The sequence below is a fragment of the Corynebacterium sp. P4-C1 genome (assembly GCF_030503595.1).
Classification (GTDB): domain Bacteria; phylum Actinomycetota; class Actinomycetes; order Mycobacteriales; family Mycobacteriaceae; genus Corynebacterium.
In genome coordinates this window covers 1,889,539-1,946,260 of sequence record NZ_CP129966.1, presented here as the reverse complement: position 1 = coordinate 1,946,260, position 56,722 = coordinate 1,889,539, and the positions used below count along the sequence as shown (strand labels likewise).

At 63.6% G+C, this 56,722-nt stretch carries 53 protein-coding genes (2 of these 53 running past the window's edge); 22 read left to right on the top strand and 31 right to left on the bottom strand.

The window, feature by feature from the left end; all coding sequences use genetic code 11:
• The 9 genes from QYR03_RS09195 to QYR03_RS09155 form a co-directional block, all read right to left on the bottom strand.
• Nucleotides 1–1,292, bottom strand: partial view of an aromatic acid exporter family protein gene (locus QYR03_RS09195; protein ID WP_259850169.1) — the 5' portion only. Its footprint begins 115 nt before the window's first position; 1,292 of the gene's 1,407 nt are visible here — the first part of the coding sequence; the start codon lies at nucleotides 1,290–1,292; its stop codon lies beyond the left edge, outside the window.
• Between the two features lie 81 nt (nucleotides 1,293–1,373).
• Nucleotides 1,374–2,408 (bottom strand): class II fructose-bisphosphate aldolase, encoded by a 1,035-nt coding sequence (gene fbaA / locus QYR03_RS09190; protein WP_259850168.1) that lies wholly within the window; start codon nucleotides 2,406–2,408, stop codon nucleotides 1,374–1,376.
• A 131-nt stretch (nucleotides 2,409–2,539) separates the two neighbouring features.
• Nucleotides 2,540–3,694: a glycoside hydrolase family 76 protein gene (locus QYR03_RS09185; RefSeq protein WP_301713306.1), complete on the bottom strand. Its 1,155-nt coding sequence runs from the start codon at nucleotides 3,692–3,694 to the stop codon at nucleotides 2,540–2,542.
• A 69-nt stretch (nucleotides 3,695–3,763) separates the two neighbouring features.
• Nucleotides 3,764–4,444, bottom strand: coding sequence for an RNA methyltransferase (locus QYR03_RS09180; RefSeq protein WP_301713305.1), 681 nt, complete (start codon nucleotides 4,442–4,444; stop codon nucleotides 3,764–3,766).
• A complete protein-coding gene (pyrE, locus tag QYR03_RS09175) occupies nucleotides 4,431–5,000 on the bottom strand; it encodes an orotate phosphoribosyltransferase (RefSeq protein WP_301713304.1) in 570 nt (189 codons plus the stop codon). The genes QYR03_RS09180 and pyrE overlap by 14 nt, the downstream gene beginning before the upstream one ends.
• 23 nt (nucleotides 5,001–5,023) lie before the next feature.
• On the bottom strand, nucleotides 5,024–5,302 hold the full coding sequence (locus QYR03_RS09170; RefSeq protein ID WP_301978583.1) for a hypothetical protein: 279 nt from the start codon (nucleotides 5,300–5,302) through the stop codon (nucleotides 5,024–5,026).
• A complete protein-coding gene (locus QYR03_RS09165; RefSeq protein WP_301978581.1) occupies nucleotides 5,295–6,176 on the bottom strand; it encodes a hypothetical protein in 882 nt (293 codons plus the stop codon). Before QYR03_RS09165 ends, QYR03_RS09170 begins: the two co-directional genes overlap by 8 nt.
• A gap of 125 nt (nucleotides 6,177–6,301) precedes the next feature.
• Complete coding sequence (locus QYR03_RS09160; protein ID WP_259850159.1) at nucleotides 6,302–7,141, bottom strand: sulfurtransferase; 840 nt, start codon at nucleotides 7,139–7,141, stop codon at nucleotides 6,302–6,304.
• 14 nt (nucleotides 7,142–7,155) lie between these two features.
• Entirely contained in the window at nucleotides 7,156–7,557 is a 402-nt protein-coding gene (locus QYR03_RS09155) for a DUF4265 domain-containing protein (RefSeq protein WP_259850157.1), read from the bottom strand.
• A 381-nt stretch (nucleotides 7,558–7,938) separates the two neighbouring features.
• Here QYR03_RS09155 and QYR03_RS09150 point away from each other — a divergent pair, with 381 nt between their 5' ends.
• Nucleotides 7,939–8,868: a hypothetical protein gene (locus QYR03_RS09150; protein ID WP_301713302.1), complete on the top strand. Its 930-nt coding sequence runs from the start codon at nucleotides 7,939–7,941 to the stop codon at nucleotides 8,866–8,868.
• A gap of 277 nt (nucleotides 8,869–9,145) precedes the next feature.
• Here QYR03_RS09150 and clpB read toward each other — a convergent pair whose 3' ends face one another.
• On the bottom strand, nucleotides 9,146–11,752 hold the full coding sequence (clpB, locus tag QYR03_RS09145; protein WP_301713301.1) for an ATP-dependent chaperone ClpB: 2,607 nt from the start codon (nucleotides 11,750–11,752) through the stop codon (nucleotides 9,146–9,148).
• A gap of 901 nt (nucleotides 11,753–12,653) precedes the next feature.
• On the opposite strand from clpB, the gene QYR03_RS09140 reads away from it, so the two are divergent.
• On the top strand, nucleotides 12,654–13,193 hold the full coding sequence (locus QYR03_RS09140; protein ID WP_367620402.1) for an HTH domain-containing protein: 540 nt from the start codon (nucleotides 12,654–12,656) through the stop codon (nucleotides 13,191–13,193).
• On the opposite strand, the gene QYR03_RS09135 is transcribed toward QYR03_RS09140, so the two are convergent.
• Nucleotides 13,190–14,557, bottom strand: a complete 1,368-nt coding sequence (locus tag QYR03_RS09135; RefSeq protein ID WP_301713300.1) for a sodium/glutamate symporter — start codon at nucleotides 14,555–14,557, stop codon at nucleotides 13,190–13,192. The genes QYR03_RS09140 and QYR03_RS09135 overlap by 4 nt on opposite strands.
• A gap of 73 nt (nucleotides 14,558–14,630) precedes the next feature.
• Here QYR03_RS09135 and QYR03_RS09130 point away from each other — a divergent pair, with 73 nt between their 5' ends.
• Nucleotides 14,631–15,410 (top strand): hypothetical protein, encoded by a 780-nt coding sequence (locus QYR03_RS09130; protein WP_301713299.1) that lies wholly within the window; start codon nucleotides 14,631–14,633, stop codon nucleotides 15,408–15,410.
• On the opposite strand, the gene QYR03_RS09125 is transcribed toward QYR03_RS09130, so the two are convergent.
• Complete coding sequence (locus QYR03_RS09125; RefSeq protein WP_301713298.1) at nucleotides 15,407–16,189, bottom strand: nitrilase-related carbon-nitrogen hydrolase; 783 nt, start codon at nucleotides 16,187–16,189, stop codon at nucleotides 15,407–15,409. The genes QYR03_RS09130 and QYR03_RS09125 overlap by 4 nt on opposite strands.
• A gap of 92 nt (nucleotides 16,190–16,281) precedes the next feature.
• On the opposite strand from QYR03_RS09125, the gene QYR03_RS09120 reads away from it, so the two are divergent.
• The 3 genes from QYR03_RS09120 to QYR03_RS09110 all read left to right on the top strand — a co-directional run bounded on the left by QYR03_RS09120 (nucleotide 16,282) and on the right by QYR03_RS09110 (nucleotide 19,565).
• Nucleotides 16,282–16,539, top strand: coding sequence for a hypothetical protein (locus QYR03_RS09120; protein WP_259850143.1), 258 nt, complete (start codon nucleotides 16,282–16,284; stop codon nucleotides 16,537–16,539).
• Complete coding sequence (locus QYR03_RS09115; protein WP_301713297.1) at nucleotides 16,539–17,714, top strand: alpha/beta hydrolase; 1,176 nt, start codon at nucleotides 16,539–16,541, stop codon at nucleotides 17,712–17,714. Before QYR03_RS09120 ends, QYR03_RS09115 begins: the two co-directional genes overlap by 1 nt.
• Before the next feature lie 99 nt (nucleotides 17,715–17,813).
• Nucleotides 17,814–19,565 carry a pyruvate dehydrogenase gene (locus QYR03_RS09110; RefSeq protein ID WP_301713296.1) on the top strand — a complete coding sequence of 584 codons (1,752 nt, stop codon included), beginning with the start codon at nucleotides 17,814–17,816 and terminating at the stop codon, nucleotides 19,563–19,565.
• Between the two features lie 88 nt (nucleotides 19,566–19,653).
• Here the strand turns inward: QYR03_RS09110 and efeB are convergent, their stop codons facing one another.
• The 8 genes from efeB to QYR03_RS09070 form a co-directional block, all read right to left on the bottom strand.
• Nucleotides 19,654–20,901 (bottom strand): iron uptake transporter deferrochelatase/peroxidase subunit, encoded by a 1,248-nt coding sequence (gene efeB / locus QYR03_RS09105; protein WP_301713295.1) that lies wholly within the window; start codon nucleotides 20,899–20,901, stop codon nucleotides 19,654–19,656.
• The gene (locus QYR03_RS09100) at nucleotides 20,898–22,088 is read right to left on the bottom strand and encodes an EfeM/EfeO family lipoprotein (RefSeq protein ID WP_259850131.1); all 1,191 of its coding nucleotides are present in this window, start codon (nucleotides 22,086–22,088) and stop codon (nucleotides 20,898–20,900) included. Before QYR03_RS09100 ends, efeB begins: the two co-directional genes overlap by 4 nt.
• Before the next feature lie 31 nt (nucleotides 22,089–22,119).
• On the bottom strand, nucleotides 22,120–24,078 hold the full coding sequence (locus QYR03_RS09095; RefSeq protein ID WP_259915632.1) for a phospholipase C: 1,959 nt from the start codon (nucleotides 24,076–24,078) through the stop codon (nucleotides 22,120–22,122).
• Between the two features lie 140 nt (nucleotides 24,079–24,218).
• Nucleotides 24,219–24,635, bottom strand: coding sequence for a helix-turn-helix transcriptional regulator (locus QYR03_RS09090; RefSeq protein WP_259850450.1), 417 nt, complete (start codon nucleotides 24,633–24,635; stop codon nucleotides 24,219–24,221).
• 56 nt (nucleotides 24,636–24,691) lie between these two features.
• On the bottom strand, nucleotides 24,692–25,906 hold the full coding sequence (gene dnaJ, locus QYR03_RS09085) for a molecular chaperone DnaJ (RefSeq protein ID WP_259850127.1): 1,215 nt from the start codon (nucleotides 25,904–25,906) through the stop codon (nucleotides 24,692–24,694).
• Nucleotides 25,907–26,121: 215 nt separating this feature from the next.
• Nucleotides 26,122–26,802: a nucleotide exchange factor GrpE gene (gene grpE / locus QYR03_RS09080; protein WP_259850126.1), complete on the bottom strand. Its 681-nt coding sequence runs from the start codon at nucleotides 26,800–26,802 to the stop codon at nucleotides 26,122–26,124.
• 12 nt (nucleotides 26,803–26,814) lie between these two features.
• Complete coding sequence (dnaK, locus tag QYR03_RS09075; RefSeq protein WP_259850124.1) at nucleotides 26,815–28,668, bottom strand: molecular chaperone DnaK; 1,854 nt, start codon at nucleotides 28,666–28,668, stop codon at nucleotides 26,815–26,817.
• Nucleotides 28,669–28,912: 244 nt separating this feature from the next.
• Nucleotides 28,913–29,731, bottom strand: coding sequence for a hypothetical protein (locus QYR03_RS09070; RefSeq protein ID WP_259850122.1), 819 nt, complete (start codon nucleotides 29,729–29,731; stop codon nucleotides 28,913–28,915).
• 199 nt (nucleotides 29,732–29,930) lie between these two features.
• On the opposite strand from QYR03_RS09070, the gene QYR03_RS09065 reads away from it, so the two are divergent.
• From QYR03_RS09065 to QYR03_RS09055, 3 genes are all read left to right on the top strand, one after another.
• Entirely contained in the window at nucleotides 29,931–31,406 is a 1,476-nt protein-coding gene (locus QYR03_RS09065; RefSeq protein WP_259850118.1) for an AI-2E family transporter, read from the top strand.
• A gap of 68 nt (nucleotides 31,407–31,474) precedes the next feature.
• A complete protein-coding gene (locus QYR03_RS09060) occupies nucleotides 31,475–32,005 on the top strand; it encodes a type 1 glutamine amidotransferase domain-containing protein (protein ID WP_259850111.1) in 531 nt (176 codons plus the stop codon).
• Entirely contained in the window at nucleotides 32,006–33,076 is a 1,071-nt protein-coding gene (locus QYR03_RS09055) for a biotin/lipoate A/B protein ligase family protein (RefSeq protein ID WP_301713294.1), read from the top strand.
• 163 nt (nucleotides 33,077–33,239) lie between these two features.
• On the opposite strand, the gene QYR03_RS09050 is transcribed toward QYR03_RS09055, so the two are convergent.
• The 10 genes from QYR03_RS09050 to QYR03_RS09005 all read right to left on the bottom strand — a co-directional run bounded on the left by QYR03_RS09050 (nucleotide 33,240) and on the right by QYR03_RS09005 (nucleotide 41,806).
• Nucleotides 33,240–33,917, bottom strand: a complete 678-nt coding sequence (locus QYR03_RS09050; RefSeq protein ID WP_259850108.1) for a GPP34 family phosphoprotein — start codon at nucleotides 33,915–33,917, stop codon at nucleotides 33,240–33,242.
• Between the two features lie 35 nt (nucleotides 33,918–33,952).
• Nucleotides 33,953–34,444, bottom strand: coding sequence for a MarR family winged helix-turn-helix transcriptional regulator (locus tag QYR03_RS09045; RefSeq protein ID WP_259850106.1), 492 nt, complete (start codon nucleotides 34,442–34,444; stop codon nucleotides 33,953–33,955).
• A 28-nt stretch (nucleotides 34,445–34,472) separates the two neighbouring features.
• Nucleotides 34,473–34,880: a hypothetical protein gene (locus tag QYR03_RS09040; RefSeq protein ID WP_259850105.1), complete on the bottom strand. Its 408-nt coding sequence runs from the start codon at nucleotides 34,878–34,880 to the stop codon at nucleotides 34,473–34,475.
• A 256-nt stretch (nucleotides 34,881–35,136) separates the two neighbouring features.
• Nucleotides 35,137–36,117 carry a sulfite exporter TauE/SafE family protein gene (locus tag QYR03_RS09035; protein ID WP_301713317.1) on the bottom strand — a complete coding sequence of 327 codons (981 nt, stop codon included), beginning with the start codon at nucleotides 36,115–36,117 and terminating at the stop codon, nucleotides 35,137–35,139.
• Nucleotides 36,118–36,129: 12 nt separating this feature from the next.
• The gene (locus QYR03_RS09030) at nucleotides 36,130–36,825 is read right to left on the bottom strand and encodes a sirohydrochlorin chelatase (RefSeq protein ID WP_301713293.1); all 696 of its coding nucleotides are present in this window, start codon (nucleotides 36,823–36,825) and stop codon (nucleotides 36,130–36,132) included.
• A 5-nt stretch (nucleotides 36,826–36,830) separates the two neighbouring features.
• Nucleotides 36,831–38,138 carry a sulfate adenylyltransferase subunit 1 gene (locus tag QYR03_RS09025; protein ID WP_259850101.1) on the bottom strand — a complete coding sequence of 436 codons (1,308 nt, stop codon included), beginning with the start codon at nucleotides 38,136–38,138 and terminating at the stop codon, nucleotides 36,831–36,833.
• On the bottom strand, nucleotides 38,138–39,052 hold the full coding sequence (gene cysD, locus QYR03_RS09020; RefSeq protein ID WP_301713292.1) for a sulfate adenylyltransferase subunit CysD: 915 nt from the start codon (nucleotides 39,050–39,052) through the stop codon (nucleotides 38,138–38,140). The genes QYR03_RS09025 and cysD overlap by 1 nt, the downstream gene beginning before the upstream one ends.
• Nucleotides 39,049–39,828, bottom strand: coding sequence for a phosphoadenylyl-sulfate reductase (locus QYR03_RS09015; protein WP_301713291.1), 780 nt, complete (start codon nucleotides 39,826–39,828; stop codon nucleotides 39,049–39,051). Before QYR03_RS09015 ends, cysD begins: the two co-directional genes overlap by 4 nt.
• Nucleotides 39,828–40,085, bottom strand: coding sequence for a hypothetical protein (locus QYR03_RS09010; protein ID WP_259850095.1), 258 nt, complete (start codon nucleotides 40,083–40,085; stop codon nucleotides 39,828–39,830). The genes QYR03_RS09015 and QYR03_RS09010 overlap by 1 nt, the downstream gene beginning before the upstream one ends.
• A complete protein-coding gene (locus QYR03_RS09005; RefSeq protein WP_301713290.1) occupies nucleotides 40,082–41,806 on the bottom strand; it encodes a nitrite/sulfite reductase in 1,725 nt (574 codons plus the stop codon). The genes QYR03_RS09010 and QYR03_RS09005 overlap by 4 nt, the downstream gene beginning before the upstream one ends.
• A 314-nt stretch (nucleotides 41,807–42,120) precedes the next feature.
• Here QYR03_RS09005 and QYR03_RS09000 point away from each other — a divergent pair, with 314 nt between their 5' ends.
• From QYR03_RS09000 to QYR03_RS08950, 11 genes are all read left to right on the top strand, one after another.
• On the top strand, nucleotides 42,121–42,723 hold the full coding sequence (locus QYR03_RS09000; RefSeq protein WP_301713289.1) for a hypothetical protein: 603 nt from the start codon (nucleotides 42,121–42,123) through the stop codon (nucleotides 42,721–42,723).
• 146 nt (nucleotides 42,724–42,869) lie between these two features.
• Nucleotides 42,870–44,219, top strand: coding sequence for a Na/Pi symporter (locus QYR03_RS08995; RefSeq protein ID WP_301713288.1), 1,350 nt, complete (start codon nucleotides 42,870–42,872; stop codon nucleotides 44,217–44,219).
• A gap of 11 nt (nucleotides 44,220–44,230) precedes the next feature.
• Complete coding sequence (locus QYR03_RS08990) at nucleotides 44,231–44,662, top strand: hypothetical protein (RefSeq protein ID WP_301713287.1); 432 nt, start codon at nucleotides 44,231–44,233, stop codon at nucleotides 44,660–44,662.
• Nucleotides 44,655–45,602 (top strand): substrate-binding domain-containing protein, encoded by a 948-nt coding sequence (locus QYR03_RS08985; protein WP_301713286.1) that lies wholly within the window; start codon nucleotides 44,655–44,657, stop codon nucleotides 45,600–45,602. Before QYR03_RS08990 ends, QYR03_RS08985 begins: the two co-directional genes overlap by 8 nt.
• 139 nt (nucleotides 45,603–45,741) lie before the next feature.
• Entirely contained in the window at nucleotides 45,742–46,914 is a 1,173-nt protein-coding gene (locus QYR03_RS08980) for a sensor histidine kinase (protein ID WP_301713285.1), read from the top strand.
• Nucleotides 46,911–47,573: a response regulator transcription factor gene (locus QYR03_RS08975; protein ID WP_301713284.1), complete on the top strand. Its 663-nt coding sequence runs from the start codon at nucleotides 46,911–46,913 to the stop codon at nucleotides 47,571–47,573. Before QYR03_RS08980 ends, QYR03_RS08975 begins: the two co-directional genes overlap by 4 nt.
• 87 nt (nucleotides 47,574–47,660) lie before the next feature.
• On the top strand, nucleotides 47,661–48,536 hold the full coding sequence (locus tag QYR03_RS08970) for an ABC transporter ATP-binding protein (RefSeq protein ID WP_210573966.1): 876 nt from the start codon (nucleotides 47,661–47,663) through the stop codon (nucleotides 48,534–48,536).
• The gene (locus QYR03_RS08965; RefSeq protein ID WP_210573964.1) at nucleotides 48,533–49,228 is read left to right on the top strand and encodes a hypothetical protein; all 696 of its coding nucleotides are present in this window, start codon (nucleotides 48,533–48,535) and stop codon (nucleotides 49,226–49,228) included. The genes QYR03_RS08970 and QYR03_RS08965 overlap by 4 nt, the downstream gene beginning before the upstream one ends.
• Nucleotides 49,229–49,230: 2 nt before the next feature.
• Nucleotides 49,231–50,466, top strand: a complete 1,236-nt coding sequence (locus tag QYR03_RS08960) for a DUF418 domain-containing protein (protein ID WP_301713283.1) — start codon at nucleotides 49,231–49,233, stop codon at nucleotides 50,464–50,466.
• A 74-nt stretch (nucleotides 50,467–50,540) separates the two neighbouring features.
• Nucleotides 50,541–52,226, top strand: a complete 1,686-nt coding sequence (locus tag QYR03_RS08955; protein WP_301713282.1) for an ABC transporter ATP-binding protein — start codon at nucleotides 50,541–50,543, stop codon at nucleotides 52,224–52,226.
• The gene (locus QYR03_RS08950; protein WP_301713281.1) at nucleotides 52,223–54,169 is read left to right on the top strand and encodes an ABC transporter ATP-binding protein; all 1,947 of its coding nucleotides are present in this window, start codon (nucleotides 52,223–52,225) and stop codon (nucleotides 54,167–54,169) included. Before QYR03_RS08955 ends, QYR03_RS08950 begins: the two co-directional genes overlap by 4 nt.
• 15 nt (nucleotides 54,170–54,184) lie before the next feature.
• On the opposite strand, the gene QYR03_RS08945 is transcribed toward QYR03_RS08950, so the two are convergent.
• A complete protein-coding gene (locus QYR03_RS08945) occupies nucleotides 54,185–55,198 on the bottom strand; it encodes a hypothetical protein (protein ID WP_301713280.1) in 1,014 nt (337 codons plus the stop codon).
• Between the two features lie 75 nt (nucleotides 55,199–55,273).
• On the opposite strand from QYR03_RS08945, the gene QYR03_RS08940 reads away from it, so the two are divergent.
• Entirely contained in the window at nucleotides 55,274–55,909 is a 636-nt protein-coding gene (locus QYR03_RS08940) for a DUF1707 domain-containing protein (RefSeq protein ID WP_301713316.1), read from the top strand.
• Nucleotides 55,910–55,936: 27 nt separating this feature from the next.
• Nucleotides 55,937–56,722 carry the 5' portion of a pyridoxal phosphate-dependent aminotransferase gene (locus tag QYR03_RS08935; protein WP_301713279.1) on the top strand. 522 nt of this gene lie beyond the right edge of the window, so 786 of the gene's 1,308 nt are visible here — the first part of the coding sequence; the start codon lies at nucleotides 55,937–55,939; its stop codon lies off the right edge, out of view.

Sequence of the window (56,722 nt, the reverse complement as noted above, 5' to 3'; positions counted from 1 at the left end):
TAAGCCGGGTGCGCCGAGGTCGGCTTGAGCACCGCCACCGCGGATTCGCGCGACCACCCGCACACCTGCAACAGGTCCACGATGAGGGAGCGGGACTGGGCGAGAATCGCAGAGGCAGACAACGCGGGCATAGACGTCGACGAATTGTCGTGCCCGCCCTGCGCGTCCTTAGCGCCCACAGCGCCCGCGGCCTCCATAGCCTCGGCGGCACGGGCATTATTGGCATCCTTGGCGGGTCCCTCGAACGGCGAGTAGGGGCCGAACGGGGGCTGGGCGTTCAGGTCGAGGACATCCAGGCCGGTCTCGGCGGCGACCGCGCGGAGACGGTTGGTCAGGGCCGGCATGCCCTGAGCCTGACTGATCTTGGCGTTGACCTCGAAGATGGCAGACATATCCAGGGCGATCGAGGACAGCTGGTCCAGGATCCACAGTTGCTTCGGTGAGACGGTGTCCTGGTCCTCAACGAGCACGAGTGCGCGGCGTGCGAGGACGCGGGTGCTGCGGATGGCATTGTCTGTGGGCGGCACCATTCGCGACAGGGACATCACGTACCGGCGGGAGCCCCACAGGAACGGAGACAGCCGGGCAGATTCACGGCCGGACTTGGTGGCCGAGGTGATGGCGTCGATGTCGGACTGGGTGCCGCGGATAGCTTCGAGCGCCACAGCCATCTCGGCGGGCTGTTGACGGGAGATGCCGTGGGAGACGTCGTCAAGCACCGAGCTCAAAATCTTGAGCACCTTGGCGATCTCTTGGCGCGCGGTGGCCAGCGGCGCCGAAGGCAGCAGCGCGACAACGGCGAGACCGAGCGCCGAACCGATGAAAGCGTCGATGGCGCGGTCCACACCGGTGACGGCGGCTGTCGGCGGCATGATCGTGGAGATCAGGATCGAGCCGATGGCCACCTGGTTAGCCACCAGCACTGATTTGGAGAAGAACGACGCGAACAGCAGGGAGCCGCCCACGGCGAGGGCGATCTGCCAGCCGCCGGCGCCGAGCGGCGCGAACGCGAGGTCGCCGATGAGCACACCGAGAATGCAACCGAGCGACATGTCCAACGCGCGGGCGATACGGTCGCCACCGGACATGCCCACGATGATCACGACGGTGATCGGCGCGAAGAACGGTTGCGGGTGGCCGACCCACTGGTGGGCGATGAAATACGCCAAGCCCGCCGCGATGCCCATTTGCACGGACGGCAAAAGCCGCTGCCGCACGCGTCTGAGCCGGGCCTCGACAGAGTTCTCGACGGCGGCCATCCGCTCACGGGTGGTCATACGCTCGCGGGTCATTTTCTCCATGGCATCACATCAAAGGTAGACAGCAAAAAGGTCAGGCCCCGACTGGGACCTGACCTTCACTGTAGACGCGTTTTACTTGGACACGGATTTGCCCACAGAGTTGAGGTTTTCGCATGCCTGGACGACGCGGTCGGCCATGGACTGCTCAGCCTTCTTCATGTAGGAGCGCGGGTCGTAGACTTTCTTGTTGCCCACTTCGCCATCGACCTTGAGCACACCGTCGTAGTTCTGGAACATGTGCTCGGCGACCGGACGGGTGAACGCGTACTGGGTGTCGGTGTCGACGTTCATCTTCACCACACCATAAGACAGGGCCTGCGCGATCTTCTCCGGCTCGGAGCCGGAGCCACCGTGGAAGACAAAATCGAACGGCTTGGAGCCAGCCTCGAGGCCGAGCTTCTCGACGGCCGCCTCCTGACCCATCTCCAGCACCTCCGGCTTCAGCTTCACGTTGCCCGGCTTGTACACGCCGTGCACGTTGCCGAACGTTGCGGCCAGCAGGTAGCGACCCTTTTCACCGGTACCGATGGCATCGATAGTCTTCTCGAAGTCCTCGCGGGTGGTGTAGAGGTTGGAGCCGGCCTTCGCCTGCACACCGTCCTCCTCGCCGCCGACAACACCGATCTCGACCTCGAGGATGATGTTGGCCTTGTGGGCCTTCTCCAGCAGTTCCTGCGCGATCTCGAGGTTCTCGTCAATCGGGATGGCGGAGCCGTCCCACATGTGGGACTGGAACAGCGGGAGCTCGCCGCGGTCGACGCGCTCCTGGGAGATGGCGATGAGCGGACGCACGTAATCGTCCAGAACTTCCTTCTGGCAGTGGTCGGTGTGCAGCGCAACGTTGATGTCGTACTTCTCAGCGACCTTGTGGGCGAAAGCCGCCAACGCCTCCGCACCGGCGACCTTGTTCTTCACGGACAGGCCGGAACCGAACTCCGCGCCGCCCGTGGAGAACTGGATGATGCCGTCCGAGCCAGCCTCAGCAAAACCGCGGAGAGCCGCGTTGATGGTCTCCGAGGAGGTGCAGTTGATGGCCGGGAACGCGAAGCCACCCTGCTTCGCGCGATCGAGCATTTCGTTGTAAACCTCAGGAGTTGCAATAGGCATGGAGTGTGGGTCCCTTTCAGTCGGTGGTCACTCGTGTCGCCCGCACTGCCAGCGTGCGGGCTCTACGTCTCCCAGTATGCCCGTGCTCGGATATTCCCGCACGAACTTTCTGCGAGCTCCAAGCCACACTCCTAGCGCTCTTCGCGCTCCTTACGCGCCTTGGACACTTTGGCCGCCGCCTCGAGCAGCATCCAGCCGGACAACTGCACCGACAGATCGCGCTCGGAAATGCGCGCGGTGCCCAAGGCATCGCTGATCGAGCTCGGCCCCAGCGAGTAGTTGTGCGGCAGCTTCGCGTCCCGGGTCCAGCGCGCGGGGAAGATCGGCAAGCCGTCGACCTCGAGACGGTGGTTCCACATCGACTCCGCACTAGCCATGACCAGGCGCTCCGCGGCTTTCTTGGCGCTCACGCTGGCAGGGCTGTCTTCGGGGAGACGTACCGCGACTTCCGCGAGGTAGCGCACAAGAATGCCCTTGAACAATCCGCCGTCGCCGTCCCCGTCGACCGGGTTATCGATGACACCGCCCGGCGTCGCCACATGCATCGCGATCGCCTGCACCAGGGAACGGATGTGGGTGATGTAGAAGACCTGCTCTTCCGGCTTATCCTCCAGTGCCAGGGCGATCTCCAGAGCTGCTCCGAGCACGGTGCCCTGGTTATAGGTGTAGATGGTGGGGGTGGCGCGGGGGCCGTCGACAAGCAGGCGAATGCCATCCTGGACGAGACCATCGTCCGTCATGAGGTTCCCGAACATCCAGTCGACGATCTCGCGCGCCTTGTCCAGGCGGCCCGTGCGCGCGAGCATGATCGCGGCGGGGCCGTTGGCCGGCACGTTGAAGAAGTTCTCATCCGTGCGCCACGGCAACACACCCGTCACTGAATCCAGGCCAGCGAGAATGTTGAACTCCAGATCATCGAGCTGCTTCGGGCGGGCGACCTTGTCCGAATGGGCCACGCGGTCCAACGCCAACGCGAGCCACGCCTTGTCGTCGTAATACCGGTTCTTGATCAGTTTGCCCAGGTTGCGCAAGCTGATACCGCGGATGGTGCGCACGATCGCCGAGCGCCGGGCTTTCGTCGACCGGCGCGTCTCCGCGTCCACCAAGCAATCGAGGTAGTGCGCCTGCCACCAGTAATGCCAGTGGAAGAACACCTTCTCTTTCGTTGTCGGCGGCCAGCTGACCACTGCCAAGTTCGTGCGGGGCAAGCCCCACAACTTCGAAGCATGCCGCTCCGTGATCGCCATCTCGGCGAGGTCGGCTCGGTGCGCCCAAGTTTCCGGCACAGGCCCTCCTTTCATCGCTCCTAGCTTATCGGCTTCCCCCGCTCCCCCGTTACCGTTTCTCCGCCCCTTCTACCAGGCGCCGTCGAGGTCCGCGTGCTGGCGGATCCACGAGTGCATCGCGATGCCGGCAGCCACACCCGCGTTGATCGAGCGGGTCGAGCCGAACTGGGCGATAGAGCACGTCATCACCGCCGCGTCCTGCGCCTGTTCGGTCACGCCGGGTCCTTCCTGGCCGAACAGCAGAAGACAGCGCTCGGGGAGCTCCGCCGTCTCAAGAGGAACGCTGCCCGGGGTGTTGTCGATGGCGACGATTGCCAGGTCGTTGTCTTGCGCCCAGTCCGCCAGGTCGGCCACGGTGTCGTGGTGGACGATGTGCTGGTAGCGGTCGGTCACCATTGCGCCGCGGCGGTTCCACCTCTTCCGCCCCACGATGTGCACGGCCTCAGCCAAGAACGCGTTCGCGGTGCGGACGACCGTGCCGATATTCATGTCGTTCTCGAAATTCTCGATCGCGACATGGAACGGGTGCCGTTTCCCGTCCAGGTCGGCCTTGATCGCCTCGAGGGACCAGTAGCGGTACTGGTCGACGACGTTGCGGCGGTCGCCGTTGCGCAGGAACTCGGGGTCGTAGCGCGGGTCATCGGGCCAGTCGCCTTCCCAGGGGCCGACGCCGTGGCGGCCTTCCTGCCACTCGGTCGGCCCCTTCTCGGACTCGCTGGCCTGGCCGGGCTCCGCGCTAGGCGAGGCCAAGGTCGCTCAAGCCCAGCAGGAAGCGGTATTCCAGGCCGGCATCCTCGAGCACGTCGGCGGCGCCGGTCGCACGGTCGACGACGGTAGCCACCGCGACGACCTCGGCGCCAGCTTCCTGGCAGGCCTTCACCGCTGTGAGCGGGGAGTTGCCGGTCGTGGTGGTGTCCTCAACCACGAGGACGCGCTTGCCCTGGATGTCCGGGCCTTCGATCCGGCGCTGCATTCCGTGCTTCTTCGCCTCCTTGCGGACGACGAAAGCGTCGATCGGCCGGCCGGATGCGTGCATGACGGAGGTGGCGACCGGGTCCGCACCCAAGGTCAGACCACCGACAGCATCGAAGTCGAGGTCGCTGGTCAGCTCGCGCAGCAGCGCACCAATCAGTGGGCTGGCCTCGTGGTGCAGGGTGGCCCGGCGCAGGTCGACGTAGTAATCGGCCTCCTTGCCCGACGACAACGTCACCTTTCCGTGCACGACCGCCAGTTCGCGGACCAGTTCAGCGAGACGCTCCTTCGCGCCCGCGCCGGTCACGCCCGTCTCATTCGTGTTCTCACTCATGGTCACCCAGGGTAGTCCGAGAACTAGTCACCGGCGCCGTCGCTGTCGCTGTCGCCGAAGATCGACGGGGGTTGGGGGCGGCGGGTGATGCGGGTGCCGTCGTTAAGCTGCTCAGGCCGCTCGCCCGTCGCGATGGCGTCGACCTCATCCGTGCCGACTGTGCGGTACTCCATGGTGCCGCGGACGCCGCCGGTGGTGCGGGTGGGCAGTTCGAGCGGTTCCTCCGGGCGCGCGATGACAGGTCGCGCGGGGTCGTTGCTGTTGTCTTTCGCGGTTGCCTCGAGTTTGACGGGGTCACCCATCGGGCGGGTCTTGTTTTCGAAGTGGAGGTGGGGCCAGGTGCGCGGGGGGGGTGCGGGCGGCGTCAGCAAGCAGGGCGAGCGGCGCGAAAACCGGTTCCCAATCCTGCGGCAAAGGTGTTCCCCCGAGCTGCGCGAGCACCCATTCAGATTCGAACCACACGGCGCTGACCTGCTGCGGAAGAAGCTCAAGCGCCGTGGTCACACGGATGTCCAGCACCCGCTCGGCCGGCCCCGCCTCATTCGCGAACACACGGAAGCCCTCGAGTTCAGCGACCGCGACAAGGTCCTCGGTGGCGGCCGCACCGCCATCCGCTTGACGACGCATATCCACCACCACCCCACTGTCCATCCCCGTCCCCATCGCCACGACTGTCGTCTCACCGATCTCCGCGATACGCGTCTCGTGCCCGAACTGCGTGCCAGTCAACACATCGCGCACTGGCTCGCCCGCCGACGCCGCGCCGCGGTTCCACTCGTCCTGGAGGTACTGGTCGACCTTCGCGTACTCGAAACCGTTGGCCTCCGCCCACTCGCGGCGCCCCTTGCGTTCGCGCTGCTTGGCCCCCGGCAGCGTGCTGGGCAGGGCCCCGCTGATCGCCCCCGTCAGCGCGCTCCAGCGCGAGTGCGTCTTCTCGGCTCCCGGTGCGGCCTCAGCTCCCGGTGCGGCGTCCACTCCCGGTGCGGACTCGGCTTCCTGCTCGGTTTCCGGCTCCGTCTGCTCCGGCTCTGGCGTGCGCTGCGGTTCCTGCTCAGGTGCCGCCTCCTGCTCTGGTGCGGGCTCAGCGCCGCCGCTCTTGGCTTGCGCATCCGCGCGCCACAAAAGACCCGCCCCGGCGAGGGCGAGTGCAGACAGTCCCAGAAGTATGTATCCCATCAGTACAGAACTGTATCCCCCAACGCCCCCTGAACTGGTCAGGCGTGGCGCGATGCCGTAGGGGATCTCACCGGGCCTGCGGCATAACGCCAGGAATTATGCAGCGCATACTCGGGGCAGCCGGTTTAGATATCGCGCTCCACCGGGTTGCTCGGGTTGGCAGACCACTGCGACCACCCGCCGATGTAGTGGGTCAGCACCGGCAGACCGGCGTGGGAGAACGCGGCCAGCAGTTTCGACGAGTGGTTGCCTGAACCCGAATAGACGATCGCCTCTGTCGGATCAGTCTGGTGCGTGATGCCGAACTTGGCCATCACCTCCAGGATTTCCTCCGCAGGCTTGACGGTGCGGTCCTCGTTGAACAGGGTGTCCACCGGCACGGTGCGGGCACCGGGAATGTGTCCCGACTTCAGGTCGAGGTTCTCGCGTTGGCCGACGTAGCGGGAGGTGTCTCGGGCGTCGATAAGCATGCCCTTGAAAGCCTTCACGTCCTCGATACTTGCGGTGGGCAGCTGGTCCGGCGTGACCTCCAGTTCTGTGTGGACCGAGACCGGGCCTGGGCCCGCGACCGTGTCAAAACCGCTCGACTCCCACGCGGGGAAGCCGCCGTCGAGGATGTGCACGTCCTTTACACCCGCCCAACGCAGAGTCCACCACGTGCGCGACGCGAACTCGCCCGTGCCTGTGTCGTAAATGACCACCGGGCGGTTCGCCTCAATGCCCCAGGCACGGAACGACTCCTGGATGCGCTCCGCCGACGGCAGCGGATTGCGCCCCACACGGGAACCGGGCGTGCCCACGAGGTGCTCGGCCGGGTTGCAGTACTGGGCGGTGGGAATGTGCTCGGACTGGAATTTCGACCATGCATTGCCCTCACGGGCATCCCACAGCGAGGCTAAAACAGTGAGCTTTTTGCCGGTACGGATCTGTTCACGCAGGTCTTCGGGGGACACGAATACGCTCATGGCGCCAAGTGTAGCTAGGCCAACTGAATGATGCCCTGTGCCTGAAGGCCCTCAAGCCACTCACGGATCCCTTCCCCCGGGGCATCCGCGCCTATCGACACACCCAGCATCCCTCCCGGACCCACCTCCACCCGGCATCCGAACGCGAGCAACGTCTCCGCGATGTCCGTCGGCTCCGGCGACTGGATCAAGATCCGCACCGTCTCCGCCCCGCCACTGACCACCTTGCGGTTGACGTGAAACTGGCCACCCACCTTCACGCACTCGACAATGTCCCCCACCGCCAACGACGGGTCCAAAAACGGCACGCTCGCCACCACGAAATGGCCGCCGCCCAGGTCGTGGGCCGCCAGCTCCTCGTTCTCCACACCGGGCAGCGGGGTCCGGGTGACAATTTTCGTGGTCAGTGGCTCCATGCCGGTGATTGTAACGCCGGGTTATTCTGCCTCCAGCGGTGCCCGTACCAAATCCGGACCTAGCCCGCGCTTGGCCCTTGCCCGCGAAATCGACTCCACGCGAAATCGACTCAACGCGCAAACGGTAACAATTGAACGGTAACAGCGCTCCGAAACTGGGACTTATGTGTAATGTCAAGCACATTAAAATCCATTGTTACCGTTTAATTGTTACCGTTTGCCTTAGCTGGCTTGGCCGTCACTCGATGCCAAGCTCGTCCGCCACCGCTCCGCCACTTCGGAGCGCCCCCGCACACAAACAATCGGACACCCTCCCCCAATGTCGCTCAAAGTAGACACCATTGCACTGCACGGAGCCGAAAAACACTCCACAGTAAAACCATGGACAGGGACGAAGTGCTCAACAAACTCATCAATCTCCGCACAGCCGGGGCCAACCACCCAGCATGGCATGAACTGGAAACCGGCAAACTCACGCAGCTCGCCCCTACCCAAGCAATCCCAAGCGCATTCTTCAACAGCCTGAAACGCTACGAACAGTTGTGGATTCGCGCAGTAGCCGTCGGCCGGGGCAAGACCCGAGCGATCCTAATCGGACGATCTTCCGCCCGTGTCCACGGCATGTGGGTCGTGTCCCGCACACCGGAACTCGTCGAAACCACATTCGGCCGCTCCGGCTACAAAACAGCAGCTAACCTCCCGAAAGGCGAGTCGTGCCGCAAACTCACCGTGCCCGAAGAACACTTTCAGCTTATCGACGGCACCCGAGCCCTCTCCCCCTTCCGCACCGCCGCCGATATCGCCGCCACTCACGGCTTTATCGAAGGGTTGGTAGCAATGTCGTGGCTCAAATACCGCAACATGCCCCACCGAGAAATGGTGTGGCAGGCCAGCAAACTTGGTCCAATCCGCGGAATCAGGAATGTCCGCGCCGCCATAGAAGCCTCAAGCGCCCGCTCCCTTTCCCCTTTCGAAGCCTACGCGCAAGGATTGTTCATGGAAGCCGGGATCGAGGTACGGATGCATGTGCGGATGCCCATCGACGCCCACCGCCACATTGAAGTCGACCTTCTCGCCGGTCCGCGCGGTGAGGTCGTTGTCGAAATCGACGGCGCCCAGAAATACGACGGAGTGACCTTCGGCGGAGTTGAAGAGACCCTGTTGAAGGAACGCGAGCGCGAGAACCTCCTCAAGAACTTCGGGTACCCCGTTGTCCGTCTCACTCCCCACCAGCTTCTGACCAAACCCGATTACTGCATCACCACAGTGGCCGCGGCGATCTCCCGGGAGCAGCGGCGCCGCGGACGGTAATCCACGCCACGGGGCGGTCATCCAGATGCACTACCCGCACCCAATCGAACTGCCCACAAACCCCCAGGGCATCCAGAGAATGCAAAGGGTAACAATCGAACGGTAACAACCCTCCGCTAAGTGCAGTTATTTATACATACCGCGCATTTCCAGATCATTGTTACCGTTCGATTGTTACCTTTTGCGAATAGAGACAGGTTGGGGCACCGGAGCCGCAGGGCGGGCTTCCGCGGCCAAAGCGGCCGTCGGACGGGAAAACCCGCCCCCCACCGCGCTGCTACTCGGAATCCACCTCAGCATCACCCTTTGTGACAGTCAGCCCGTCGCCGGACACAGTCTCGCCGCCGGTATCTTCCGCAACCGGTGCCGCGTCGACGCGCACGGTGTCCCCGTCGCGGATCACGCCCGCGAGCACCTCCTTGGCCAACTTGTCGCCAATCTCCTTCTGGATCAGCCGGCGCAGCGGACGGGCACCGTAGGCCGGGTCGTAGCCACGATCAGCGAGCCAGCGCTTGGCGGCATCGGTAACGTCCAGGGTCAGGCGGCGCTCCGCCAACCGCTCGGCAAGGGAACGCAGCTGGATGTCCACGATACCGACGAGCTGATCCTGAGTCAGCGGGTCGAAGACGACCACGTCGTCGAGGCGGTTGATGAATTCCGGCTTGAACGCCCGCTTCACCGCTTCCATGATCTCGTCGTGGGTGCCTCCGGCGCCCAGGTTAGAGGTCAGGATGATGACGGTGTTGCGGAAGTCGACAGTGCGACCTTGGCCGTCGGTGAGCCTACCTTCGTCGAGGACCTGCAGGAGCACGTCGAAGACGTCCGGGTGGGCCTTCTCCACTTCGTCGAAAAGCACGAGGCTGTACGGGCGGCGACGGACGGCTTCGGTGAGCTGACCGCCAGCGTCGTAGCCGACGTATCCCGGAGGCGCACCGACGAGACGCGCGACGGAGTGCTTCTCGCCGTACTCGGACATGTCGATGCGGATCATCGCGGACTCATCATCGAAGAGGAACTCCGCGAGCGACTTCGCCAGCTCAGTCTTGCCCACGCCCGTCGGGCCGAGGAACAGGAAGGAACCGATCGGCCGGTTCGGGTCAGCGATCCCGGCGCGCGAACGCCGCACAGCATCGGACACCGCGACAACAGCCTCGCTTTGCCCCACGACGCGCTCACCGAGCACAGACTCCATGTTCAGGAGCTTCTCGGTCTCGCCTTCCATCATCTTGCCTGCGGGAATGCCCGTCCAGCTGGAAACAACGTCGGCTATCACGTCCGGCGTGACTTCTTCCGTCAGCATCGTTTTACTGCTTATCGACGCCTCCCTCTCCGCCTCCGCGACCTCTTCCTCCAATTCAGGAATGCGGCCGTAACGGAGCTCAGAGACCTTGGCGTAGTCGCCATCGCGCTCGGCGATCTCAGACTCGTTGCGCAGACGCTCGAGCTCCTCCTTCGCCTGCTGCACCTTGTCGATCTCGCTCTTCTCGTTCTCCCAGCGCGCCTTCATCTCTCCGAGCTTCTCGCGCTGGTCGGCGAGCTCACTGCGCAGAGCGCTCAGGCGCTCCTGGCTGGCGGCGTCCGATTCCTTCGACAGTGCGATCTCCTCGATCTCGAGGCGGCGCACGACGCGCTCCAGCTCGTCGATCTCCTGCGGCGAGGAGTCGATCTCCATGCGGAGACGGGAGCCAGCTTCATCGACCAGGTCGATCGCCTTGTCCGGCAGGAAACGGTTCGTGATGTAGCGGTCCGACAGCGAGGCTGCGGCAACGAGAGCCGAGTCCTGGATACGCACACCGTGGTGCACCTCATAGCGCTCCTTGAGTCCGCGGAGAATACCGATCGTGTCCTCCACCGTCGGCTCGCCGACGTAGACCTGCTGGAAGCGTCGTTCCAAGGCGGCATCCTTCTCGATGTACTTGCGGTACTCATCGAGAGTCGTCGCACCGACAAGACGAAGTTCACCACGAGCCAGCATCGGTTTAATCATGTTGCCGGCATCCATCGAGCCATCTCCGGTGCCGCCGGCACCGACAATAGTGTGGAGCTCGTCGATGAAGGTGATGATCTCACCGTCCGAAGACTTAATCTCATCCAGCACCGCCTTGAGGCGCTCCTCGAACTCACCCCGGTACTTCGCGCCGGCGACCATCGAACCCAAGTCGAGACTGATCAGGGTCTTGCCCTTCAGCGACTCGGGAACATCGCCTGCGACAATACGGCGGGCAAGCCCCTCGACGATCGCGGTCTTACCCACGCCGGGCTCACCGATGAGCACCGGATTGTTCTTCGTGCGGCGGGACAGCACCTGCACGACGCGGCGGATCTCACTGTCACGGCCGATGACCGGGTCAATCTTTCCTTCGCGTGCACGTGCAGTCAGGTCGGTGGAGTATTTTTCCAGAGCCTGGAACTGGCCCTCCGGGTCCTGCGTGGTCACCTTCTGGTTCCCGCGGACTGACGGAAAGGCAGCTTTGATCGTGTCATAGGTGGCGCCACGCTTCTTCAGCAGTTCAGCGGCTTCGTCGTCGCCTCGTGCAATGGCGGCAAGCAGCACCTCGGTGGAGACGTATTCGTCACCGAGTTCGCCCGCGAGTTCCTGGGCTGTGTTCAGTGCGTTGAGGCCGTCCCGGTTGAAGTTCGGGTTAGCCATGTTTTGCCCCTGGGCCTTGGGGTAGCCATCGACAATCTCGGCGGCTTCCTTCTGCACCGTCGTTGGGTCGACACCGGTGGCCTTGAGCACCGGGGCGGCGATGCCTTCCTCCTGCTCGAGGATCGCCTGAAGCAGGTGCGCTGGCCTAATATCGGGGTTCCCGTTGGCGGAGGCCCGCTGCAGCGCCTGCTGCAGCGCTTCCTGGGTTTTGGTGGTGGGGTTGAACGAGCTCATCTAATCTCGCTCCTTTCCTAAATCTCAGTTTGTTGGTGCTTCTTCGCTTCTTTGCTTCTTCGCAGCTTCTGCTGCGCGAAGCTTCTATGGTCCGAACTTAGTTCGTCAATAGGCGAAACACCGCCGAAGTTGAGTCTGTTCCACTCAACCCGAAAATCCGCCGAGTTTTTCTCCACCTCCACCACTCAGCCGCACCACCACGTCACCGCTCCACCACCGCACCACACCACCGCGCCGCCGCACCACCGGCGTGCCCGAATTCCGCCCAGAAACAGTCGGTCGAATCTTGTGCCGCATGAAGTCTGTGAAGAGAACGCGCGGATATAAGGATGTTTGGGTTTGCGGTCACGTGTGACCTCGATGAGGGTAATGAAGCAATGGCCAGCAGAAACTCCGCTTCCTGTCGAGGTCACTCCTTGCAGCACTCACGACTCCCCCGCTGGCCCGCTTCCTACGTCACACTCAGCCTCTAATTCCAGCCCGCATTTCGGTGCTCCTCCAAAATCTCGCCCGAAAGAGCACCGCAACAACTGACCGCTTCTCCGACGTCCAAAGACACTGGCCACAGGGTTTTCACCGCCATCGAGGACATCACTGCCCGCAATAGCCGCCAGCACACCTTCCGAATCCTCAACGCATGTGACAGAAGTGGCCACACCCGCGAGCTTGCCACTTGGGCAACAAGCGGCGTTTCTTGCGCACTGAAGTAAACACTGATGCGCTTTGGAGAGGAAGCGGCTCGCCTACATTTGTGTTTAAGGCTCGGGCTGGGGCCAATCTGTGGACCGCTCTACGAGCCGGTCTGGGGGATCAATCCGGGAAACAGGCTGAGAATCGGTCTGAGAATTGGTCTGAGAATCAATTGGAGAATCGGAACTGAACCAAGGAGCAATTAGGGGGAATGATGCTGGACCCATTTTCATCGCTAGGTGGGCCTCATCCATTAGACGCGCTCGCTGAAGAAACCGAGCAATTCCAGCGGCGAGAAAAGATCCCCACCTTCCTGAAAGGTGCTGAGCTCCTTCGGCTGCTGCAAACGGGGCGTGCGTGGGAGGGAAGGGAGTTGGCGGAAAAGGTGAGCGTCGATAGGCGAACTTTGCGCAGGTACATCGCGCATTTGCGTGACCTCGGCTTCTCAATCGAATCCAAGCCGGGTGCCGCTGGAAATTACATGATGAGCAGTGGCGACGTGGTTCCGCCTCTGACGCTCACGGACGATGAGCTGGAAGTGCTCATCCTCGCGCTCAGTTCGACCGGGTACCCGGGCGACGAACTCGGGGAGCGCGCCGGCCGGCTGCGGCAGCGCATCGGCCGACTCTTACCTCCCCTCATGAACCAGCAACTGGCGGATGCGGGTATGAGGCGGTACTACGATGTCGTCAAATTCTGGGGCGCCTACAACCGCGAGCAGAAGGCCCAGCAAGACGGCACTGGGAACTAACTCTTCTTCGTCGAGATCTGGGCCGACGGTACGCCGGCGTATTTCTTCGCGGGGATCCACTTGAGCGCGAAGCCCATCACCAAGATGCCAGCCGCGATGGCGGTGGCGATCCAGCCGAATGGTCCGGTGAAGGAAGCAATCACTGCGATTGGGGCGAGGATGGTCATGCCGATCTCGAAGGGTCCGAAGCCGACGTAAGCCACGCCGTACTCGTTGAGCGTGCCGGATTTGAGCTTCGGATCGACCATCTTGAGCAGCGCGATACCGGTGGCGACTGCAGCGGTGGCCCACCCCCAGCCGAAGATGCCGCGCTCGATCCACTGTTCGCCGAAGTACAGCGGCGCCATGACCAGCAGGTAGAAGATGCAGAAGAGGGTGCCAAGCACGAACAGGAGGATCAGTGCCTGCCAGTAGGAGGCGAGGGCGGCGGGGACAATGGAGGCGATGCCGAAGGCGATCATGTAGTCGGTGGCGGCACCGGAGATGGCGGAGACAGTGTCCTTGTCCAGGTAGTTGGGCTTTTTGAACAGGCGCAGCAGACCACGGCCGATGAAGCCGATGACGAAGGAGAGGGCGAACAGGGGGATCGAGACGTTCTCCCAGGTGTTGGAGAGGAAGTTGTTCACCTCGTACGCCACGAGCACGGTGAAGACGATGAAGCCGCCGTGCAGGGCAAGGGGCTCGATGGACGAGGGGTTCGTGGTCGCCTTACCGATGGATGGGCGCTCGGCTTCGTTCTCGATGTAGCCGGAGCGCAGTTCCTTCGGCAGGTCGCCCTGCAGTTCGGTAGCTTTGCCTTTGCGGATACCCCAGTTGGCCACGATGACGCCGCCGATGATGGCGACAAGGGTGCCCACGGTGGCGGAGGTGAAGCCGAGGGAGGAAGCGGCGACGGCTCCGGCGGAGTCTTCCAGCGCGGAGCCGACCGCTGCGGCGGTGCCGAAGCCGCCGACGAAGCCGACGGGCAGCATCATGCCGAACCAGTCTTCAGTGCCGAACACGGGCTTGAACAGGTAGATTCCCGCGAGCACGAACAGGCCCCACTGGAACATGAACATGGTGGTGGAAAACGCCCACATGTTCCGTGCGCCCTTGGCCACGGAGCCGCCGAGGTCCATGGAATACGCCATCGACGCGAACACGACGGCGATGAGAATGGACGTGTACTTGCCCACTTGGTCGGAGAATTGGGCAATGTTGAGCACTTCGGGGCCGAGAACGAGGCCGATGAGGCCCGCGGTGATCGGCGCCGGCAACAGAAGTTGCTGCAGCACATGGACACGCTGGCGGAGGATGTTGCCGATGATGAGAAGGACGGAGATCCATCCAACGTCGACAAGCATGTCGTAGGCCGTGAATTCCATGGACCGAACCTTTCGCGTGGAGTGCTATCGCGGCTAGCTTAGCGGGCGGGCGCAGCGCATTAGTCTTTAAAGCATGGATCAGGTTGTGAGTTTGTCGGCCGCCGAGCGGGAAGAGCTGGAGTTTCAGCTTTCGGGCACGACGGAGGAAGTGGGCGCGCTTGTCGAGGCCCTCCTCACCCCCTCGCTCGCCGCCCCCACCGCCTTGGACCGCCGCAGGCTAGGCCTGCCGCCGGAATCCTACGAGGAACTGGTAGACCCCCTCGGCGAGGCACTGCTCAGGGCGCTGTGGGACCGCCCCGGCGATGTTGAGGAGGCGTGGGCGGCGATGGCGCAGACGCTGTCCACCATGGCGGATGCCGCGCGGGAGGCTGATCTGCAGGGCATCCCGCCGGCGACGGCGGCACAGGTCACAGCCGTGGTGGAGCTGGAGAGCTCGGACAGCTCCGGCGGCGGAATGGTCGCGGTGCACCTGGAGGCCCCGGTGCCGGTCGAGTATGCGCCGGGGCAGACGTTGCCGGTGCTCGTGCCCGGCGCGTACGGGGAGGCCGGCCAGTGGCACGACCTCGCGCCGGCGCTTCCGTCGAACCGGTTCGGGCAGCTGGTGTTCTACGTTCCGGACTGGTGGCGGCGCCCGGAAGTCGGTGAGTACTGGACGTGCGGGAATGCGCGGGGTGAGCGGTTCGAGTTCCCGGAAGACACGGAAGTGGATGCCACTGGGGCCCGGCTGGCGGGGGTGAGGGCGGCGGTGTTCGGGGGCGTCGATAAGCGGGTTGCGCTTGTTGTCGATGTCCGCGAGCCGGCCCTGGAATCCTTGGCGGGCGCGGTGGATTGGCTGGTGCTACGCCGGATCTAGAGGATCGGCACAGCAGCTTGGCGGCGGGTCGCCTCGGCGGGGTCGATGTCGACGACGATGACCTCCTCGTCGAATCCCCCTTGCGCGAGCACCGTGCCGTTCGGGGCGACGGCCATGGAGTGGCCGACACCGAGCGGATCGGAATTCGACGTGGCGCCCGTAGCTCCTTCCGGATTGGCCTGGTCGGGCGCGAGGACGAACACGCCTGCATCGAGGGCGCGGGCGCGCGTGAGAGCGGTCCACTCCTCGACCTTGTTTTCGCCTCCGGCCCAGCTGGTGGGCACGACGACAATATGGGCGCCGCGGCGGGCGAGCTCCTGGAATTGGTCGGGGAAGCGGATGTCGAAGCAGATGGCGCAGCCCACCGTCGCGCTTTCATGGCCGAAGGTGTGCAGCTCCGTCCCGGGCTCAACGTTGTCAGATTCGCGGTAGCTCTCGGTGTCGAAGGCGTGGATTTTGTCGTAACCTTCGTGCAGGTCGCGGCCGTTTGTGATCAGTGCGGTGTTGCGCACGCGTCCGCCGTCGCCGGGGCGGAACATGCCGGCGACGATGGTGACGCCGAGTTCGTCGGCAAGCTGGCGCAGCCCGGTCGCGAATGCCCCGTCGAGCCCCTCGGCCTGGTCCTGGAGCGGACCGGACTCGAATGCCTGGGAGGAGGCTTCGGGGCACACGATGAGTGTCGCGCCTTTGTCCGCGGCGGTGCGGATGTGCCCGGACAGCGCCGTGAGGTTGTCGGCGGTGTCCGGTCCGGCGGTGAATTGCACGAGTCCAATACGCATGCCAACCAAGGGTATGTGGATAACTTTTCAAATTCCACAGGTTCACGCACCGGCTCTTGTGCGGGCGGCCTGGTTGCCGTTTCGTTGGAGGCATGAACGACACAACGAATTTTGTTCAGGCACCGACAACCGACCTACCGACCCTTCCCGACTGGACCGACCCGACCTTCACTGAATTAGCCACCCCGAGTCTTACCTCCGCCGCCCTTGTGCGGGCCCACGGCGCGTTGCGCGACGGGGTGGATTCCCGCTCGCGGCGCGTGCGCACGCACGCCGAGAACCTGTCTGCTTTCGCCGACGCCGTCCGCGGTGTCGACGCCGACCACGCCGCGGCGTTCAGGGGGAAATAATGCTGGTCACAACAGAATTAGCGGCGAGCGCAGACGCGTTGCGACGGGCGGCGGACGCTGTGCGCTCGCGTATCGACGACACCGCAGGCACCCGCACCGCCATCTCCAACGCCGGACTCGCCGGCCAGGCGGCGGATACCGGCCTGGACGTGCTGGCTGATCTGGGCCGCGCCATCGGCGTCCCGGCCGAGATGATGGAGGATGTGGCCGGGATCCTGGAAGAGGCGGCGGCCACCCAGCACATCTTCGAAAGAGCCAAGGAATCCTTACTCTCCATGGTGCTGCCGCCCGGGACGCAGATGTACCACCAGGGGATGCTGGCGTCGATCTCCATCATGGAGCGGCTGCTAGACCAGTCCTGCGCCGCCGCCGTGGACGGTGCCTGCATGCTGAAGCACGAGCAGGATATCGACCGTTTGGTCTTCCACCCGGACACCCCGCTTTCCCAGATCAGCGCGGAGCAACTCTCCTCCGCGCCAGCGTCCGTGCGCCGAGCGGTGGAGGACGCCGGCGGCGTCGTCCTGGAGGGCGGACCGGACGGGTACACCGTGATGGTGGGCGCCGAGCTGGACGCCGACGGCGAGCCGATCCCGCCGCAGTCCATCACCACTGTGGTCTCCGGGGTGGGCTCGGGCGAGCCGGAGAAATTCGACACGGTTCTCGAGGAAGCCCAAGCGGTCGCGGCCGCCACCGGCGGGGCGGCCGTGGTGTGGCAGGGCTACTCCCCTCCCCCGACGCTGTACGAAGGAATGGGGCGCAGCGCCGCGGCGGCCGGCGCCGACGACTTGTCGGCTTTCCAGTACGCGCTGGAGGAGCGGTTCCCCGATTCCCGCAAGGTCGTGGTGGGCCATTCCTACGGCTCGGTGGTAGCGGCCCGCGCTGCCGAGGAGTACGGGCTCTTCGCCGACCATCTCTTCCTCGTGGGCTCCCCGGGTGTGGGCGCGAGCAGCGCCGACGACCTGAAACTGTTCGGGGACGACCCGTCTGTCACGGTCGCGGATTCGCCCGCGGACCCGATCCTGCTGTTGCGCTCCCCGTTGGCCGCGCTGCACGGGCACGACCCGGGTTCTGCGCGCTTCGGCGCGGAGAGCGTGCCGGGTGTCTGGGGCGGCCACACCGATTACTACAGCGACAAGGCGATGCTGCGGGCGCTCGCTGAGGCAGCGCGCGGCTAACGCGCCGGCCAGAGCGGGGTGAGTTCCAGCTGGCGGGGCAGGAAAAGAAATAAGCGTACACTAGGGTGCCGTAAATCAAAACGCATAAATGGAGGAAAAATGGCGAAAGACTTCGCGAAGCAGATCGTGGAGACCCTAGAGCGCAACGGCGTGAAGCGAATTTACGGCCTCGTCGGCGACTCGCTCAACCCGGTATCGGACGCAGTCGCGCACTCGAATATTGAGTGGATTCACGTCCGCAACGAAGAAGCAGCCGCATTCGCCGCCGGCGCCGAGTCCCTGGTGACCGGTGAGCTGGCGGTGTGCGCGGCATCCTGCGGCCCCGGCAACACCCACCTGATCCAGGGCCTGTACGACTCGCACCGCAACGGTGCCAAGCTTTTGGCTATCGCCTCGCACATTCCGAGCCAGGAGATCGGCTCCAAGTTCTTCCAGGAGACGCACCCGGAGAAGATCTTCCAGGAGTGCTCCGGCTACTGCGAGATGGCCAATTCCGCGGCGCAGGGCGCCCGCATCCTGCACAACGCCATCCAGTCCACGATGGCTGGCAAGGGCGTGTCCGTCTTCGTCATGCCGGGAGATATCGCGAGCCAGAACGCCGAGGACATGCCGGTGCTGGAGTCCAGCATCGCCCGCGGCGACGACAAGCGCGTCTTCCCGGACCCGGCCGAGGCAGCGAAGCTCGTGCAAGCCATTAACGAGGCGGACAGCGTTACGCTCTTCTGCGGTGTGGGCACCGCCAACGCCCGCGAGGAGGTGCTGCAGCTCGCGGAGAAGATCAAGTCCCCGATCGGCCACTCCTTCGGCGGCAAGATGCACATCCAGCACGACAACCCCTTCGACGTGGGCATGAACGGCCTGCTCGGTTACGGCGCGTGCTACCAGGCCTCCCACGAGGCCGACCTGCTCATCATGCTGGGCACGGATTTCCCGTACAACGACTGGCTGCCCACCAAGAATGTCGCTCAGGTGGACATCAAGGGCGAGAACATCGGCCGCCGCACCAACGTGAAGTACCCGGTAGTCGGCGATGTGAAGAGCGTCATCGAGAATATTCTCCCGCACGTCGAGGAGAAGAAGGACCGCACGTTCCTGGACAAGATGCTCAAGGAGCACGCACACCTTCTGGAGACCGTGATCGAGAATTACGGCAAGAAGGAGAAGGCCACGCCGATCCACCCGGAGTACGTCGCGCAGCTTATCGACGGGCTCGCCGACGACAATGCCTTGTTCACCGTCGATACCGGCATGTGCAATGTGTGGGGCGCCCGCTACATCACCCCGAACGGCGAGAAGGAGGAGCTGGCTTCCTTCCGCCACGGCACCATGGCCAACGCCCTCCCGCAGGCCATCGGAGGACAGGCGGCGGACCGCGACCGCCAGGTGATCACCTTCTCCGGCGACGGCGGACTGTCTATGCTGCTCAGTGAGTTGATCACCGTGAAGCAGCACGACCTGCCCGTGAAGATGGTGGTGTTCAACAATTCCAGCCTCGGCATGGTCAAGCTGGAGATGATGGTCGCCGGCTTGAGGGAATTCGAGACCGACCACGACGGCGTGAATTACGCGGCGATCGCGGAGGCGGTGGGCATCACGTCCTTCCGTGTGGAAAAGCCGCAGGATCTGGAGAAGACCCTGAAAAAGGCTCTGGCACACGACGGCCCGGTGCTCGTGGACATCGTCACCGACCCGGATGCGCTGTCCCTGCCGCCGAACTTCGACTGGACCATGATCAAGGGCTTCTCCGAATCCGCGGTGAAGACGGTCTTGGAAGGCGGCATCGGCAACATGGTCGAACTCGCCCGCTCCAACCTCCGCAATATCCGCGGCGCAGCGGCGATCGAGTTCTAGATCGCACGCACCGCTCCGCTTATCGACGAAACTGACCCCAGCCCCCGCCTCCTCTGCGCGGGCTGGGGTCAGTTTCGTCGTGTCGGTTTTAGCGCCCGATGAGCGCACTGCCGAAGAAATCTGATTCGTCTTTGACTCCGGGCAGCGCGTAGAAATAGCCGCCTCCGTACGGGCGGATGTAGTCGGCCAGCGGCTCGCCGGCGAGGCGTTCCTGGACGGTGATGAACTGCCGCTCCAGGTCTTGCTGGAAGCTGATGAAGATCTGACCGACACCGACGGTCCCGTTGTCGCGGACTCCGTTGTCGTAGTTGTAGGGCCTACGGAGCATAAGTTGGTTGGCGGTCTCCGGTGTGCGTGGGTTGGCAAGCCGGATGTGGGCGTCGACAGGGATGACATCTCCGGCGGCGTCGTCCAGATAATTGGGTCCGGCGTACTCGTCTCCGCCTGAAAGTGGCCCGCCGGTGGCGCGGGTGCGGCCGAAGATCTGCTCTTGCTCCGCCATGGAGATGCGGTCCCAGAATTCCGTGTACATGGCGATGAGCCGGACCACCATGTAGCTGCCGCCTGTTGCCCATTCCGGCTCGTCGGACCCCGCCCACACGAGCGAGTTGAAGTCCTCTTCTGCTGGGTTGACTATGCCGTCTTTGAAACCGAAGTGGTTGCGTTGGGTGCCGGACGGGCGCGGTTCGTTCATGTAACCGGTCTGGCGCCACCGCACGGCGGCAGCACCGCGCGTGTGCCGGAGAATGTCACGGGAGGCGTGCAGCACCGTGTCATGCTGATCGGCGCACAGTTGGAGAAGGAGGTCGCCGTGGCAGAGGTCGCTGTCAAGTGTGTCGTCCTCGAACGCCTCCATCTTCAGCAAGTGGGCGGGCTTTTTCGATAACAAACCAAAGCGATCATCGAAAAGGCTCTCCCCCACGCCAAGCGTGACGGTCAAATTGTCGGTGGGCAGCACGGGCCCCAGGTCGCCGGAGTCATTGGCCGGGAAGGCGATTCCATCGGGCGGGGTCGTACCACCGACAGTGAGGAATCGGGCGCGGTCGGTGATGGTCTTCAGCAGGTCCTCGAGTTCCTGTTGGCCTTTGCCCGTGCTTTGAATGTCCAGTGCAAGCACTTCGCAGTACTTTTGTGGCAGGGTAGCAATACCTTGTTGGTGCTCACCGTGGAATTCGTAGCCCCCTCCATCATGCGGCTCTGCGGAGGAGCCTCTGGCCTCCGCGTCAGCTGGGCGTGCCTGAGCACCGCCTGCCGATGCCGCCGATGCGCTCACCGCGGCCGATGCCGCCAGCCCGGTCAGAAAACTACGACGGGAAAAGTTATGGGGGCAGTTCACTCGTCCATCCTCCGAATCACTGTCATTGTGGCGACGGGAGCAAGCAGCTCGTTGACGTTGCCCACCGCGGCTTGCAGCCGCAGGCGGTCTTCCTGCTCCCAATCGGCGTAGGCGATGTCGTATTTCGCGTCGAATTCGTCGGCCAGTGCGTCAAGCTCGTCGAGCTGCTCGTAGATCGGCGCGGTGTCGAGCCCGCGGTCCTCGACAAGGTCTTTGAGCGGATCGAGGGACATCCTGGTCGATGCCACGTCGCCCCGCAGAGCCACAGGTAGTGCGTGGGCACCAAAATCTCTTTCGCCGCGCATGTCAAAGCGCTCGAATTCCTCCATCACCTCGTGGGTCCGCAGACCGTATTCCGGCGTGGCGATGGCGAAGTGGGACGAATCCAGCACCTTCACTGTTCCGTCGACAGCTTTAGCGAGGTCTGCTGCTGGCTTAGTCGCTGCAGAGACATCCTGATCCGAGTAGAGCAGCTTTTCCACGTCGGCGTAGCCGTCCAATTCCGGCCCCGGCCATTCGTCGTTGGAGTCGTCGAAGGAGCGGTAGAGCTCCAGGTAGTCGAGATATGCGCGCTGTGCGGTGGCGCGGTCGGAGGATCGTGTTGCGTCGACAAGCGCGTGCGCGGCATCCGCGAGCTCCGGCAACCTCTTCTTTTGGGACGCTGCCTGAGTGACCGAGACCTCGGAGATCTCCCGGTCGGTGATGGGGGCCATCTTGGGGGTGTCATTGATGTCCGAACCGGTGACGCGGAAATTCTTCGAGTTGATCGTCGGACTGTTATGGAAGACGCAGGCTAAGTGGTACGTCCCGTCCTGGAGTTTGGGCTGCCAATCACGCTTGGCGGGGGTGCCGATGCGCTCGAGAACCTGGTACGCGTAGCCCTCGTCGTCGGCGACGTACATGGTCAGCGCGGAACCGGAGGTGTTGTTGATCATCCAGTCCGCCTGACCCGCCGGATCCAAAATGTCGCCCGGCTGCGGGCACGCGTGCGTGCTGCGGATGTCAAGGGTCAGCCCGGATCCCTCAGCTGCTGTTTCCGCAGGAGCCGCGGACGCGGTGCCGCGTGACGCACTGTCCGTCGACTCAGTGGCGAGCGGTGTCTCCGTGTCGGGGGACCCGCACGCCACGGCGAACGGGCCGAGAACGGCGGCCGCGAGAACTGCTGAGGTGATCCGGGCTATCTTCATCCTTTAGTTGCCTGCGCTGCTTGATGCGCGTTTAGGCGCGTGGCGCCTTCGTGCTCGAGGTGCCGGTCTTGCGGTTGCGCGAGATCAACCAAATGATGATTCCCAGCAAGATTGCGGCCAGGACGATCCAGATGATCGTCTTACCCACGTTCGAGCCTTCCTCCGCGTCCTGCTGCTCGGAATCACCGGCCTCGGCACCGTCCTTCTCGTTCTGCACTGAGTCCTTGGCGTTCTTGGAGTTCTCCTGCGTGAGCATGGTGTACTCCGGCACGCCGTCCTCGGTGGCCTTCGGGTCGTTCATGCCCTCGGCGACATCCTTGAGGTTCGTGGACTCGCGGGAAGAATTATCCACACGCTCGACGGACGCATAGTCGTTCGCGACGGTGCCGTCAGTCTCGTTCAGGAAGAGCTTCGGCGCCTTCTCGCCGTTGAAGTCAAACATGTTGTTCAGCTCGCCGGCACGCTCGTCGAAGGCGATGCCGCCGAGACGGCCGAGTTCCCAGTTGTCCTGAATGAACTTGGTAATCGAGGTCTGCTCCGTGTACGTGGAGTCAAGGTGGTTGACCATGGAGTACGGGGAGATCACCAGCAGCGGCTGGCGGGTACCAGGGCCACATTGGCCGTGCTGGTCGTCGGCGATGCCAACCTTCTTGGCAGCCTCGGTGCAGATCTCTTTGTCGAAGTGCTCGTCGTTCGAACCGTTGAGGATCTCCGGAGCCTTGTGGTCGTACCAACCGTCAGAGTCGTCATACGCGACAATCACCGCGGTCTTGTCCCATGCGTCGGAGTTCTGCAGCTCATTGACGTAGTGGGTGATGAAAGTCTGCTCATCGAGCGGGTTGGAGTATGCGGCGTGGCCGTCCTGGTAGTTCGACGCCTTGAGGAAGGAGACAGCCGGGAGGTTGCCCTTCTCGATCGCGGTGTCGAAGTCCTCGAGATCGTACTGATGGTTCGCCTGGTCGGTCTTACCGATCATGTCGGGGCTTGACGGCGGCAGGTGGTGCGGGTTCGCCGTCGACGCGTAGTACTGGAACGGCTGGTGGTGTGGGTTGTAGTCCGTCTGGTTCTGACCGGTCAGCGTGGTGTGGGAGGAACCGCAGCGTGCGCGCGAATCGGAGGTCGCCTCCTCGGTCGGGCGGAATCCGCCCTGGAACCAACCCCAGGTCACATCCTTCTCGTTGAGCTGGTCGCCAATGTTCCTCGAATGTAGAACAGAGACCTCGTCGGTCGAGGAGGAGGAGTCGTTGGAGCAGTCGTCGTAAAGCGGGTCCGGGTCGCCGACAACCGTTGCTGTCTTGCCGTCTTCGGACACGCCGGCGAGCGCGTGGTTCTCGCCCGGGGTGATGGTCTTCTGCTCGCCTGTCGCCGGATCGTGGGACGTGCTGCCAGCAACCGTGCCCGAAATCAGGTTCAACGCGCCCGGCGTCGAGGGGCCGAAGATGGTGGAGTAGCTGTTGTCATTCAGCGAGAAGTTCTGCGCGTAGTTCCACATCCCGGTGACCGTGTTGCCGTCGTAGTAGCCCATGGTCAGACCAGGCGTTGCGTAGTAGCCGTTGTTCTTCTTATCCACGTCACTGGACACCGTCTCGGCGAACTTGTTCATCTTGCCGCCGTTGTACGCTTCCTGCTCAGCGTCGTAGTGGTGATTCTGGTCAACGGTCACCGCCTGCTCCGGGGTGAGGCGGAACGGCTTCACGGTGTTCGGGTTCGCGTCCCCGAGCAGGTTAGCGTTTTCCAGGTTGGTGGCCTTCGGGGTGTCCGGTTTGGCTTCGAACTTCGGGGCCTGCTTGTCGCTGCCCTGCAGCTTCTCGCCCTCGACGTTGAGGGCGTTCGGGTAGGTAGCAAAGTAGTGGTCGAAGGAGATGTTCTCCGAGTAGATGACCACAACGTGTTCAATCGGGGTGGTCGTAGCGGCCTCAGCCACTGCCGGGAACAAAGAGGTGGCGACAGCTGCAGCACAGGTCGCCAGGGCACAAGAACGAAGTTTCATCTGTTGTGGCTTTCAAAGTTTGACAGCTAGAGGAAACGAAAGGTGGCGAGCAAGTACGTGCCAGTGACTTCCACCGAAAATTAAAACCTGCTTCCAGAAACCCTGCAACAGGTAGAGCGACATTCACAGGTGCCCAGCGCTCACTCCCCTCGGTGCCGGCGCCACGTCACCACCGCCGTGGAACGCGGCACGTGAACGAGCTCCCCGCCGCGCCGGTTCCGGTTCTGTGAGTTGCTCAAGCACTGTGCCAGCTCTGTGCTGCGTTTCCGCTCGGCAGCCAACTCGCCCTCCAGGGAATCGATCCGCTCGCTCAATTCGATGATCGTCTTGATTCCGGCTAGGTTCACGCCTTCTTCCTGCGACAGGCGCTGGATCGTGCGCAGGCGGGAGATGTCGCGCTGCGAATAGCGGCGTCCGCCGCCGGAGGTGCGCATCGGAGTGACCAGGCCCATGCGGTCGTATGTGCGCAGGGTCTGGGCGTGCATGCCGGTGAGCTCGGCGGCGACGGAGATGACGTAGTATTCGCCGACAGCTTCGACATTGCTTGTTGCATCCACAGTCTCTGCGGTGTTGGCTGCGTCGTCTTTCTTATTCATTTTCTGGCTCACCTCCCCTAACTATTTCCGGATGGGGCTCCGGCCCAACCGGCGCGCGGGTTGAAGCCGGAATCCTTCTCCGCCTGAGCGTACGCGCGCAGCGCACTGGTCGCTGCCGCATCCAGGTTTTTCGGCACCGTCACCTCGACGGTGACCATCAAATCGCCCGCGGTGCCGGACTTGCGCGGGACACCGCGCCCCTTCACGCGCAGGGTGCGGCCGCTCGGGGTGCCAGCCGGAACCTTGACCTTCACCGGGCTATCCAACGTCGGCACCGTCACCGCGCCCCCAAGAGCCAGCTCCGTGAAGCTCACCGGGACTGTCACGGCGAGATCGTCGCCGTTGCGGGTGAACACCTTGTCCGGCCGGACAGTCACGTTGACGAACAGGTCGCCCGCGGGCGTCCCGTTCGGGCCAGCTTCGCCCTGCCCGGCCAGGCGCACCTTCTGCCCGTCGATCACGCCGGCGGGAATCCGCACGGTGATCGACCGGGTGCGGCGCACCGTTCCGGATCCGGAGCAGGTCTGGCACGGGTTCTCAATGATCTGGCCTGTGCCCCCGCAGCGTGTGCACGGCCGGGACATCCCGAACGCGCCCTTCTGCTCGCTGACGAAGCCTGTGCCGCCGCAGTCCGGGCACGTCGTGGTTTTCCCCGTCGCCGAGCCTGAACCGTGGCAATCGGTACACGGGGCCTCACCAGTCAGTTCAATGGGGATTGTCGTGCCCTTGACGGCTTCGCGGAAGTCGAGCGTTATTTGCGTTTCGACGTCGGCCCCCCGCGTCGGCCGAGCACTCCTGCCAGTGCCGCCGCCGCGGTTAAAGAGGCCACCGAAGATGTCACCAAGACCGCCTTCCGAAGAAAATCCTCCGCCTTGTCCAAACCCGAAGTCGTCGAATCCTCCGGCCCCGAAGTCCGACGTGGTCGTCGTCGTGCGAAACCCGCCCGGAAACCCGGAACCTCCTTTCCCTCCGAAGCGCATGAAGCCTCCGGAGTTCATCATCGACTTGAATTCGTCGTATTCTTTGCGCTTCGCCTCGTCACCGAGCACGTCGTACGCCTCGGCGACGCGCTTGAAGCGCTCCTCGGCCTGTTTATCGCCCGGGTGAGAATCGGGGTGGTTCTCGCGCGCCAGCTTGCGGTACGACTTCTTGACCTCGGCAGCGCTTGCCGACGACGACAGCCCCAAGTCCCCGTAATAATCCTTATTCGCCCATTCCTGCTGCATGGCCATGTGCGCCTCCTCCCTTCTGCCCTATTCCAGTTCAAGTTCTAGTTCGAGTTCTAGTTCGTGCACTGGGTAATTCGCGGTTCTAAATATCGTTTGTGGTGGTGTTGTATCTAAAAAGCGGCCGAGGAGGAACGTCGACGTGCATGGTCTTGCTTCCCTCCCCGGCCGCAGCTGAGCTTCGCTGAGTGCTACTGGGCGCTACTTAGTGCCGCTCAACACTATTCAGCGGATTCGGCGTTGTCGTCCGGGTCCGCGATGATCACCATCGCGTTGCGGACCAAACGGTCGCCGACGCGGTAGCCCTTGCGCAGGACCGTGCCGATAACCTTGGTGTCGCCCTGTGACAGGTCTTGCACCGCCTCGTGGATCTCCGGATCGAAGGCATCGCCCTCCGCACCGAAGGCTTCCGTTTTCTGGCGTTGCAGGATTGCCTGCAGGTTGTCCGAAAATGCCTTCAACGGGCCCTCGGCGAGATCGCCGTGCTGGCGGGCGAGCTCCAAGTCGTCGATAAGCGGGAGCAGCTCCGTGATCACCTTTGCTTTCGCATCGTTGGCGATCTGGGAGCGCTCGCGCTCCGTGCGGCGGCGGTAGTTCGCGTACTCAGCGGACACCCGCTGGAGGTCCTCGGTGCGCTCGGCGAGCTGGAGTTCCACGTCGGAGACCGCCCCGTCACCGTCGGCGTCCGGGTTGACCTCGCGCTCCGCGTCGTCCAACGCGTCCGCGAGCTCAGCGTCGAGCACCTCGGAGTCCGACAGCGGGTCCACGTCGTCCTTGGCCAACGCCTCCGACTCCGCGGCCTCCTGGGCCAGGGTTTCGGACTGGTCGGGGCTGACGTATTCCTCGTCCGTCGACTCGGGCGCGCCCGGGTTATCGGGCATCTGCTCGTTCGGGTTGGTCATGGTGGCAGCTCCTTACTTCTCGTCGGAGTTGTTGGAGGTGTTGTCGTCCTCTTCGACGACCTCGGCGTCGACGACGTTGTCGTCGCCCTCAGCCGTCGCATCCGCCTGGGTTGCGCCTGCGTTCGCCTCGGCCTCGTAGATGGCCTTGCCCATCTCCTGGGACTCGTTGGTCAGCTTCTCCACGGCAGCCTTGACCGCATCCAGGTCGTCGCCCTTCAGCGCCTCGTCGACCTCGTCGGCGGCAGCGGTGACCTTGGTCTTGATGTCCTCGGACACCTTGTCGCTGTTCTCGTCCAGGAACTTGCGGGTCTGGTACGCCATGGACTCCGCGTTGTTGCGGGTCTCCTGCTCCTCGCGGCGGGCCTTGTCCTCGTCGGCGTGAGCCTCCGCGTCCTTGACCATGCGGTCGATCTCCTCCTGGGAGAGGCCGGAGCCCTCCTGGATCTTGATCGTGTTCTCCTTGCCGGTGCCCTTGTCCTTCGCGGTCACGTGGACGATGCCGTTGGCGTCGATGTCGAAGGTGACCTCGATCTGCGGGACACCGCGCGGAGCCGGTGCGATACCGCCGAGCTCGAAGGAGCCGAGCAGCTTGTTGGCGGAGGCCATCTCGCGCTCGCCCTGGAAAACCTGGATCTGCACGGACGGCTGGTTGTCCTCAGCCGTGGTGAAGGTCTCCGAACGCTTCGTCGGGATGGTGGTGTTGCGCTCGATCAGCTTGGTCATCACACCGCCCTTGGTCTCAATACCCAGGGACAGCGGGGTGACGTCGAGCAGCAGCACATCCTTGACGTCGCCACGCAGAACGCCAGCCTGGAGTGCAGCACCGAGGGCCACGACCTCATCCGGGTTGACGGACTTGTTCGGGTCCTTGCTGGTGAGCTCCTTGACCAGGTCGGAGACAGCCGGCATACGGGTGGAACCACCGACGAGCACGACTTGGTCGATGTCGCCGACGGAGAGGCCAGCATCCTTAATGACCTGGTTGAACGGCTCCTTGGTGCGGTCCAGCAGATCGGAGGTGATGCGCTGGAACTCGGTGCGGGACAAGTTCTCGTCCAAGAACAGCGGGTTCTTGTCGGCGTCGACCGTGATGTACGGCAGGTTGATGGACGCCTGCTGCGCGGACGACAGCTCGATCTTCGCCTTCTCCGCGGACTCGCGCAGACGCTGCAGCGCCATCTTGTCCTTGGTCAGGTCGATGCCGTGCTGGGACTTGAACTTCTCCGCCAGCCAGTCGACGATGCGCTGATCCCAGTCATCGCCGCCGAGTTCGTTGTCGCCGGCGGTGGCCAGCACCTCGACGACACCGTCACCGATCTCGAGCAGGGACACGTCGAAGGTGCCGCCGCCGAGGTCGAAGACGAGGATGGTCTGCTCCTTGTCGGACTTCTCCAGACCGTAGGCAAGTGCGGCAGCCGTCGGCTCGTTGACGATGCGCAGGACGTTCAGGCCTGCGATCTGGCCAGCCTCCTTGGTGGCCTGACGCTGTGCGTCCTCGAAGTACGCCGGGACAGTAATAACAGCATCGGTGACCTCGTCGCCGAGGTACGCCTCCGCGTCGCGCTTCAGCTTCATCAGCGTGCGCGCGGAAATCTCCTGCGGGGTGTACTTCTTGTCGTCGATGTCGACGGTCCAGTCATTCTCGCCCATGTGGCGCTTGACGGAACGGATGGTGCGGTCGACGTTGGTCACCGCCTGGTTCTTCGCGGACTGGCCGACGAGGATCTCGCCGTTCTTGGCGAAAGCGACGACGGACGGAGTGGTGCGTGCACCCTCCGCGTTGGCGATAACTACCGGCTCGCCGCCCTCCAGCACGGAAACAACAGAGTTCGTGGTGCCAAGGTCAATGCCTACTGCGCGTCCCATAGTGTTCATGTCCTCCTGAAAAATTCGGTTTATTTCGTGTTACCGAGTCGAGTCCGTTCAGCAGGTTGACTGCCTTCCGCTCAACTTCCGGCTGCCACTGTACCACCGGGAGGCGACACACTGTCACAGAGTTGAGCTTGACTCACTCAATCCCTACAACTCGCAGTTGCATAAAGTTGTTCCAGGTTCACTCAACTTTCTTTGTTTCTAGTGCTCAGGGCGTACTTTTCGGCGTCCGCCGACGCTAACGCAGCACGCCGGCGTTCCTCCAGAAATTGGTGAAGAAGTCGTTCACCAGTGGACCGGCCGCAACAGCGATGAGGCCGAGGAGTGCCAGACCGCCCAGCACACCGCCCGCGACGAGACCGGCGAACTGGTCGGTATCCAAACTCGAGCCCTGCTTGATCGTGCCCTTGGTGCTCTCACGCTCCTCGCAGGCCGTGAGCGCATTCTCGTAGCTCTTGATCGTCGGCTGAATGCGCGGGCCGAGCTTGTTCAGTGCCTCTCCGGCCATCGTGGTGACATCGCCGACCGAGAGACTGCCCCGCATCAAGGCCCAAATACCCGGCGCGACGAGACTGCCGGTGTTGACCGCACCGGCCCCCTTGAGATCCGCCGCCTCGGCCGGAGTGAGCGTGAGCTCAGTCGACGGCACGACCTCTTTACGGGACTGCTCGAGGTAGCGGGCGGCCATGGTGTAGGTACCGCTGTCTTTGCCGGCGAACAGTGCCACCTGCGCGTTGGTTACGGGCCCGAGCGGGCCCGGTGCCGTCAAGTCCTTCTGGTCGGTCTCTTTGGCCCATTCCCACCAGACCTTCCTGTCCTTCAGGTCGTTGATACGCTCGTAAGACAGGTCCGCCATCGTCCCGAACATGAGGCCGTAAGCGGCGTTGATGTCCTCCCTCTCCTGCTCGGTGAATTCCAGGGTGCACTGCCCTTCGTTGCCGACCGATTCGTCGAACGTGTTCTCCCACGCATTGGCAGGGGCTGCCGCGCTGGCGCACACGGCGGCGGAGAGGGTGGTGGCTGCTGCGGCACGGCGCAGGCTACGGGTGAGTGACATAGCTGAGGTTTCCCCCGGGAGGGGCCAGCCGGCACATGGTTTTGCACATAATACTATGTAGGTGCTCATTATTTTACCAGAAAATTTAATGAAGTTGTGGGCCCCTTGGGTCCACCTCCGCAAATCCGGCATAACCTCAGCCTGCCGTTAACGCTTCTAGATGTTGTTTTTCTCGGCCTATCTGGCAGAATGCTTCTTCGTGACTGAACATAATTCAAAGCGTCCAGACGCCCGCCAGACGGATGGGGCGGAAGACTTCGCCACCACCCTCCTCGATTCGGTGGAGGCCCCGGCGACAGAACCAACCGCGGCGCAAGCGGCGCAATCGCTCTCCGGCGAGTCCATCGACCGCGGCAACGTCATCGCGGCCGACGGGCGTACCGCAGCTGCCTGGGCTCTGCGCTTCATCGTCATCGTGATCGCGACGGCGTTTTTGGTCAAGCTCATCGGCGGCATCTGGGTCGGCGTTCTGCCGACGCTGCTGGCGCTAATCTTCTGCACCGTCCTGTGGCCGCCGGTCCGCTGGCTCCGCAACCACAAGGTGCCTGCCACCCTCGCAGTGTTCCTGGTGCTGATCGGCTTCTTCGGCATCATCGGCGGCATCTTCGCCGCGATGGCCCCGACCATCAAGACCCAGTCGGTGGAGCTCTACCACCAGGCGGAAGAAGGCATCCAGCAAATCCTGCACTGGTTACAGACGTCCGCGCCTTTCGACGTGGACACCACCCAGCTCGAGCAGGCAGTGAACCAGGCGGGCGAATTCGTCCGCGGCCAGGCCAACAACATTGCCTCGGGCGTCGTCACGGGCATCGGCGCCGCGGCCTCCATTGGCACGACACTCGCCCTGATGCTGGTCTTGTCCTTCTTCTTCCTGAAGGACGGCGACCGCTTCCTGCCGTGGCTGCGCAAGTACACCGGTGTGAAGGTCGGCTGGCACCTCACTGAGGTGCTCATGCGCTCCTGGAACACGCTCGCGGGATTCATCCGCACGCAGGCGATTGTCTCACTCGTGGATGCCGTGTTCATCGGTGCCGGCCTGATCATTCTTGGCGTTCCCCTGGCTCCCGTGCTGGCCGTGATCACTTTCTTCGGTGGTTTCATCCCGATCATCGGTGCCTTCACAGCCGGCGCCCTCGCGGTCATCATCGCCCTTGTTTCCGGCGGCTTGACCAAGGCCCTGCTAGTGCTCGGCCTGGTCATTCTGGTCCAGCAGATCGAGGGCAACGTCTTGCAGCCGATCCTGCAGTCCCGCTCAATGGGGCTGCACGCGGCGATCGTCCTGTTGGGTGTGGCTGTCGGCGGCACCCTGTTCGGCATCATCGGCGCGTTCCTGGCCGTGCCCGTCTGCGCTGTCGCGGCAGTGTGGCTGCGCTACTGGGCTGAGATGGTGTCCCTGCGCACCGGCGAGATCACCGCGGACGACATCCAGATCGCCACACAGCAGAGCCAGACTTTGGACTCACGCGAGGCCTACCTCGCCGTGCGCGACCGCATGCGTTCCATGGGCCGCCGCAAGGGCCAGACCCAGCTCGACGAGGAGGCTGGCAAGCTCGGCTCGACGAAGGTCCCGCGTACCACCCGCGTGGATAAGGAGCAGCCCGAGGACAACAAGGCTCCGGGCGACACCCGCGCTATCGACGAGGACGACCTCGAGAAGAAAAAGAAGAAGGACTAGCACGTCCTGAATACGCTCTGAGTGAACGCCAGCCCCCCGGCTGGCGTTTTTCTTTACCATGGGGCGTCATGAGCAACGAAACACTGTCGAACAAGAAGATCGCAATCCTGGCCACCGACGGCTTCGAGGATTCGGAGCTGACCAGCCCGCGCGACGCTGTCGCCGAGGCAGGTGCAACCATTACCGTCATCTCCACGGAGACCGGCGAGATCGAGGGCAAGAACGGCGAGAAGGTCACCGTCGACCAGACCTCCACCGAGGCGAACGCCGCTGACTTCGACGCCCTAATCCTCCCCGGCGGCACCGGCAACGCCGACACCATCCGCACCGACGAGAACGCTGTCGCTTTCGTGCGCGAGATCACCCAGGCGAACAAACCCGTCGGTGTCATCTGCCACGGCGGCTGGATTCTCGCCGACGCAGACGCCCTGAACGGTGTGACCATCACCTCCTACCCCTCGCTGAAGACGGACCTGTCCAATGCGGGTGCGACGTGGGTGGACGAGGAGGTCCGCGTGGACAAGGGATTCGTTTCCTCCCGCACCCCGGACGACCTCCCGGCATTCAACAAGGCACTCATCGAGGAGTTCGCCAAGTAAATGGCATCCCACCACTTCGAGGTGAAGGTCTCCGGCGGCAAGCTCGTCGTCGCCGACCTCACCGACGACGGCACGGAGATCACTGACGCGAAAATCTCCGGCGATTTCTTCCTCGAGCCCGAGGAGGCCTACGACGCGATCAACGGCGCACTCGTTGGGGCCTCCGTCACAGAATCAGCCGACGACCTGCAGAAGCGTATCGACGACGCCTTGGCGGCTCTCGACGGAGGCCAGCCCGTCGCCCTCCACGGATTCTCCACGCGGGACGTGGCCGTCACGGCGCGGCGGGCGCTTCTCGACGCCAAGGACCTCACCGACTACAACTGGACCGTCATCCACTCCCCCGTCCTGCCGACGCCGGTTAACGTCGCGTTGGACCAGTACCTCCTCGAGGAGGTCGCCGCCGGCCGCAAGGGCCCCATCCTGAGGTTCTGGGAGTGGGAGGACAAGGCCGTCGTGTTCGGCTCCTACCAGTCTTTCCAGAATGAGCTGGATCCGGAGGGCATCGCGAAGCACGGGATCGTTCCTGTCCGCCGCATGTCCGGCGGCGGCGCCATGTTCATGGAGGGCGGAAACTGCGTCACCTATTCGATGTACGTGCCCGACGATGTCGTCGCGGGACTCAGCTACGTCGACAGCTACCAGTACCTGGACACCTGGGTCCTGGCCGGCCTGCAATCCCTCGGGGTCAACGCCTGGTACGTGCCGATCAACGACATCACCTCCGACGGCGGAAAGATCGGCGGTGCCGCCCAAAAGCGCGTCAACGGCGCGATCCTGCACCACACAACCATGAGCTACGACATCAACGCCGACAAGATGATGGAAGTGCTGCGTGTGGGCAAGGTCAAGCTGGCCGACAAGGGCGTCCGCTCGGCCAAGAAGCGCGTCGACCCGTTGCGCCGCCAAACCGGTGTCGCGCGCCAAGAGGTCATCGAAGCGCTGATGAACACGTTCATCTCCCGCTACCCGGCCGAGACCGGCCAGCTTTCCGACGACGACATTGCCGCCGCCGAGAAGCTCGTGGAGGAGAAGTTCGGCACCGAGGCCTGGACACACCGCGTGCCCTGACCGGCAGGCTGCCGCCCCAATAAACAGCAAAAGGTAACAATTGAACGGTAACAATGCTCCAAAATGGCGCAGCATGCCCTAAAGGGCAAACATAATGGAGCGGAGTTACCGTTCGATTGTTACCTTTTGCGTTTTGTGAGAGTGACCTCGAGCCGCCCCGGGGCTAGCTGGACGCCGATTCCTCTTCCACCGCGGCCGCCTGGGCAACGCCGTCGAGGACAAGATTGATCTCCTTGGCGTGGTCGAAGGTTGCGCCTTCGAGCACGGCGCGGTCGATGTCGTGGACCCGCACACGGACGGCGTTGAACGGTACACCTTGGATCTCGTCGAGGAAGACGCGGCGCAGCTCACCGGTATTCTTCAGCAGAAGGATCACCATGGCCTCTTCGGGGCGCGGCTCGACCTTGCCGTGGAAGATGTCGCGGTAGCGACCGCGCATTGCGGCCTCGATCGTCTCGTCCTTCTCCGGGAAGCGGGTCCACTTCAGACCAAGGAAGCTGGCGCGCTCCTGGTCCAGCACACCCTCCTCGATGAGACGCTGCGCGAGAGCCTCCTTGTCGGCGAATTTGCGGGAGTGCAGTGCCGAGTAGAGGGACATTTCGCTTTTCGCCTCAAGGCGGGATACGCCGTGGGCCAATGCAGGGTGGGCAGACGCGCGCTGGGCGGCGCCCTCTGTCGCTGTCACGGTCGCGGACTTACCGTCGTGAATCGTAGCCAGTCCGGTGGCGACCAGGTCGCACAGCAAAGCACCGTTGAGGGCCACACGCTGATGGCTCACACCGATCTCAAAACGGTCAGACTTGTTTGAGAGCAGCAGAAACAGTGATTCACTGACGAGCATGATTGTCCTTCATATCGCGAATAACTAGGGCCAGTTTAGCCCGCTGGGAAAAGGTCGGGGAAGCGCCGCCGCAAGGCGCCGTTGAGCTCGGGGTCCGTCACGAGCGCGGCGAGTTGCGCGAGTCCCGTGCCGTCAACCTCCGAAGCCGCCTTGTCCATCCGCCGCGCCAGTTCTGCTTCGAAGGCGCGGTTCTGCTCCTGGATCGCCGCCACAGCCGCCCGGCCTTCCGGGGTGAGCGCGTGGAGAGTGAGCCGTTTATCCTGCGCAGACTGGGACGCGACAGTAAGCCCCTTCGCGGCGAGAGCCGCGAGCAACCGGCTAGGGCTACCGGATTCGCAGATCAAGTACGCACCCGCTTCCTTTGTGCTGATCGGGCCGTAGGCGCCGAGGATCTCCAACGCCTCGGCCTGCGAAGTGGTCAGACCCATATCGGCGAAAAGTCGGTTCAGCTCGCGGCTCCCCTGCCTTTGCAGTGCCAGGACGAGATAACGGAACCTCTCCGGGTCAGCGGGCAACAGTCCTGGCATCCGATTCCTTTCCGGCGGCGTGGCCTTGTCAGTATGTCCCAGCGAGGACCCTTTCCAGCCGGTCCAGTCTCTTCCCCGGGACAAGCGACGCCTCCCGCGCCCCGATGAGCCGTGAGAGCGGACCTGCCTGCTGGACGCGGTGGGTCACTCGCGTTGTGCCGTCCACATTATCGTCAATCCGGAACGTCGAGTGCTCCACCAAACCGGGGATCTCGATAGCGTAATCCACCGTCGCCCCCGACTTTGTCATTCTGATGGACCCACGCAGGACCCGCTGCACGATGAGCGAATGCGCTCCATCGTCTTGCTGTGGCCCGACCCATGTGAAAGCCGGGTTCCATGCCGGCAACCCTTCCACATCGGCGAGCACGCCCATCACTTCTTCCCCGGTCGCGTGAATTGTCGTTTCGGTGCCAAAATCCGTATTCCATGTCATGTCACGGAGAATAGTCGAACTTGGGATCGCTCGCCCGAAAGCTGTTCAGGATATGTGTGAGATAATGCAAGTAGGAATCCCCATTCCCAATTTCGCATACATATGACACCTCATGTATCTGGAGAAAATGCACGCTAAGAAAAGCGGAATTTCCCCCGCACCTGTCACGTCGTCCGTCCTGCCGGGCAGGAGCGAGAGCGTGAACGATGCGGGGGAGTTCTGATGCGGAAGTCCGCGGTTCAGGGCTGCGACGTGGCTAGCGGCGGGCCGCAGTCGGAGATCCGGTGGCGGAAGCCGAGGAGCCAGTCACTCTGCCCGCGGCGTCCTCCTCGTAGCCGGCTTGACTGGCACCCTCCTTCTCGGCGGCGGCGCGGGAATTCTCCCGGGCCTTCTTCCAGCCGCGAATGGAAAGGGCCACGCCGACCACGATGGCGGCTATGCGCACGGCGACAAGAACGGAGGCGCCGACACCCAGGGCCTTCAGCACGACCGGCAGGTTGAGGGTCACAATCAGGGTGCCCACGATGCCGCCGAGCAGGATCGGGTTGAGGCGGGTGACCAGCCACGCGGCCAGCGGTGCGGCGATCACGCCGCCGACAAGCAGGGCGAGCACGGCAGCCAGATTCGCCACGAGATCTTCCCACATGCCGATGACGAATCCGGCGGTGGCAGCGGCGGTGACAAAAAACTCGGCGGTGTTCACGGTGCCGACGATGCAGCGCGGCTCACTGCGGCCGGCGGACAGCAGGGTCGAGGTAGTCACCGGGCCCCAGCCGCCGCCACCGGTCGCGTCGACGAAGCCGCCGAAGATGCCCAGCACGCCGAGGAAAGGCTTGGAGTGCGGCGTGTCGACCGCCTTGCGGCGGACAATGCCGCGGGAGAAGCGCCACACCAAGTTCACACCGATCGCGGCGAGAATGAGTGACATGATGGGCTTAGCGGATTCCGTCGACAGGTTCGACAGGACTGTCGCACCGGCGAAAGCACCGATTGAGCCCGGTATGCCGATCGCGGCGACCACCCGCCAATCCACGTTGCCGAAACGCCAGTGACTGATTCCGGAGACCAGTGTCGTGCCCAGCTCAGCCGTGTGCACGACGGCGGAGGCCTGTGCGGGGCCGAGGCTGGCGAGCATGATCAAGATGGTGGTGGAGGTGACGCCGAAGCCCATGCCGAGGCCGCCGTCGACAAGCTGGCCGGCGAGACCCGCGACTGCGATGAGAATGAGAGTGACCATGCGATTCATGAGTTAAACCTTTGCGTGCGTGAGGGTGGATGCCGCGCGGTAACGTGCGGCGATGATGTGTGCGAGATCCGCGCCAAGCGGTGCGGAGATGGTCCCGGGCCACATTCGGCAGACCCGGTCCAGCAGCAACCCCCTCGTGACGAATAGCGGTAGCAAATGGGTGTTCTCTTCTGCGACGGCGTCGATGCCGTCAGCGCCGACGAGCTCTCCGACCCCCGTCGCGGGGACGGTGGTCACGGGCACGCCAGTGAGCTTTTCGACGTCGCGCCCCAACGCCACCGTCTTCCCCGCCGCCTCCTCATCGGAGGTGCCCACGGGGTAGAAGACAATGCGGCGGGCGCGGGGAGCGTCGATAAGCGCGCGTGCGGCGAGCACTGCCGCAACGTCGCGTCCTTGGCCGAGCCCCTCGGCGGAAACCAACTCGAGTCCCGTTTCCGCGCGGGCGGCGGAGATAGCCTCGGGCACGTCGTGAGTGGCGTGGAATGCCTTGGTGAACAGTGTCGGCACGACCACGGCGCGGCTGTGTCCGCGCTCAGCGAGCTGGCGGGCGGCGGCAGTGAGGTCGGGAGTGTCAAACTCGAGGTGGGCGTCCACCCCGGCCACTCCCAACTGGCGCGCCGCGGCGCGGGTGAGCTCGCGGACTCCCGGCTGCGCGCCTGGGTGGCGCGAGCCGTGCGAGAGCGTGATCAATGCCGTCATTGCGCCTACCTCAACCGCGTTCCGACGAGCCCCGCGGCGAGCGTGTTGCCGGAAGCTTGGTCGATGAGGAGGAAATTGCCCACCGCACCACGCGCGGCGTATTCCTCAACCGGCAGCTCCTGCGCGGTCTGGATGGTCACGTGCGCGATGTCGTTGAGGCCAAAAGACTCCGGTGCGGTCACGTCGGAGTTGTTCTCCGGGGTGCCGTCGATGTCTAGAACACGGTCAACGCTGGCCACGCGGGCGCGCACGAGCGACGTGCCGTAACGCAGCTTCACGGCCTTGCCGGCGGTGATGTCTTTGTCGGTGAGCCCCACGACCGTGCCGCCGAATTCGCGGACGGACTCCGGATACGGCGCGGCGGCCAGCAGGTCGCCGCGGGCCAGGTCGATGTCGTCGGCCAAGCGCAGCGCAACTGCGTCCCCCGCGTTGGCGGTGGTCACACCGTCCAGACCGTCGGCGTTGTCGATGTGCGTGACGGTGGTGCTGCGGCCGTTCGGCGCGGTGACAGTGTCACCGACACTGATCGTGCCCGCATTCACCGTGCCGGCGTAGGCCCGGTAGTCGGTGGCGTGCTCGCGCAGCACGTACTGGATGTTGAAGCGGAAGGGCAGGTCGAGTGCGCGGCCCGAGTGCACCGGGATGGTCTCCAGCAGTTCGAGGACGCTCGGGCCCTCGTACCACGGGGTCTCCTCCGAGCGCTCGACGACGTTGTCGCCCTTGAGCGCGGAGATCGGCACGGCGTGCGGCTCGGCGATGCCCAAGGCGGCGGCGCGCTGCTCGAACTCGGTGCGGATGCCGTCGAAGACCTCCTCGGAGTAGTCGACCAGGTCGATCTTGTTCACGGCCAGGATGACCGTCTTCACGCCCAACAGGCTGGCCACGGTGAGGTGGCGGACGGTCTGAGGCTTGATGCCGTTGCGGGCGTCGACAAGCAGGACGACGACCTGGGAGGTGGACATGCCCGTGACCGTGTTGCGCGTGTACTGCTCGTGCCCCGGGGTGTCCGCGAGGATGAACGTGCGCTTGTCGGTGGCGAAGTAGCGGTAGGCGACGTCGATGGTGATGCCCTGCTCGCGCTCGGCGCGGAGGCCGTCGACCAAAAGCGAGAGATCCAGGCCCTCGAAGCCGCGGTCGGCGGATGTGCGCTCGACGCTGGCCATCTGGTCGGCCAGCACCGACTTCGTGTCATGCAGCAAGCGGCCGACGAAGGTGGACTTGCCGTCGTCGACGGAACCTGCGGTGCACAGGCGCAGCGTCGCTCGGTCCGACAAGACCTCGCTGGCCACAGGCGAAATGGTCGGTGCGGTCATCAGAAGTAGCCCTCCTTCTTGCGGTCCTCCATGGCGGACTCGCTCAAGCGGTCGTCGGCACGGGTCGCGCCGCGCTCGGTCAAGGTGGAGGTGGCCAACTCGGCGAGCACCTCGTCAATGGTGGTGGCGGTCGACTCGACAGCACCGGTGCAGGACATGTCGCCCACGGTGCGGTAGCGCACCCGGCGGGTTTCGACGGTCTCGCCCTCGCGGGGCCCGCCCCACTCTCCGGCGGTGAGCCACATTCCGTCGCGGTTGAACACCTCGCGGTCGTGCGCGAAATAAATGGACGGCAACTCGATATTGCGGGCGCCGATGTACTCCCACACATCCGACTCGGTCCAGTTGGAAATGGGGAAGACACGGATATTCTCGCCCGGCAGCTTCTCGCCGTTGTAGAGGTCCCACAGTTCCGGGCGTTGGCGGCGCGGATCCCAGCCGCCGAAGGAGTCGCGGACGGAGAAAACTCGCTCCTTCGCGCGGGCGCGCTCCTCGTCGCGGCGGGCGCCGCCGAGAACGGCGTCGTAACCGACCTCGGCGATCGTCTCCACCAGCGGCACTGTCTGCAGCGGGTTGCGGGTGCCGTCGGGGCGTTCTACCAGGTCACCGCGATCGATCCAGTCCTGGACGTGGGCCACCCGCAGGCGCGCGCCGGTCTGCTCCACCAGGTTGTCGCGGAACTCGATGACTTCCGGGAAGTTGTGGCCGGTGTCCACGTGCAGCAGCTCGATCGGCGGGGCGGCCGGCGCGAATGCCCGGCGGACCAGCTCGTACACGACGCACGAGTCCTTGCCGGAAGAGAACAGCAGGCCGATCTTGTCGAACTGCCCCGCTACCTCGCGGATGATGTGGATGGACTCGTTCTCCAAGTCCCTCAGGTGTGGTGAAAGTGTGTCTGTCTGTGTCAGGCTCATTGGTGCAACCCGCATTCCGTCTTGGCACTGAACGCCCACCGTCCCGCACGGGGATCTTCACCCTCGGCGACCGGCAACGTGCAGGTCTCGCAGCCGATGGAGGGGTAGCCCTGCTTGGTCAGGGGGTGGATGATCAGGTTCTTGTTGTCGATGTACTTGTCGGTGTCCTCCAGCGACCACGTGACAAGCGGCGAAATCTTCAGCCGCCCGGTGGAGTCGAGGGAGAGGGCCGGCGCCTCGGCGCGCGTCGGTCCGTCCGCGCGGCGCAGTCCGGTGACCCACCCCGCGTACGGGGACAGGTTCACAGCCAGCGGCTCAACCTTGCGCATGCGGCAGCAAGCGGTCGGGTTGGTGCGGTACAGCGCTCTGCCGTAGACGCGGTTCTGCTCCTCGCGCGAGAGGATCGCCTTGGCGCGGACGAGCTTCTGGTCGGGGTAGCGCTGCTCCACCTGGTCCGCAACGTCGAGTGTCTCCTTGAAGTGGTACTCGGTGTCGAGGAAGAGGAAGTCCGCCTCCGGCAGGAAGTCCTTCGCCAGCTCCGCAAGCACGGTGTTCTCCATGCTCAGCGTGACCACGAGCTTGCCTGGGGCGTACTCGTGGGCCCATTCGAGGATCTCCTGGGCGGTGGCGTTGTAGAGCTTGTCCGCCCAGGCGTCGACAAGCTTCGCGTTCGTTTCCGCGGTCTCCGGGCCCAACGGCTCGGTCTCCTTCGGCCCTTCGGGGCTGATCTCCGGATCGCGGAGGTCAGCGCGCGGCCGGGACAAAAAATCGACCATTATTTCTCCTTCCTCAACACCGCTACGTGGCCGTGGTGGGCCAGCGATTCCTGAATGGCCTGCTCCGTCGATTTCGCCGGGGCGGGCGCGTGTTCCGGGGCGTCCTGCCCGTAGAACTTCACCTCGAAGATACGGAGGCATTCAGTGCATTTCCACGCGAAATCACTGGTCTCGTCCGGGAACAGACCCTCGCCCGCGCAGTAGGGGCAGTGCGAGGGAAAATTGCGGTTCGCGTTCGGTTCGCGGCGGAACTTCACTTCAGGTCCTCCTCATCGGCGCGCAGCACCCAGTCGCGGAAGATCTCGCCGTCATTTCGCTTATCGACGTAATTCGCCACCACACGGCTCACGTAATCCCCGAGCTCGGACGAGAGCACTTTGTGTCCGCGGATCTTGCGGCCGAAATTGGCTTCCTTCTCACCGTCCGGGGTTTCGCGGGTGACGGTGCCGCCCAGGTGCACCTGGAAACCTTCGACCTTGTTGCCGTTGCCGTCGTCGACCATCTGCCCCTTGAAGCCCATGTCAGAGACCTGGGTTCGGGCGCACGAGTTCGGGCAGCCGTTGAGCGTGATGGTGATGGGGGAATCGATGTCGCCGAAGCGGTCCTCCAGCTCGTCGACAAGCTCGATGCCCTTGGCCTTGGTGGTGGTGTGGGCTAGTTTGCAGTATTCGAGGCCCGTGCAGGTGAGCATGCCACGGCGGAATTCGCTCGGCTTGGAGTACATGCCCATTTCCTGCAGATCGTCCGCGAGCGCGTCCACCTTCTCCGGATCGACGTCCAGGAAGAGAATCTCCTTGAACGACGTCAGGCGCAGACGCTCAAGCCCGTAGCTTTCCGCCAGGTCGGCAATCGCGATGAGCTGCTCGCCGGTCAGGTGCCCCATCGTCGGCTTCACGCCCAAGTAGACCTTGCCGTCCTTCTGCTCGTGCACGCCGACGTGGTCGCGGTCGATGAGGTTCATCGGGGCACGCGGGCCGTCGGGGAGCTTGTAGCCCAAGTACTCGTCCTCGAGAACAGTGCGGAATTTTTCGACGCCCCACTGCGCCACCAAGAATTTCAGGCGCGCGCGGTTGCGCAGGCGGCGGTAACCGTAGTCGCGGAAAATGCGCACAACCCCCGCCCACACTTCGGGGACTTGGTCGAGGGTGACGAAGGCGCCGAGCGATTTGGCCAGCATCGGGTTAGTGGACAGGCCGCCGCCGACGAAGAGCTCGAAGCCGGGGCCGAGCTCCGGGTGCTCGACACCGATGAAGGCGATGTCGTTGATCTCGTGGATCACGTCCTGGCGCGCGTTGCCGGAGATGGCGGTCTTGAACTTGCGCGGGAGGTTCTGGAATTCATCGCGGAGGACGTACTCGTTCTTGATCTTCTCCACTGCGGGTGTGGCGTCGATGATCTCGTCTTTGGCAACTCCCGCCACCGGCGAACCCATGATCACGCGCGGCACATCCCCGCACGCGTCCCATGTGTTCAGCCCGACGGACTCGAGTTTGTCCCAGATCGCCGGGACATCCTCGATGCCTACCCAGTGGAGCTGGATGTTCTGGCGGTCCGTGAGGTCCGCGGTGGAACGGCAGTAATCTCGTGAGATCTCCCCCACTGCGCGGGCTTGCGCGGTGGAGCACTGTCCGCCGTCGAAACGCACGCGCGCCATGAAGTACTCGTCCTGGAGCTCGAGGTTGTCCTTGCCCGTGTGCTCGCCACCCAAATTCTGCTTGCGCTGGGTATACAGGCCGAGCCACTTGAAGCGCGGGTAGAGGTCCTCGTTCGGGATAGAAGCGAAACCCTGCTTGGAGTAGGTGTCGATGACCCGCTGCTTGACCTGCAACACGGGCTCTTCCTGCTTCAGCTCTTCGTCGTGGTTGAGCGGCGTTTTACCGTCGACCTTCCACTGACCTTCGGGCTTGGGCTTGCGGGCGGTGCGCTTGGGGCGCTCGGGTCGCTTCTCAGCGGTCGCGGTGGTGCCCGTGGCTGCCATGTCGCCTCCTCTTGCTCTTTCTCTGTTGTTGTGCAGTTCCGCGGGGCGGTTCCCATATGGACTGATCTGTCTATCTGGCGTGGCGGCCAGATTCGCTGTGATGAACGCTACACATACCACTTGGTCTAAACCAGCACAGCACCCCAATTTGCGGGCGTATTCTGCACTTTGCCTTGAATCTAAATAGCAAGCAAACCTTGACCGCGGCCAATCGGTGATTACGGTTACAGACTAAGCGGTCTACGAATTTGGATCGCCGAATCCCCATCGACCTGCGGGGAACGCACCCGCAACCACATGAGAAGGAGAAAGCAATGACGCACGCACCCCGACGTGCCGCTCACCGTGTCACCGTCATCGGCCACGGCGCCGCAGCCATTGAGACCTCGGACCTTCTCATCTGCATGGGCGACTACTTCGTGGACCTGTTCAGCAAAGCCCCCGCACCGACCTGCCTGATCCGCTTCGGCTCGACGCACCGCGCCAGCACCGGCAGTGGCGGCAGTGGCCGTGATCTTGTCCCCCGCCTGCGCCTGTTCGGGAATATCCGCATCGGCGCCGGCGAGGACGCGGTGAGCATCGGCGAGCTCATCCACTACTACGACACCGTCATCGTGGCCGACGACGCTGCAGCGGCGGGGAGCAGCCTGGTTATCGTAGGCAACAGCCCCCTCGCCTCCGCGACATACGAGTTCCTCCGCGCCAACACCTCGCTTTCCGTCAGCCGCACTCCCGTGGTCGCTGCACCGGAAAAGGCGGACCAGCCCGGCGCGATCATTACACTGTTGGAGGCCCGCAAGCTGCCATTCACCACGTGGACCGGCTGGCACCGACCGGCCCTAGCGAGCGAAGCTGTAACGGCTAAACAGTGGGGAACGCTTGTGGCCAAGGGACTCGCCATCCCTGCGGTTCCGTAGTAGTTCCGCGGCCTTATGGATGTGGGCCAACTTTTTCCGGTTCAAATGTTTCGCAGCCTGTTAACAACCTATTAACCCGTTGGCAAATACCTGTACGTAGCGTGGAGCGTGCCTATGTTCCCATCTACATACAGAAGAGAGAACCGATGAGCGATAAGGGATTGCCGCGCGACATTGCCGGCGAACACGAGCTCCCGCAAGACGCCGATATCCGCGTGGTCGACCGCACCGTTACCGATTCAGAACGCATCGATCGCGCCGACGAGACGACCAGCCGGAATGCTACTGGCGCTTCCGCCGATACCGATCCGGACGACGATGCCGAAAATAGTGACCCGCTGAGCTTCCTGCCCTTCGAGGGCACCGCGAAGCAAATAGCCAATTGGATCGCCGTATTCCTCGCCATCTGGCTGCTCCTCAACGGTGTGGGCATGATCGGCGACGGCTTCAAGATGGCCGCGGGCGACCAAGCCAAGGAACTATTCTCCTTCGCCGAGAACCCGTTCGTCGGCCTGGCCATCGGTATCGTCACCACCGCGATCATTCAGTCTTCTTCGACCACCACATCCATCGTGGTCGGCATGATCGCGGGTGGCCTGCCACTGAATATCGCCATTCCAATGCTCTTCGGCGCCAACATGGGCACCTCGGTCACCTCGACGCTGGTGGCCCTGGGCCTGGCCGGCAACAAGAAGCAGTTCCGCAACGGCTTCTCCATGGCGACCGTGCACGACTTTTTCAACCTCATTGCCATCCTGTTCTTCTTCACGCTGGAGATGCTCACCGGCTTCTTGGGCAAGACGGCGACCGCAATCGCACCGTCCCTCACCGGTTCCGGTGAAGGCATCATTGCGGGTTTTTTCGAAGCGCTCGGCGACTTCATCGACATGATCACCGAACCCCTCGTCGGGCTGGCAAGCGGTCTCGTCGAACCGCTCGGCGATGTCTTGGGCGGTGTCGTCCTGGCCATCATCGGTGTCGCACTCGTCCTGGTTTCCATCAGCTTCATCGGCAAACTCCTGAATGCCCTGCTCGTGGGCAAGGCGCAAGATATCCTCTACGCAGCCTTGGGCAAGAACGCGTTCTTCGGTGCACTCTCCGGTGCCCTCATCACCGCGTTGGTCCAGTCCTCCTCCACCACGACCGCCCTGACGGTTCCGCTTGCGGCATCCGGCAAGTTCCAGGTCCGCACCCTGTTCCCGTTCGTGGTGGGTGCGAATATCGGTACAACCCTGACCGGTCTTATCGCGGCATTCGCCGCAACAGGCACAGAGGCGGAAGCCGCGATGGCCGGTGCCCTCGTACACACCCTTTTCAACTTCTTCTCCGCCATCCTCATCCTTGGCATCCCGTTCCTGCGCGACCTTCCGCCGAAGTGCTCCGACTGGCTCGCTGGCCTAGCCGAGAAGAACAAACTCTACGTATTCATCTACATCGGTGGCGTCTTCTTCGCCATCCCGCTGCTGGCAGTGTTCATTTCTAACTCCCTGATGTAAGGAGCCCCTCGATGACGACCCCCGACAACAACGTGACCCCCGACCTGTCCCCCATGGCCCAGGACCTCATCAAGAGCGAGGCTCCCGACGAGGCGCTGCAGGCCCTGCTCGCCGAGCTCGAAGAAACCGCGGACGAACTGCGCGTCGAGCTCAACGCACGCGGCCGCAACAAGGACCGCCTGACCGCCGACCATGAGGCCACCGCCACCGAAGCAGTCGTCGAACCTGCCAACGGAGAGGACAAAACCGTCGTCGCTGCGGAGAGCACCCATCCCACCCACAAGCACAAGAAAATCAACCCGAACGTCACCCCGGAGCAGCAGGCTGAGCTGGACGAGAACTTCGCCAAATACTGGAGCAACTCCCAGGGCTCCTGGAAGAACCTCTTCCGCCTGCTGCGCGAGTTCCGCGCCGAGATGCAGGAGGCCAAGCACCATGATTAAGACGCGCAAGGCCCTCACCGCATCCATCCTGGCGGCAGTCTCCGTATTCGCCGTCGGTTGTTCCTCGACCAACTCCCCCAGCGAAGACGCGATCCAGGCCACCGGTTCCGCCACCGTGGAACCGATCACCTCTTACATGGCCAACCGCTACGACTTCGACGTCAACGTCGAGGCCATCGGCTCGACCGACGGTTTCGAGAAGTTCTGCAACGGCGAAGCCGATATCAACGATGCCTCCGTGGCCATTCCCGGTTCGGGCGCCCCCGTCGACTTTCAGAAGCAGTGCGCCGACAACAAGGTCGAATACATTGAGCTGCCGATCGGCCTCGATGCCATCACCATTGTGAAGCACCGCGACAACGACTTCGCCGCCGACCTGACCATCGACCAGCTGCACGACATCTGGTCCAAGGACTCCCCAGTGACCAAGTGGTCCGATATCGACCCGTCCTGGCCGGACGAGGAGATCAAGCTCTACGGCCGCCCCGATGGCTCCGGTACCCTCGGCGTGTTCAAAGCGCTTGTCCTCCAAGGCGATGAGATCCGCGACGATTACGAGGCGACCGACGACATCCAGGAGTTGTCCCGGTGGGTCTCCGAGGATGAGAACGCCCTGTCCTTCATGGGCATCGGCAACTATCTGGCCACCGAGGATGAGTACCAGAAGTTCATCGACAACGTGAATATCGACGGTATAGCCCCGACGGCTGAGGAGACGAAGAAAGGCAACTACCCGCTCTCGCGTCCCCTGTTCATCTACGTGAACAAGAAATCCACCGAGCGCGAGGACGTGGACAAATTCGTCACCACGTACCTGGAGAACTCCGAGGCAGTCATGCCGCGTGTCTTCTTCTACCAGCTGCCGGAAGAAGACTACGACAGCGCAAAGAAGCGCTACGCCGACCGCAAGACCGGCCCGGACGATCGCTGGCAGAGCTAAAAGCACGCTTATCGGCGTCCCGTCCCCCCGCTGTAGGCTGATCCCGTCACAGGATCGATCTCGTCCGCCTCACGGATGTCCTTGCTGGGGATTGCACGGGCGCTGCCGACTGTTCCGTCGGGGACCTATTGTTGTCCCCATGGTTCGAGCAGCAGGAAACACACGCGCGGGGGATTCGCGGCGCATCTTTGCATGGCTTGCAATTGCCCTGATTACGGTATTTTTCTGCTTCGACTGGATTACGGTGCAGTCGCACGGTCAGGCGGTGCCCGCCCCAGCGGTCGCGGCGGGCACGGTTCTCCTCGTCGTGTGCGGGGTGGGGTGCGTGCTGTATCGGGATCGGCCGCTGTGGTCGGTGATTGCAGTCGCTGGATGCGCCACGCTGTCGTTGGCTATTCCCTCTCTGAGCGTGCCTTTGTATTGGACAGTACCGGTCTGTCTGGCGGCATTCGTGACCTCGTATCGTTTGCCGCCGCGACTCCGGCCGTGGACTGCGGCGTGGATTCTCGGCATCACGGCGGCAGAGCAGCTCATGCACTGGCACGAGGCGCTGGACCTCAACGCGCTTCCTGCCACCCGCTCTCTGCTCAGCGCCGTGGCATCTGTTGTCGTCGCGTGGCTCGTGCTGGGGTTTTTCTTCCTTCTCGGTGCCCAAGTTCGCCAGCGCCGCGACCGCATTGACGAGCTCAAACAGCGGATCGAGTTCGCCCACGTCCGTGAGCGGACCCAAATCGCTCGGGAAATGCACGACATTGTCGCTCATTCACTCGCGGGCATCACCGCGCTTGCCGACGGCGCCCGGTACGCTGCCGCCTCCAACCCCGCCGAAGCACAAGAAGCACTCGAAACAATCAGCGAGGAATCCCGCACTGCCCTGTCCCAAATGCGCGGCTTGCTTAGCGTGTTACGCGAGGAGGATTATAGCCACCCCGCGGGCGCGACGCCCGGACGGCGCGATTTCGAAGACTTGTTCGCCGATGCCCGGGCCCGGGGGCTCGACCTCACAGTGGACGGCTTCGACACGCTTCCGGAGGATCTGCCTGCCCTCACTCAGTTCACCCTCTACCGCATTTGCCAAGAGGTGGTGACGAACATGCTGCGCCATGCGTCGGAGCAAACAGGCTCAATCGTTTTTTCGACGAATGCGAAAGAGGTGGTGGTCGTGGCTGCGAACCCGGCATCGATAAGCAAGCAAGAAAGCGACGGGTTCGGGTTGGTCGGCATCCGCGAGCGGGTAGCCGCGCACGGCGGCCGGGTGCGTATTGCTGATTCGGACGGATCGTTCGTCCTTGAAGTGGAGGTTCCGCGATGATCACCGTTGCGCTTGTCGACGATCAACCCCTTGTTCGCGCCGGTTTTTCCATGCTGGTCAACTCGCAGCCCGACATGGAAGTGGTGTGGCAGGCCAGCGATGGAACGGGTGTGCTCGGGCAGAGCAACGCCGACATCGTGCTGCTGGACATCCGAATGCCTGGCACCGACGGCATCACCGCCTGCAGCTCGTTACTGGAGGAACAGCCCCATACCCGAGTGATCATGTTGACCACCTTCGACGACCGCGATCTCGTTCTCGGTGCCCTCGAAGCTGGCGCTTCCGGCTTCTTGCTCAAAGACTCCGACCCTGACGAGCTGCTCGAAGCGATCCGAATCGTTCACGGCGGCGACGCGGTGCTCGCCCCCAAGGTGACCAAGTACGTCATCGGCGCGGCGCACGCACCTGAGCAGCAAGAGGCCATGCGCAATGAGACGATGCTCGAGCAGCTGACACCCCGCGAAGTGGAAATTCTCCGGCTTGTTGCGCTCGGCTACTCCAACGAGGAGATCGCCACCGCGGAGACGCTCTCTCCCGCCACCGTGAAAACGCACGTGCACCGCATCCTGTTCAAAACGGATTCACGCGACCGCGTGCACGCTGTTCTCTTCGCCTTCCGCGCTGGTGTGGTGGGCACGAGCGAGTTGCTCGGCCACTAGGCATGCCGCGTACACCCTGAGGTGTACGCCCGGATATACACCCGCAGACCGACGTTTTCCCAGCTCGGCAGCGCGAATATCGAAACCATGATCAACGTTCAAAGTTTGACCAAACGGTATTCGCGCTCAACAGCTGTCGACGCTCTCAGTTTCACCGCCCCCGATGGCGCAGTCACAGGCTTCCTCGGCCCGAATGGGTCCGGGAAGTCCACGACATTGCGCATGGTCGTCGGGCTTGAATCGCCCGACGAGGGCACAGCGCTTATCGACGGCACCCCTTTCCGCTCCCTCCCCCATCCCGCCCGATCCGTCGGTGCACTACTCAACCCGGAATGGATCGCGCCGCACATGACGGGCCGCGCTCACCTGAAAATGGTGGCCGACTACGCGGGTGTTCCCGCGTCCCTCGCCGACGAGTCCTTGGAGGCGTTCGGCCTCACCAACGCGGCGACCCGGAAGGTGAAAAATTACTCCCTCGGCATGCGCCAACGCCTTGGAGTCGCCTCCGCCTTGATCGGGGACCCAGCGAACGTCATCCTCGACGAGCCAGTCAACGGACTCGACCCCCAGGGCGTGGCCTGGATGCGCGGACGTATCCGGCAGATGGCAGCCGACGGCCGGGCAGTCGTAGTTTCCTCGCACCTGATGAGCGAAATGCAGCTGACTGCCGACCGTCTCGTCGTCATCGACAACGGATCCCTCGTCGGCGAAGGAGATCTCGACGACTTCCTCGGATCACACCGCGTTGAAGCGCTCTGCAGCGACCCGGCGCGGCTCGCACAAGCCACGGGAGGCCAGATTGTCGGCGAGACCGTCATCGTCGACAACGCCACGCCGCGCGATGTCGGCGAGACCGCCCAACGCGCGGGCGTGACCGTGTACTCGCTCCAAGAAACGAGACGCAGCCTGGAAGATGTCTTCCTCGATTCCACCAACCACCGCGCAAAGGAGACGAACCGATGAACACACTGAAAGCTACATGCCGCGAGATCTTTTCCCGCCCTTCCACCGGCCTTCTTCTCGCATTCATTGCTGCGGCACTGATCGCCGGGCCGATCATGGTTGCCGCGCTGCTCGGCCCAAACGGCACAAACACCATTGACCCGGCAATGCTGCTTATCCCGGCGAGCTTCATGCTTCCTGTCGCTCTCGCCGCCGGTGCGTTTCCCGCCGGTGGCGCACATTCGCGAGGCACGATCGGGTATGCCTACCTCGCTTCGAACCACCGTGGCAAAGAACTCGCATGCCGCGTGGGAGTGGCCGCCCTCGCGTGCACTCTGACCGCGTTCATCGCGTCGGGCATCGGAATCGGCGGCTCGCACATGTTCGTCGACGGGATCGCCGCAATGGGAGCAGAGAGCACGTCGATGGTCCTGGCCCAAGCAAAGCTCTGGATCGTCTACCCGCTACTCGCGGCGCTGTCCGCAGTGGCTCTCGGTTCCGGCACAGCCTCCTTTTTCGTGTGGGTCGTCGAGTCGTGGATCGTGGAGACCGCTCTCGGGGCAGTCAACCAGCCGTGGGCGAACGCGATTCTCAACATTCTGCCTGGCGGAGCGGTCACTAACGGTACTACAGGTGCGATCACGCTCGTGATCTGGGTTGCTGCTCTCGCTGCGGTGGCCTACGCCACCGCGCATCGACGGGCGGTGAAGTAAGAATGGCTGGAGCATTCACCGCTTCCCGTCGACGTTTCATCGCCCCTGACCTGGCTCGGGGGCTCGCCCTCGTCGGTATCGCGATGGCCAATATGGTCACGGACTGGGATCCGGCGGAAAAAGTCGACCACGCCGCAGGCCTCGGCGGCTACAACGGTGCCGGGACCGTGCTCGAAAAGGCACTGGTCTTCTTCGAGACGCTTTTCGTGCACGTGCGCGGCCTGCCCATGTTCGCCACCTTGCTCGGTGTCGGAGTGGGCATGATCTTTGCCAGCCTGGCCCGGCGCGGGTACCCGTTGCGGGCGCGCCGCAAGGTACTGGCACGCCGCTACGGATTCCTGTTTCTCTTTGGGCTCATCCACAAGACGCTGTTTTTCACCAACGACATCATGACCGCCTACGGCATCGCGGCATTGCTGCTGTGTCTTGTCATTGGTTGGAGTGACCGCGCACTCTATATTCTCGCGGGCACGGTGTTCGCCGTCCAAGCAGCGGCCCGTGCCCCCGGCATTATCGCCGCGTTCGGCACAACTCAGGAACCCGTCGGCGGAGAACCCGCCCGGATCACCGATCTCGGTGAGCGCATGTCGAACGGCATCTCCGTTGTCATGATGTACCCCGCGCTTGCGGCGATTGAGATGATGTCCTTCTTGCCACTCGTCATCGTCGGCTTCATCTGGGGCCGCCGCAAAGTCTTCGGCGATCTGCCTGCGAACCGCACGATGTTTCGCGCATGGGCGCTCCTTGCAGCAGTGCTCATTCCTGCCATCGGGATCCCGTGGGGCTTCGCGGAGATCGGCGTTCTCGGCCCCGGCTGGGCAGCCGGTCTCACCGATGCGAACCATTCGCTCGGGCTGCTCACGGGGCCCGGCATTCTCGCCGCGATCGCCCTAGTATGCCAGCCTCTGCAGACGCGTATCGACGCCGGGGGCGCGCTTCCTCCCGCCCTCGAACCGTTCATCGCGCTCGGCAAGAGATCCATGAGCGGCTACCTGGGGCAAACGATCCTGTTCATGCTGACCACGCAGCCCGCGTTCTGGTGGATCACACGGGATGCCACCATTGCGGGCAAGCTTGGGTGGGCGCTGCTCGTCTGGCTGGCTACGGTCGCTGGTGCGTGGGCCTTGGAGAAGGCAGGCAAACCTGGTCCTTTCGAGTGGCTCCATCGCCGCCTGTCCTACGGCAAGAACGGCTTGCCGGACCACTACGAGCAAGTCTGCTCCACACCTGTTCGCTGAGGTAGCAGCACCGGACGGTGAAATTTTCACCGCAAGGTTTAGTATTGCCCCTGTCTAAAAGAGAGGGGCAACTCGTGGATCTCATCCGCCTGACCGGGAGGTTCAGCAGGCCGTACGCGGGGTTGATCGCCGCGGTGGTCGTGCTGCAACTTCTGTCGACTCTGGCGACCTTGTACCTGCCGGATTTGAACGCAGACATCATCAACAACGGCGTGGCCAAAGCCGACGTGCCGTACATCCGGAGCGTGGGCCTGCTCATGCTCGCGGTGTCGCTGCTCCAGGTGGCTGCAGCGGTGGGTGCGGTGTGGTTCGCCTCCGCCGCGGCGATGCGTACCGGCCGCGACATCCGCGGCGCGGTGTACGACAAGGTCAACCAGTTCACGTCAGAGGACATGGGGCACTTCGGCCCGGCGACGCTGACCACCCGCGCGACCAACGACGTGCAGCAGGTGCAGATGACCACCCTGCTGTTCTTCAACTTCATGGTCGCTGCACCGATCATGGCCGTCGGCGGCGTGATCATGGCGCTGCGCCAGGATGCCGGCATGTCGTGGCTGGTCACCGTCGCAGTGCTTGTTCTCACCGTCACCGTCGGAATCATCGCGGCGCTCCTCATCCCGCTCTTCAGCACGATGCAGAAGAAGCTTGACGCAATCAACAGCCTGTTGCGTGAGCAGATCGCCGGCATCCGCGTCATCCGCGCCTTCGGCCGGGAGAACTTCGAGACGAAGCGCTTCACCGACGCCAACACCGCCCTGACGAAGCTGAGCCTGAATATCGGCCGCGTCTTCGTCACGATGTTCCCCGTCATCATGCTCATCCTGAACCTCGCCACCGCGGCGGTGCTCTGGTTCGGGGGCCACCGCGTCGACGAGGGCCTCGTCGAAGTCGGCTCGCTGACCGCGTTCATGCAATACCTGATGCAGATCCTCATGGCCGTGATGATGGGCGTGTTCATGCTCATGATGCTCCCCCGCGCAATCGTGTGCGGCCGCCGCATCAGCGAAGTTCTGGGCTACGAGCCAGCCGCCCAGCCGCCGCGCACCCAGTCCGGCGCCGCCGATTCTGCCTCAGAACCGGGCACTGTCGAATTCCGCGGCGTCTCCTACCGCTACCCGGGTGCGGAGGAGCCGGTGCTCAAGAACATCGACTTCACCGCGCGGCCGGGCACCGTCACCGCGGTCATCGGGTCGACGGGCTCCGGAAAATCGACGCTGCTGGGACTCGTCCCGGAGCTGTACTACCCCACCTCCGGGGAGATCCGCGTCAACGGCACAGTGGCCATGGTCCCGCAGAAGCCGTGGCTGTACCGGGGCACAGTGGCGTCGAATCTCCGGGTGGCCAACCCAGACGCCACCGACGAAGAGCTGTGGGAGGCGCTGCGCACCGCTCAAGCGGGCTTCGTCGAGGACCTCGACATGCCGATCGCCCAAGGCGGCACCAACGTCTCCGGCGGCCAGCGCCAGCGGCTGTGCATTGCGCGCATGCTCGTCGCACGGCCGGACGTCTACCTCTTCGACGATTCGTTCTCCGCCCTCGACGCCGTCACCGAAGGCAAACTGCAGCGGGCCATGACCAGCTACACGGCGGATGCCACGGTGCTGGTGGTGGCGCAGCGGGTGGCGTCGATAAGCAACGCGGACCAGATTCTCGTGATGGAAGCTGGCGAGATCGTCGCACGCGGAACCCACGACGAGCTGCTGCGCACAAGCTCCACCTACCGTGAGATCGACGCAAGCCAGAAGGCGGTGACGGCATGAGCGAGCAGATGACAGACGACCAATTGGCCGCCTACGAAGAGAGCATGGCCGGGGACGACTACTCCAATAAGGCTCCCCGGAAGGCCAAGCAGTTCTGGCCCTCCGCGAAGCGCCTGCTCGGCCTGCTGGCCCCCTACAAGATCACGCTCATCTTCGTCTTCCTGATGAACGCGGGCTCTGTCCTCCTCGCCGTCTGGGCGCCGCGGGTGATGGGCAGAGCGATGGACGTGATCTTCAGCGGAGTCGTGTCCAAGCAGCTGCCGGAGGGCACCACCGCCGAGCAAGCGGTCGATGGTCTACGCGCGGCGGGCCAGGACCGTTTCGCCGACATGGCCGCGGCGATGGATTTAAACCCGGGCCACGGCATCGACTTCGACCGGCTCCGCGGTCTCATCATCGCGGTGCTGGCGTTCTACCTGGCCGCCGCCCTGCTCATGTGGGCCCAGGGCGCGATCCTGAACAAACTGACCATGCGCGCCGTCTACACGCTGCGCGAGGGGGTGGAGGCGAAGATCCACCGCCTGCCGCTGTCTTACTTCGATTCGCGTCAACGCGGCGACGTCATGAGCCGCACGACAAACGACGTGGACAACATCCAGCAGGCGCTCCAGCAATCGCTCTCGATGCTGTTCAACGCGGTCCTCACCCTCGCCGGCATCATCGTCATGATGTTCGCCATCTCGTGGCAGCTCGCCGTCGTCGCCCTGCTGGCAATCCCGCTGACCGGTGCCGTCATGGGCTTGGTGGGCACCCGCTCCCAGAAGGAATTCGTCACCCAGTGGAAAGCCACCGGCGACCTGAACGGGCACGTGGAGGAAGCCTTCACCGGCCACGACGTTGCGAGGATCTTCGGCCGCTCGGCAGAGATCCGGGAGCAGTTCGACGAACGCAACGAGGAACTCGCCGCCGCGGCGCAGAAAGCTCAGTTCCTGGCCAACTCGATGCACCCGATCATGCAGTTCATCGGTTCCTTGTCCTATGTGGCGATCGCTGTGCTCGGCGGCCTGAAAGTCGCTTCCGGCTCCATCACGCTCGGCGACGCCACCGCTTTCATCCAGTACTCCCGCCAGATGAACCAGCCGCTCGGCGAAGTCGCCGGCATGATGCAGATGCTGCAGTCCGGTGTCGCGTCCGCGGAACGCGTCTTCGAGCTGCTCGATGCTGAAGAGGAGGAGCAAGACACCGCGGCCGCCACAACGGGCACCACGCGCGGGCTCGTCGAGTTCGACCACGTGGACTTCTCCTACTCCCCCGATGTCCCGCTCATCGAGGACCTCTCGCTGCGCGTCCAGCCGGGGCAGACCGCCGCCATCGTGGGCCCCACGGGTGCCGGCAAAACCACCCTGGTCAACCTTCTCATGCGCTTCTACGAGGTCGACAGTGGCGCGATCCGCCTGGACGGCACGGATATCCGCGAGATGAGCCGCGCACAGCTGCGCTCCAACATCGGCATGGTCCTCCAGGATGCCGTGTTGTTCAAAGGCACGATCATGGAGAACATCCGCTACGGCCGGCTCGACGCCACCGACGACGAGGTCATTGCCGCCGCGCAAGCAACCTGCGTCGACCGCTTCGTGCGCTCGCTACCCGACGGCTACGCAACGGAGATCGACCAAGACGGCGGCTCTATTTCCGCGGGTGAGCGCCAGCTGATCACCATCGCCCGCGCATTCCTCTCCCAGCCGGCTCTGCTCATCCTCGACGAGGCGACCTCGTCCGTGGACACCCGCACCGAGGTTCTTGTCCAGAAGGCGATGAACGCGCTGCGCAGCCAACGCACCAGCTTCGTCATCGCGCACCGCTTGTCGACGATCCGCGACGCCGACCTCATCATCGTCATGCAGAACGGAAAAATCGCCGCGCAGGGAACCCACGAGGAGCTCCTTGCCCGGCGAGGTACCTACTTCGAACTGAACCAGTCCCAGTTCAGTGAAGAGGGCTAAGCCGAAAGAAACGCATTAGTACATGCTCATGTAGCCGCCCGGCTGCTCCGGGTGCTGGTACGGCTGCCCCGGGGCACCGGAATAACCGGCGTCCGGACCAGCCTGGCCCGCAGATCCGCTCTCGCTGACCCAGCGGTAGATGAACACCAAGCCCAGTACCTGAACTGGGCCGACGATGATGCCGGCGAAGCCGATGGTGACGAGCATCAGGCCCATGCATGCGAGGCTCAGCAGGATGATCGCGCCAAGGACCTGCCAGTACTGGGCCTTCACGTCCCTCCACGCCGCACCGAATGCACCGGCGGCGCTGGTTTTCCCGTCAATGGCGTAGAGGGGGATCATCGCCACGAACGGGTACAGGAAGATCATGCCGAACATGCCGACGAGAGGGACAATGATGCTGAGCGCCTCCGACACGTTCGCCAAGGCGTAACTCAACAGACCGAGTACGACATATACAGCGAAAAACGCGACGAAAAGAAGAATGTAGACGAGGATACCGTTGCCCCACGGCACGTCCTTGAAGGCGTTACTCCACGTTGGCTTCACACCGCGTGTGTCCTTCAGGGCGATCTTGTAGATGACGAGGCCAGAGACCAGCGAGAGAGCCAACAACAGAACATAGAAAATGATCAACGAGACAAGGACTCCAGCGGGGATCTCTTCAGACCCGCTGTCAGCCGCGCTGATGACCTGGGGGAGGAGCAACACGAGAAAACCGATCACAGCAACGACTACCGGCAGGAACAGCACTCCGAGGTAGACGTGCCACTGGCTAGTGAAGAAGCGCTTGAAGCCGAACGGAATCGGCTCCGCCGGGGGCAGTTTGACGCCCGCCGGGATCTGCAGCGGACGCCCGGACTCGGAACCCGTTTCGGGGTTCACGTAGCCGGAGGTCGGCGGGTAGGGGTTGCCGGAATTCTGACCGTAGCCGGAGTTCGAGCCGTAGTTGTTGGAGTTCTGGTCGCCACCGTAGGACGAATTGCCACCGTAGCTGGGGTAATTACTGGGATCGTTCGGAGTACTCATGGAGTACATGATATTTGTGGCCGAACGTTTGTCTAGGCGAGCAAGTGACATAGTGGGATTAGTATTGAAATTGTGATGAATCAGCCCCAGCCGCATCGTCCACAACAGTCAATGCGCCCCCAGCAGCCGGGCAGCGATCTCGTCCGCCTGTCGGATTTGGACCGCTCGGAGGCGGTGGCGCGCTTGAGCTATGCGCTGGGCGAAGGCCGGCTTGATTCGGACGAGTTCAACCGCCGCTGCGAGGACGTCGGCGCCGCGACGACGCACCGCGACCTGGTGCCGCTCTTCCGCGATCTGCCGGAGCACCAGCCACAGCACCCGGGTGAGGTGGAGCAGACTTTCACCCGCAGCGAGATTGAACGCGCCCGCGCGAACGGCAAGAACACCCGGCTAGGCATTTTCTCCCTGGGCTCACTAGCGTCCTTCGCTGGCGCGGTGGGGCTCAGCACCGCCACGGGCTCGGGCTTGTGGACTCTTCTCCTGCTCATCATTCCGGCGCTGTTCACAGTCCTCTACATCATGAAGGCGGGACCCGACAGCTGGTACGCCCCGAGTCCGCGCCAACTCGACCGGCAGCGGTTCCGCGAGTTGCAGCAGGCGAACCGGATGGAGTTGGAGCGCCGGAAGGTCGAGCGCACAATGCAGCGCGAACAGTTGACGGGCAACGCGATGGATCTGGCGCAACGCACGTTGAACCGTTTCACCAAATAGCCACCCGATTTTTGGAACAATTGTCCTATGAGCACATCGTCGAAAGAAAAGAAGACCGAAAAGCCTGAGAAGTCGGAGCAGCCGAAACAGCCGAAGCGCGAGCCGCTGAAGGCCCACCGCCACTTCGACCAGGCAGACAAGCTCAAGAATGTGTCGTACGACCTGCGCGGCCCCGTCGCCACCACGGCGGAGGAGATGGAGCGCGACGGTCACACCATTTTGAAGCTCAACACGGGCAACCCGGCGGTCTTCGGTTTCGAGGCGCCGGATGTGATCATGCGCGACATGATCGCCGCGCTCCCGACTTCCCAGGGCTACACCACGTCGAAAGGGATCATTCCTGCCCGCCGCGCGGTGGTTACGCGCTACGAAGAGATCGAGGGCTTCCCCGACATCGACATCGATGACGTGTACTTGGGCAACGGTGTCTCCGAGCTTATTTCTATGACGACGCAGGCGTTGCTCAACGAGGGCGACGAGGTCCTCATTCCCTCCCCTGACTATCCTCTCTGGACCGCCGCTACTACCCTCGCCGGCGGCAAGGCGGTCCACTACCTGTGCGATGAAGAGGACGACTGGAACCCGTCGATCGAGGACATCCGGTCCAAGATCACGGACCGCACCAAGGCGATCGTGGTGATCAACCCGAATAACCCGACGGGCGCGGTCTACTCCAAGAAGGTTCTGGAGGATATCGCCGACATCGCGCGCGAGTTCGAGCTCATGGTGCTCTCCGACGAGATCTACGACCGCGTGCTTTACGACGGCGCCGTGCACCACTCCATGGCCGCCATCGCCCCCGATCTGGTCACC

Bases quoted from the DNA above. Each gene is read 5' to 3' on its own strand.
- QYR03_RS09000 (WP_301713289.1), top strand. From the start codon at position 42,121: ATGACGCACGCACCCCGACGTGCCGCTCACCGTGTCACCGTCATCGGC.
- QYR03_RS08950 (WP_301713281.1), top strand. From the start codon at position 52,223: ATGAGCGAGCAGATGACAGACGACCAATTGGCCGCCTACGAAGAGAGC.
- QYR03_RS09045 (WP_259850106.1), bottom strand. From the start codon at position 34,444: ATGCCAGGACTGTTGCCCGCTGACCCGGAGAGGTTCCGTTATCTCGTC.
- QYR03_RS09050 (WP_259850108.1), bottom strand. From the start codon at position 33,917: ATGCTCGTCAGTGAATCACTGTTTCTGCTGCTCTCAAACAAGTCTGAC.
- QYR03_RS09030 (WP_301713293.1), bottom strand. From the start codon at position 36,825: ATGACGGCATTGATCACGCTCTCGCACGGCTCGCGCCACCCAGGCGCG.
- grpE (WP_259850126.1), bottom strand. From the start codon at position 26,802: ATGACCAACCCGAACGAGCAGATGCCCGATAACCCGGGCGCGCCCGAG.
- QYR03_RS08985 (WP_301713286.1), top strand. From the start codon at position 44,655: ATGATTAAGACGCGCAAGGCCCTCACCGCATCCATCCTGGCGGCAGTC.
- QYR03_RS09070 (WP_259850122.1), bottom strand. From the start codon at position 29,731: ATGTCACTCACCCGTAGCCTGCGCCGTGCCGCAGCAGCCACCACCCTC.
- QYR03_RS09130 (WP_301713299.1), top strand. From the start codon at position 14,631: ATGGATCAGGTTGTGAGTTTGTCGGCCGCCGAGCGGGAAGAGCTGGAG.
- QYR03_RS09140 (WP_367620402.1), top strand. From the start codon at position 12,654: ATGATGCTGGACCCATTTTCATCGCTAGGTGGGCCTCATCCATTAGAC.
- QYR03_RS08975 (WP_301713284.1), top strand. From the start codon at position 46,911: ATGATCACCGTTGCGCTTGTCGACGATCAACCCCTTGTTCGCGCCGGT.
- QYR03_RS09060 (WP_259850111.1), top strand. From the start codon at position 31,475: ATGAGCAACGAAACACTGTCGAACAAGAAGATCGCAATCCTGGCCACC.
- QYR03_RS08995 (WP_301713288.1), top strand. From the start codon at position 42,870: ATGAGCGATAAGGGATTGCCGCGCGACATTGCCGGCGAACACGAGCTC.
- QYR03_RS09115 (WP_301713297.1), top strand. From the start codon at position 16,539: ATGCTGGTCACAACAGAATTAGCGGCGAGCGCAGACGCGTTGCGACGG.
- QYR03_RS08940 (WP_301713316.1), top strand. From the start codon at position 55,274: ATGAATCAGCCCCAGCCGCATCGTCCACAACAGTCAATGCGCCCCCAG.
- QYR03_RS09055 (WP_301713294.1), top strand. From the start codon at position 32,006: ATGGCATCCCACCACTTCGAGGTGAAGGTCTCCGGCGGCAAGCTCGTC.
- QYR03_RS09125 (WP_301713298.1), bottom strand. From the start codon at position 16,189: ATGCGTATTGGACTCGTGCAATTCACCGCCGGACCGGACACCGCCGAC.
- QYR03_RS09035 (WP_301713317.1), bottom strand. From the start codon at position 36,117: ATGGTCACTCTCATTCTCATCGCAGTCGCGGGTCTCGCCGGCCAGCTT.
- QYR03_RS09025 (WP_259850101.1), bottom strand. From the start codon at position 38,138: ATGACCGCACCGACCATTTCGCCTGTGGCCAGCGAGGTCTTGTCGGAC.
- pyrE (WP_301713304.1), bottom strand. From the start codon at position 5,000: ATGAGTGAGAACACGAATGAGACGGGCGTGACCGGCGCGGGCGCGAAG.
- QYR03_RS09120 (WP_259850143.1), top strand. From the start codon at position 16,282: ATGAACGACACAACGAATTTTGTTCAGGCACCGACAACCGACCTACCG.
- dnaJ (WP_259850127.1), bottom strand. From the start codon at position 25,906: ATGGCCATGCAGCAGGAATGGGCGAATAAGGATTATTACGGGGACTTG.
- clpB (WP_301713301.1), bottom strand. From the start codon at position 11,752: ATGAGCTCGTTCAACCCCACCACCAAAACCCAGGAAGCGCTGCAGCAG.
- QYR03_RS08970 (WP_210573966.1), top strand. From the start codon at position 47,661: ATGATCAACGTTCAAAGTTTGACCAAACGGTATTCGCGCTCAACAGCT.
- dnaK (WP_259850124.1), bottom strand. From the start codon at position 28,668: ATGGGACGCGCAGTAGGCATTGACCTTGGCACCACGAACTCTGTTGTT.
- fbaA (WP_259850168.1), bottom strand. From the start codon at position 2,408: ATGCCTATTGCAACTCCTGAGGTTTACAACGAAATGCTCGATCGCGCG.
- QYR03_RS09040 (WP_259850105.1), bottom strand. From the start codon at position 34,880: ATGACATGGAATACGGATTTTGGCACCGAAACGACAATTCACGCGACC.
- QYR03_RS08980 (WP_301713285.1), top strand. From the start codon at position 45,742: ATGGTTCGAGCAGCAGGAAACACACGCGCGGGGGATTCGCGGCGCATC.
- QYR03_RS09095 (WP_259915632.1), bottom strand. From the start codon at position 24,078: ATGAAACTTCGTTCTTGTGCCCTGGCGACCTGTGCTGCAGCTGTCGCC.
- QYR03_RS09015 (WP_301713291.1), bottom strand. From the start codon at position 39,828: ATGGTCGATTTTTTGTCCCGGCCGCGCGCTGACCTCCGCGATCCGGAG.
- QYR03_RS08945 (WP_301713280.1), bottom strand. From the start codon at position 55,198: ATGAGTACTCCGAACGATCCCAGTAATTACCCCAGCTACGGTGGCAAT.
- QYR03_RS09100 (WP_259850131.1), bottom strand. From the start codon at position 22,088: ATGAAGATAGCCCGGATCACCTCAGCAGTTCTCGCGGCCGCCGTTCTC.
- QYR03_RS09160 (WP_259850159.1), bottom strand. From the start codon at position 7,141: ATGAGCGTATTCGTGTCCCCCGAAGACCTGCGTGAACAGATCCGTACC.
- QYR03_RS09165 (WP_301978581.1), bottom strand. From the start codon at position 6,176: ATGGGATACATACTTCTGGGACTGTCTGCACTCGCCCTCGCCGGGGCG.
- QYR03_RS09135 (WP_301713300.1), bottom strand. From the start codon at position 14,557: ATGGAATTCACGGCCTACGACATGCTTGTCGACGTTGGATGGATCTCC.
- QYR03_RS09150 (WP_301713302.1), top strand. From the start codon at position 7,939: ATGGACAGGGACGAAGTGCTCAACAAACTCATCAATCTCCGCACAGCC.
- QYR03_RS09110 (WP_301713296.1), top strand. From the start codon at position 17,814: ATGGCGAAAGACTTCGCGAAGCAGATCGTGGAGACCCTAGAGCGCAAC.
- QYR03_RS09170 (WP_301978583.1), bottom strand. From the start codon at position 5,302: ATGGGTGACCCCGTCAAACTCGAGGCAACCGCGAAAGACAACAGCAAC.
- QYR03_RS09005 (WP_301713290.1), bottom strand. From the start codon at position 41,806: ATGGCAGCCACGGGCACCACCGCGACCGCTGAGAAGCGACCCGAGCGC.
- QYR03_RS08965 (WP_210573964.1), top strand. From the start codon at position 48,533: ATGAACACACTGAAAGCTACATGCCGCGAGATCTTTTCCCGCCCTTCC.
- QYR03_RS08960 (WP_301713283.1), top strand. From the start codon at position 49,231: ATGGCTGGAGCATTCACCGCTTCCCGTCGACGTTTCATCGCCCCTGAC.
- cysD (WP_301713292.1), bottom strand. From the start codon at position 39,052: ATGAGCCTGACACAGACAGACACACTTTCACCACACCTGAGGGACTTG.
- QYR03_RS08990 (WP_301713287.1), top strand. From the start codon at position 44,231: ATGACGACCCCCGACAACAACGTGACCCCCGACCTGTCCCCCATGGCC.
- QYR03_RS09155 (WP_259850157.1), bottom strand. From the start codon at position 7,557: ATGGAGCCACTGACCACGAAAATTGTCACCCGGACCCCGCTGCCCGGT.